This window comes from Pelagibacterium sp. (assembly GCF_035555455.1).
GTDB lineage: Bacteria > Pseudomonadota > Alphaproteobacteria > Rhizobiales > Devosiaceae > Pelagibacterium.
Window position 1 is genome coordinate 1 of record NZ_DATMGM010000025.1, and the last position, 56491, is coordinate 56491.

Genomic DNA, 56491 nt, shown 5'->3' on the forward strand with positions numbered 1-56491 from the left:
GGGAAGACGCGCGCGGGAGGGAGGTGGCGCCGAACCAGACCACGAAGGTCCGGCCCGACGCCTGCCGCACAAGATGGGGGCATCTTGCTTGGCCCTGCTAAACCCCGCACAAGCCCTTAGGTTCCGCAACGATTTTACACAAAACCGCTGGATGACCGCAGATAGGGCGTTGGCACGGCGGCCCTGGGGCCTGCCGTGCCGCAGTCAGGCAGATCAGCCAGCCACGTGGGGCGTATAGAGCAGCGGAATCTGCGGAATGTCGATGAACGCGCCGGCTCCATCGAGAAGCATGCGGATGGCGACATAGAGGATGAGCACAAGGCCGACCCAGGCGATCCAGCGGAAGCGATGCAGCAGGCGGGCGATAAAGGTTGCGGCGACGCCCATCAGGACGACAGAGAGCACAAGTCCGAAGATCAGCGCTTCGATGTGGTGCTGGGCCGCACCCGCGACAGCGAGCACGTTATCGAGCGACATCGACACGTCGGCGATGATGATCTGGATCGCGGCCTGACGCAGGCTCTTGCGCGGCGCCTTGCCCGCTACGGTGCCATCGGCGTTGTGATCGGCATCGGCGAGCGCCTCGGTGGCTTCGGCTTCGAGCTCGTGCGGCACCGACAATTCGCGGTACATCTTCCAGCACACCCACAAAAGCAGCAGGCCGCCGCCAATGAGCAGCCCGCCGCCCAGCGCGAGCAGTTCGGTGGTGATCAGCGCAAAGACAATGCGCAAAACGGTGGCTGCCGCGATACCGATCAGGATGGCGCGCTTGCGCAGCTCCGGCGCAAGGCCGGCGGCGGCCAGCCCGATGACAACGGCATTATCGCCCGCAAGAACCAGATCGATGACGATGACCTGGGCAAGAGAACTGAAAAAACTGGGATCGAACCCGAACATGACGACTCGCCCGATGGTTGAGAAAGGGGATTAACGGGTGTCGTCTATATGCCCATTGCGACCGTGCGCAAGCCGCCTTTGGCGCGCAATCGCCAAGAAGGGGCGCAATAAGGCAGGAAAACAGGGGGAATTAGGGAGCGTATCGGGGGCAACAGGGAGGCGGGCCGAAAGAGGATGAGGCTTGGGCAAGGAGGGGAGGGAGCCCAAGCCTCTGCAACGCTGATAGTGGGGCAACCGCGTTGCGCCGGCCAAAATGGACGATGACCCGCCCAGATCAATGTGCGTTTGGTCGCAGGGGCGGAAAAGGTGGGGCGAGCGCCAGAGGTCGCAGCGCTCAAGCCCCTGTAGCGCCGTCGTTTCCGGCTGGCGCTACATTCGGTGAGCCGCTCCCAGGAGCGGCAGGAGGATCAGGTCAGCGGCCGGGGCGGCCGCTCGGTCGTATAGGACTGCGCCGGAGCAGGACGGCCCTGTTCGCCCTCGTAGGTGGCAAAGATATGCTCGGGAACCCGCGCCGAAACGGTGTAGCTCATCAGACACCATGGGCAACGGACCGCGGCAGAAGGCCGGGGGCCAGCGCATGACTGACAGACCCTACGGGCAGACATGATTATCCTCCTGGATCACCCGGTTTTCCGGGAAATCGACACTAACACTGTTGAAAAGGAAGAGCGGCCAGCCGCTCGCACCCAACATGGGACAAAATTTTTAAAAATCAAGGTGTTAAGGCCGGATCGGGCGTGCCGGTCATGGGACCTTGGTCTTAGGGCATCTGATTGAATCGGGTCCGGGCTCCAGGTCATCGTTTGTCGCGCTCTGGGTAAGGTTGAGGTCGAAAGGCTGAATTACCCCTCAAAGCTCGCGGAAAGGTCAGCGCATATTTTCAATAGTCCTGTTTTATGGAATTCAGTCCCATCAGAATTTATGTGGAAATCAATTGAAAAAGTCAGGATAGCCAGTTGGATCGATGGGTAGAGCTATCAGGCATTATTTTTTTCAATCCTGTATTATGAGAAAATTCAGTGTTGACCTTTCCGGCCGTAGAGCTAGATTGCCTGGCATCAAGCAGGGGAGGGGAAATGACCGGGTTTGACGCATTGCTGACCGAGCAGGATCGGCGGGTGTTTGCGCTGTCAGGGCAGGGCGCGCGGGCGGGCTTGGGGCGCAAGCCGGCCCTGATGGTCATTGACGTGAGCTACGCCTTTTGTGGCGACACCGACGAGCCGATTGTCGACTCGGTGAAGAAGTGGCGGCTCAGCTGTGGGCATGAGGCCTGGGCGGCTCTGCCCCGTATCGCGAAAACAATTGAAGCTGCCCGCGCCAAGGGGCTGCCGGTGATCTATACAAAGTCGGGACGGAAGCGCAAAGACGGGTTCGACGGAGGGGCCTGGGGCTGGAAAGACCAGCGCATCGCCGAAGATGCCGCCAGCACGATCGATCCGCACCAGATCATGCCGCAGGTGGCGCCCGAGCCAAGCGACATCGTTATCGAAAAGCTCAAGCCGAGCGGCTTTTCCGGAACCGCGCTGCCGTCGTTCCTGACGCAGTTGGGTGTTGATTCCCTGATCCTGACCGGTTGCACGACCAGCGGCTGCGTACGGGCGACCGCCGTGGACGCCTTCAGCCTCAATTATCGGGTTACCGTGGTCGAAGACGGTTGCTTTGACCGCTATCAGGCATCCCACACGATGAGCCTGTTCGACATGAACGCCAAATATGCGGATGTCGTCGGCCATGAGGAGGCCATTGGCCTCATGACAGCATTGCCATCCGGACTGTTCGATCTGCCGGAAGGCTGAATACCCCCGAGGACCTGAGGAGGAGACCTTATGAAGGGTTTGGGTACGCTGGCGCGACGGATCGCACCAGCCGTGATGCTGGCTGTCTGCCTGACCGGCGGTGCAGCGATGGCACAGGACGATTTCTACGCAGGCAAAACGATCAGGATCCTTGTGGGGTTCGCGCCGGGTGGCGGATACGATCTCTATGGTCGCATCGCATCGGAATTTTTGCCCAATTATATTCCAGGCAAACCGGACGTGATTGTCGAAAACATGCCGGGCGCGGGAGGGAGGACCGCGGCCCAGTATCTCTACGCCATCGCGCCACAGGACGGGACGGCCATCGGGGTCATGGTGCAATCGATCGCGGTGGATAGCCTGATCGGTGAAGTGCAACTCGATGCCGCCAAGTTCCAGGCGATTGGCCGGTTCACCTCCAACTACGAATTTGGCGTGAGCTGGCATGAGGCCGAGGCACAATCGTTTGCCGACGCGCAGCAGGTGCCGGTGACCTTTGCCTCGACCGGCGCCGGGTCGGCGTCGAGCTTTGTGCCCGCAATGCTCAACGATATCGCGGGTACGCAGTTTCAGGTGATCCAGGGCTATACGTCCGGACTGGAACTTGCGCTGGAGCAGGGCGAAGCGGATGCCATGATGATCGGCCTGCCGATCCTGCGCGCCGGACGGCAGGACTGGCTCAACGAGGGCAAGATCAATTTCCTGTGGCAACTCGCCAACCAGCCTCACCCCGACTATCCGGACGTGCCGGCTGTCGGACAGTTGGGCGAGAGCGAACTGGAAAAAACCATGCTCCAACTGGTCGCCGACGCTTCGGATGTGGGGCGCTCACTGTTCGCCCCGCCCAACGTACCTCGGGAGCGCATCGAAATCCTGCAACGGGCTTTCGATGCGATGGTCAATGACCCCGAGTTCATCCGGGTGGCGGCAGAGCGCAACATGGAACTCGATCCAGCCACGGGCGAAGCGCTTCAAGCCATCATTGATCGCCAGATGAGCGCCGGTGACGATGTGGTGGATCTGGCCAGGAGCTATATTTCGGCCAGGTAGCTCAAGGCGAGACTGAATTGGAGCAAGGCGGTGTTCGGAGACGGACGCCGCTTTTTGATTATAATTGTTAACGAGCTTTCGGTAATCTATTCAACGAATAATTGGATACGGATCAGACTGTATGCTTCGAGGTGTCGCGATGAGGCCACGAGATAGTCGATCAGGGGGGACGGCGGCGATGGTTCCGTCTCTTGTATTCACGATGATCGCATTTGTGGCGACCTTCGTCATTGTCCATCCGCAAAATACCACCGGCGAGGTGGGGTTGGTGTTCGCACCGTGGGTCAGTGAAGCAGAGGCCAATGCGGCGGTGCTTCGGGCAGGAGGCCGGATCGCGGGCCCCGGCCGCTGGTCGAACGCAGTCATTGCATATGTCGCCGATCCTGATTTTTACATGCGCGTCCGGGAAGAGGGAGCCTGGTTCAGCGTGGTTGCATCGGCGCTTTGCGCGCCACCCGACAATTTTGGATGAAGGACGGGATCAGATGACGCTTGACCAATTGCGCACGAAAGGCGCGATCGCGCTTGCGGGCACAGCGTTGCTGATTGCCGTTTGGGTGGCCGTGACCGACTGGGTACGGTTTGGTGTCCCCGGCGCTTCAACCGGCCTTGCGCTGCTCTCTTGCGGTGCCCTTGCCGTTGGATATTTCTTCTATCGCGGCGGGCTGGCATTCCGTTTTCTAGCAGTTTCCGTGCTGATGGCCGAAGTGATGGCGCTGCTCGTGGTGATGCGGGGCAGCCCTTATCAGATCGATATGCATATGGCGTTTTTTGCAGCCCTCGCCATGTGCGGTCTTTTGTATGACGTCCGTGCGATTTTGCTCGGAACCGCACTTGTGGCGGTGCACCATCTGGGCGCGGGGATGCTGTGGAGCGATCTGGTCTTCTACGGCGGTGGCGGGCTTGAGCGGGTTGTGCTGCATGCCATCATTCTCGTGGCGGAAGCTGTCGCGCTGATCTGGCTGACCCGCAATACGCAAAGTCTGCTGTCTTTTGCCCAGGACCGGTCCCGCGAGGCCGATCATGAAGCCGGTGAGGCTCGCAGGCAGGCACTGGCGCTTGAACAGACTTCGGCAGAAAACCGGGAACGCAGCGAACGCCTGTCGGCGTTTCAGGATGATTTCCGCACGGTGATCGAAGCCGCGCTCGAAGGTGATTTTTCCAAGGCCATGACATTGGGCGACGCGGGGGAGGAGCTCACCGAGCTTGCCCAATCAGTCAACCAGCTGATCGGGACCATTGATGACGGGCTCCGCGAAACTGGCGAGGTGCTTGGTGCCCTTGCCAATACCGACCTGACGCCCCGTGTTTCGGGAGACTATCAGGGGGCGTTTGCGCGCCTCAAGACCGACACCAACGCCGTGGCGGAAAAGCTCTGCGAGATTGTGGTGGAGCTGCGAGGAGCCTCGGGAACCCTCAAACATTCGACGGGGGAAATCCTGTCGGGTTCCAATGATTTGTCCGAGCGCACGACGCGACAGGCGGCGACCATCGAGGAAACCTCGGCGGCGATGGAGCAGTTGGCAGTAACCGTAATGGACAACGCAAGGCGGGCCGAGGAAGCGAGCCGGACCGCTGCATCGGTGACCCGCTCGGCCGAGGACGGCGGGCAGGTGATGGACGCTGCCAACAGCGCCATGGAGCGGATTTCGTCGGCCTCTAGGCGCGTTTCGGAGATCATCAAGATGATCGACGATATCGCATTTCAGACAAACCTGCTGGCGCTCAACGCTTCGGTGGAAGCGGCGCGAGCCGGGGAGGCCGGCAAGGGGTTCGCCGTCGTCGCAATCGAAGTCAGGAGGCTGGCCCAGAGCGCAGCGGATGCGTCATCGGAGATCAAGGGATTGATCGAGCAAAGCGCCGTCGAAGTTGATGGCGGCATGAAGCTGGTGATCGAAGCTGCCGAAAAGCTCAGGGGAATGCTCGAAGCGGCACGCACCAATACGCGACAGATGGAGATGATTGCCCGGGACAGTGGTGAACAGGCTTCGGCCATCGATGAGGTCAACATCGCTGTACGGCAGATGGATGAAATGACTCACCAGAACGCCGCCCTCGTCGAACAGATCAATGCCACCATCGCCCGGACGGAGGAACAGGCCGGTGCACTGGACAATATTGTCGAAATCTTCCGGCTTGATGCCCAAAAGGCGGACGCCTCAACCGACCGGACCATCGAGGTGGGCGATGCTCGCCAGTTGCAAAACAGCATTCGCCGGGCGGCAGCAAACTATCTTAATCACGGTGCTGCGGTTGCGGCTGTGGATAAGGATTGGGATATGTAAATCCCTCGGGGAGCAGCCCCTGCGGGCGCTCCCCCAGATGGGGATATGTGCAGTGGCGCAGGCCTAGTTGGCTGAGGCGCTCGCGGCAGGTTCAGCGTCCTCATCGGCCGGTGCCCGATCAAGCGGATAGGTCTCGGCGTTGTAGAGATCGACAATTTGCGCGCCGTTGTAGCGCCGTTCGTTGACTTCCAGATAAGCGCCGCGCAGGGCGATCGGCGGCATATCCTCGATGGCGAAGCGAACGGCTTCGGCGGCTGACTCGAAACGCTGATAGCGCACGCGACGCGGAGCGAGGCCACCCCGGCCCGGGAAAAGTTCGGCGGGAGCGGAATAATCGATGTGGTTCATGGTATCAAAATCCTTTGCGGTCGGGTAACGGGCGCGGACACGCACAGGCATTTCCCTGTAGCCGTTCGCGCTCGGCTGTCACCGATGAAATAAGAAAATCTGCGCTGCCCGGCGCAGGCCTGGATGTATTGGCTGCGAAAAAACTAAGGGCAGGAGCATTGCGGTGCTCTCTGCGCAGTTCATCCCGGCAATGAAACGGATTTTTATTGAAGCAGCACAGCAGATATGGGCGCTCTGGTGCGGTTATTCAAGGTGCTGATTGCCGCATTTCCTTGGGGATCAGTTGTTTTCGGAGAGTGTGCTGGTACGTTGCCGGAGGTCAGCAATAAAATCCGATGATTTGACCACGAGGAATGTTGCCGACCGGGTGGCGGTGTGAATGTTCAGGCGCTCCGACGCAAAGGCGGGGGTCAATTCAATGCTCAGAATGTCGCGCAAGGGAAACGAAAAGGCGATTGCGGGTTCGCGCTTGCGACCGGCTTTTACTTGCGAAAAACTCAGGTCATCGGACGAAAGATCGAGATTGCCCGAGACCCACGTGCCGTTGCTGCGCTTGATCATCCAGGTCACCGCCGGCAACAGCAGCCAGCGCCAAAGGGGAATGCGGAACCCGGCGGGGAGAGGCTGAAGCCATGCGCAGGGTATCGATTGGATTGGGGCTGCGGCAACCATGGAGCTGATCCCGAATGAAGTCTGGAAACGATCGAGTCGATCCGCGATTTTGACCTCTAGCAGAGCTTACGGCATTGAAAACGCTGATCGTTGGCGACCCCGGCAGGATTCGAACCTGCGACCAATAGCTTAGAAGGCTACTGCTCTGTCCAGCTGAGCTACGGGGCCGTGGGGCCCCTCTAGCGCAAATGAAACGGTTTGTCAGCGCTAAAGGGTTGACTTTACCCGGCCACAGGTCGATATGAGCGCCATGCCGTGCGCTGCCGCGTGAGCAGCCTTGCCGCCATTTGGGTGGCTCAAGTCCGGCATGAAATTTCCAAATAGTTCCCACATCACGCGGGGTGCTGACGGGGCCGACGCGCCAGGGACAATGTGGTTCCCGACGTTTGGCTGGCCTTGCAACCGCTTTGGCATGCGCGCTCCCGCATTCGGGCAGCGCGAGATGTCTTCTTTCATGCCGGACGCCGCGAGACGGCGGGCCGCAAAGGATACCATTTGACCGATTTTCAGGCCCTTGGCCTCAATACCCATCTTCTCAAGACGCTCTCCAATCTTGGCTATACCGCGCCGACGCCGATCCAGGCCAAGGCGATCCCGCTGGCCCTCGAAGGCCGCGACGTGATGGGCCTTGCCCAGACCGGAACAGGCAAGACCGCTGCGTTCGGCCTGCCGCTGATCCAGCATCTTGCGGCCCAGCCGGGCAAGCCCGTACCGAAAACCTGCAAGGCTTTGATCCTCGCACCGACCCGCGAACTGGTGAACCAGATTGCCCTCAATCTGCGGGCGCTGGCCAAGGGCGGCCCGATCAAGGTGAACTCCGTGGTCGGCGGCATGTCGATCGGTGCGCAGATCAAGGCGCTGTCGTTCGGCACCGATATCGTGGTGGCGACGCCGGGCCGACTGCTCGATCTCGTCAAGCGCCAGGCCATCCGGCTGGATTCGGCAAAGCACCTCGTGCTCGACGAAGCCGACCAGATGCTCGATCTGGGCTTTATCCATGTGCTGCGCGATATTTCGCGCCTCGTGGGCCAGCCGCGCCAGACCATGCTGTTTTCGGCAACCATGCCCAAGCAGATGAATGAGATTGCCGCCGCTTATCTGACGGACCCCGTGCGGGTGGAAGTGTCCCCTCCGGGCCGCACCGCCGACAAGATCGCCCAGTCGGTGCATTTCGTCGACGGCGGCAACAAGCTGGCGACGCTCAAGGACTTGCTGGGCCGCGAAGAGGAAGCCCTTTCGCTGGTGTTTTCGCGCACCAAGCATGGTGCGGAAAAGCTGAGCAAGACCTTGCAGGCAGCCGGTTTTGAAACCGGGTCGATCCACGGCAACAAGAGCCAGGGCCAGCGCGACCGCACACTGAAAGCCTTCCGCAACGGGGACATCCGCGTGCTGGTGGCCACGGACGTGGCGGCGCGGGGCATCGATATTCCCGGGGTCAGCCACGTTTACAATTACGACCTGCCCCAAGTGGCTGAAAACTACGTCCACCGCATCGGGCGGACGGCGCGGGCCGGGGCATCGGGCGAAGCTGTTGCCCTGTGCAGCGCCGAAGATTACGGCCTGCTGCTGGCGATTGAAAAGCTCACTGGCAAGACTGTCGAAACGGCAGGCGGCGAGCGCCCCGAACGTGCACCGCGTGGCTCGAAGGCCAATAAGCCTGGCCGGAACCGGGCGCGTGGACCCAAGCCGGCCGGTGCAGGACGCGGACCGGGCAAGCCCGAGCGCGCCTTTGATCCGATGAAGGCCGCGACCCAGCGCAACCGCAAGAAGCAGCGCGCCCGTCGCGCCACGGAAGCCGCATAGTCTTCAGCGTTTTAGTGCTTGTACATTGAACAGCCCGCGCCGGAAACGGTGCGGGCCTTTTGCTGGGTGAGCGGTATGCGACTTTGGTCGTATTGGGCTCTTGACATCGATTACAGAATACCATGACATGCTGTAATCGATTGCAGGGCAATGTTTGGAGGATTTGCAATCGATTACATTTAGGGCTGCGGACCGCTGTGAGACCTCGCAGCCGACGGAGGAGAAGGGGGCAGGGAGGCCGCCTTCGAGCAACCCTGGGAGGGGATTGAGATGAAGAACTTTGCCGTGGCCGCATCCTTTGCGGTCGCCCTGATGAGTTCGACTGCCGCCATGGCCGCCGATCTTGAAGTGACCCATTGGTGGACATCGGCAGGTGAGGCTGCTGCTGTCGCCGAATTTGCCCGGGTGTTTGAGGAAGAGACCGGCAATAAGTGGGTCGACAGCGCGCTGTCGGGTTCGGGCACCGGCGCAAACCCCGTCATCATCAGCCGCATTCTGGGCGGCAATCCGATGGGCGCGACCCAGATGAACACGGGCCGTGACGCTGAGGAACTGATCCAGGCCGGGCTGATGCGCGACCTCACCGACATCGCCGACGAAATGGATATCAAGAGCTTTTTCGTCGACGAGTCGCTGCTGGAGCCCTGCACCTATGAGGGGCGCATCTATTGCTTCCCGGTGAACATCCACTCCTGGGACTGGCTGTGGCTTTCGACCGCTGCCTACGACACAATCGGCCAGCCGGTGCCCACTAACTGGGACGAATATGTCGCCAGTTGGCCCGCGTTGCAGGAGGCTGGAATCCTGCCGTTCGGGTTGGCCACCGGCTGGCCGATTTCCGGGGTTCCCGGCGTGCTGATGGCCGGTATCGGCGGATCGGACCTCGTGATCGACGTCAACCGCGACAAGGACGCGGACGCGGTGCGCGGGCCGGAATTCCGCAAGGTGGCCGAGGCGATGGACGCCCTGCGTTCGGTGGTCGGTCCCGAGATGATGGTGCCCACCTTCGGTGACGTGGGCAACCAGTTGCTGGCCGGTGAAGCGGCGGGCAATATCCACGGCGACTGGCTGCAGGGCGACTTGCAGGTGGCTGGCGGCGTGCCCGGCGAGGATTACGAATGCCTGCCCGGCCTGGGCATGAACGATCAGCTGACCGGTGGCGGGGACTCGTTTTATTTCCCCATCCTGCCCGCAGGGACTGACCCGGCGGTGATCGAAGCGCAGACCGAACTGGCGCGGCTGCTGATTTCGCCCGAGGCGCAACTGGCCTTCAACCTCAAGAAGGGCTCGATGCCGATCCGCACCGATATCGATCTGGACGGCGCCAATGCCTGCATGAAAAAGGCCATAGTGCTGCTCGATAACGGCTTGCTGCCATCCGGTGACTTCGCTCTGTCCAGCGACACCCAGCAGCAACTCCAGGACCTTTCGATCGAGTTCATCGACAACGACGCCATCACCGTCGATGACTATGTCGAGCGCTACGCCTCCATCATCGAAACCGCCGACTGAGCGGGTTCGCGTCGAATTGGGCAGCGGCCAGCCATATCCCGGCTGGCCGGTGTCCGCACACGATGGAGGGTTTGAGTTTTGACCGACCTCACGGCCAGCGACCGCCAGACCCGGCAGGTGGGCTTCGCGCGCATCGCCCGGCAACTGTTCACCCGTAACCTTGCCGCCAAGATCGCCGCGACGCCCATGATCGCCACGGTGCTGATCGTCTTTATCGGCTGCACGTTATGGACCATCTGGTATTCGTTCACCAATTCCCGCCTGCTGCCGACTGGCAGTTTCGTCGGGTTCGATCAGTATCACCGGCTGTTCGGGACGTCGCGTTGGAACACATCGGTGCGCAACCTCGTCTGGTATGGCGGGTTTTCGCTGGTGTTCACGCTGTCGATCGGCTTCCTGCTTGCGGTGCTGATGGACCAGAAAATCCGGTTCGAAAGCGCTTTTCGCACCATCATGCTCTATCCGTTTGCGCTGTCGTTCATCGTGACCGGGCTGATCTGGCAATGGATCATGAACCCGACGCTGGGCTTGCAGGGCTCCATGCGGGGCCTGGGGTTCGAATGGTTCACCTTCGACTGGATCGCCCGTTCCGACATGGTGCTTTACGCCATGCTGATCGCGGGGCTGTGGCAGGGAACCGGGTTCGTGATGGTGTTGATGCTGGCCGGGCTGCGCAGTGTCGATGAGGAAATCTGGAAGGCAGCGCGGGTCGATGGCATTCCGGCCTGGCGGACCTACCTGTTTATCGTCCTGCCAATGATGCGCGGCGTGTTCATCACCGCCGTGGTGCTGGTCGGCTCGGGCATCGTGCGGCTGTACGATCTGGTCGTGGCGCTGACCAGCGGCGGGCCGGGGATTTCGTCGGAAGTGCCGGCCAAATACGTTTATGACTACATGTTCACCGCCGGAAACATCGGACAGGGCCTGGCCGCATCGACCATGATGCTGGTGACGGTGATGATTATCGTCGTGCCCTGGGCGTTTCTCGAATTTGGCGGGCGGGGGCGGCAATGAGCACACCAGCCCTTTCCACCGTTGTCTCGCCGCATGTGCTCAAGGGTCGTCCGGCCCTGCAGGGACCAGCCGGACCACGCCCCAAACCGTTCTTCACGCCCAAGCGGATCGTTCTTTATTCGATCCTGTTCGTGGCGTGTCTCTATTATCTGTTCCCGCTCTACGTGATGGTGATGACCTCGTTCAAAACCATGCCCGAAATCCGGTTCGGCAACATTTTTGCGCCCCCGCGCGAACTGAACGGCGAGGCGTGGGTGAAAGCCTGGACCTCGGCCTGTACGGGATTGACCTGTCAGGGATTGAGCCCAGGATTTTGGAATTCGGTGAAGATTCTGGTGCCCTCGGTGATCGTCTCGACGGCAGTCGCCGCGGTCAACGGCTATGCGCTGGTCAATTGGAGGTTTCGCGGATCGGAAATATTCTTTGCCGTGCTGATCTTCGGCTCGTTCATTCCCTATCAGGTGTTCCTCTATCCGCTGGTGATGATCACCCGCGAGTTGGGGATTTTCGGGACGATCTGGGCGGTGATCCTCGTGCATACCATTTTCGGGATGCCGATCCTGACGCTGCTGTTCCGCAACTATTTCGCCGCGCTGCCGCCGGAATTGTTCAAGGCGGCGCGGGTGGATGGCGCCGGGTTCTGGCGGATCTTTTTCGAGGTGATGCTGCCGATGAGTCTGCCCATCGTGGTGGTGGCGCTGATCCTGCAGGTGACGGGCATCTGGAACGATTTTCTGTTCGGCGTAGTGTTCGCCGGAACGCAGAATTACCCGATGACCGTGCAGCTCAACAACATCGTCAATTCGGCGCAGGGCAGCCCCGAATATAACGTCAACATGGCCGCAACCATGCTGACCGGGCTGGTGCCGTTGATCGTCTATTTCGTGTCGGGGCGCCTGTTCGTCCGTGGCGTTGCAGCGGGAGCGGTGAAGGGATGAATGACATGACCAGTTCTGCGGCGGCCTCGGTTTCGATCCGCGACCTCTCGCTCAGCTTCGGGGCGATGAAGGTGTTGCAGGAAATGAACCTCGACGTGGCCCATGGGGAATTTCTCGTGCTGCTGGGTCCGTCCGGGTGCGGAAAATCGACGCTTCTCAATTGCATTGCCGGATTGCTCGACGTGACCGGTGGGCAGATTTTTATCTCCGGCAAGAACGTGACCTGGGAGGAACCCAAGAACCGGGGCATCGGCATGGTGTTCCAGTCCTACGCGCTCTACCCGCAGATGACGGTGAAAAAGAACCTGTCCTTCGGGCTGCGGGTGGCGGGATTGCCCAGGGCGGAGATTGAAAAGCGCGTCGCCCGCGCCTCGGAAATGCTCCAGATCGAGCCGCTGCTCGACCGCAAGCCAGCCAATCTGTCCGGGGGGCAGCGCCAGCGGGTGGCCATCGGGCGGGCGCTGGTGCGCGACGTGGATGTGTTCCTGTTCGACGAACCGCTGTCCAACCTCGACGCCAAGCTGCGATCGGACCTGCGAGTGGAGATCAAGCGGCTGCATCAGCGGTTGGAAAACACGATGATCTACGTCACCCACGACCAGATCGAGGCGATGACGCTCGCCGACCGTATCGCCATCATGCGCGATGGCATCATCCAGCAGCTCGACACGCCCCATGAGATCTACAACCGCCCGGTCAATCTGTTTGTGGCCGGGTTCATTGGCTCGCCTTCGATGAATTTCATCAAGGGAACACTGCGGGACGGGGCGATCATCGTCGATGGAAAACCGCTGCCCCTCGACCGGTATGCCCTTGAGAGCAGGGGCGAACAACCAGCGGAGGTGGTGCTGGGCGTCCGGCCGGAACACGCCATGGTCGGGGACGCGGCACAAGAAATGCCGGTGGTCTTCGATACGGCGATCGAGATCGTCGAGCCCATGGGTTCGGACACCATCGCCTGGGCCCGGCTGGGCGAACAACCTTTCACCTTCCGCAGCGACACCGAACTGGGCCTGCGGGTTGGCGCGCCAATCAGGTTGGGTTTCGACCCGGCCCGCGCCTCGGTTTTCGATGCCGCAAGCGGCGAGCGCCTATAGGAGGCAAGATGACTGCATTTTCCTTTCAGCTTTACAGTGCCCGCAATTTTCCGCCCTGGTCGGATGTTTTGGCGATGCTCTCCCGGCTCGGCTATGCCAGCGTGGAAGGCTTTGGCGGGGTGTATGACGATCCCGAGGGGCTGCGGCGCCAACTCGATGCCAACGGGCTGACCATGCCCACCGGGCATTTCGGCCTCGAACAGTTGCGTGACCGCAAGGGGACGCTGGCCATCGCCAAAGCGTTGGGCATCGAAACGATCATCTGCCCGTATATTGCCGAGGAGCATTGGCGCCAGCCCGACGCCGACTGGGTGGCGCTGGCCAAAGAGGTGGGCGAACAGGCAAAGGCTTATAAGGGCGAAGGGTTCGGGTTCGCCTGGCACAACCACCATTTTGAATTCTGGCCCCTCGACAGCGGGCGGGTGCCCATGGAGATCATGCTGGCGGAAGCGCCGGAGGCCGATTGGGAAATCGATGTGGCTTGGGTGATACGGGGAGGAGCCGATCCGGAGAGGTGGATCGGGGACTATGGAAAGCGCATTGTTGCCGTTCATCTCAAGGACATAGCGCCAGAAGATGAATCAGAAGACGAGGACGGTTGGGCCGATCTGGGGCACGGTACGGTGCCGTGGAAAAAATTGTTCGTCGAGATCAGGGACAAAACGCCAGCGAAACATTTCATCATGGAACACGACAACCCCAATGATCTCGAACGCTTTGCCGCGCGGTCCCTCGCGACGGCGAACAGCCTTTAGGACGGCAACATGACCAAGACTTACGGCGTCGGCATTCTAGGGGCCGGCAATATTTCCGCTGCCTATCTCAAGCTGGCCCCGCTGTTCAAAGGCATCGAAATGCGGGCAATCGCCGATATCGTGCCCGATGCGGCGCGGGTGCGGGCAGAGGAATTCGGGGTGGGGGCACAAACGCCCGACGAACTGCTGGCCAATCCCGATATCGACGTGGTGGTGAACCTGACCATTCCCGAAGCCCATTACCGGACGACGCGGGACATCATCGGGGCGGGCAAACACGCCTATTCGGAAAAGCCGCTGGTGCTCAGCCTCGATGAAGGGGAGGATTTGCGACGTCGGGCTGCTGCCGCCGGGGTCGAGGTGGGCTGTGCGCCGGATACGTTTCTGGGCGGAGCGCATCAGCAGGCGCGGGCGCTGGTTGATGAGGGGGCGATCGGGGAGGTGGTCTCGGGCACCTGCCACGTCATGAGCTATGGGCTGGAGCACTGGCACCCCAACCCGGACTTCTTCTTTAAACCGGGGGCCGGGCCGGTGCTCGATATCGGGCCGTATTATGTAGCCAATCTGATCAATCTGATCGGACCGGTGCGTAGGGTGACGGCGTTTGCTTCGACGCCGCATGACCGGCGGGAAATCACCAGTGAGCCGCGCCGGGGCGAGTTTGTGGAGGTGACGACGCCGACCACCATCCACGCCGTGCTGGAATTTCACTCCGGCGCGCTCGTGACCCTGGGCGCATCCTGGGACGTGGAAGCCCACCAGCATGCCAATATGGAAATCTACGGCACCAAAGGATCGCTCTATCTGCCTGATCCGAACTTTTTCGGCGGCGACCTGGTGCTGGCCAGGCGTGACGGCGTGCGCGAGGCGGTTGCGCCGTGGAATCACCCGCTGGGCGTGGTCAACTGGGCGCATCCGGGCGACCCGCCCTATGCCAACTACCGTTCCGCCGGACTTGCGGATATGGTGCAGGCGATCGATGACGGACGCCGGCCAAGATGCTCGCTCGACACCACGCTCCACGCGGTGGACGTGATGACATCGATCCTGAAATCCGCCGAACGCGGAGAGGCGGTGGAGATGACCACCACCTGCGAGCGTCCGGACGCATTGGGGCCCGTCGAGGCGCAGGCCCTGTTGAAATAAGGGGCTGCTTGTCCGTGGCTGGGGGCAATCACGGATTTGAGCGGTCTCTTCGTCGCGGTGCATGGTGGGGGCCATGCGCCGCGACTTCCCCTCGCGCGTCGGAAGCGGGATCGGAAAAGGCCATCACTGTTCCGGACCAGCGGGGCTGATTCTGTGTAGAGGGACGCGCGACCTGTGCTTGACTGGTCTGGCGTGACGGGTATCGTGTAAACGTTTTCATGGGCGGGTTGTCTTGAGGAGAGGCAGGCCGCTTGGGGATGATCGAGGAGGAGATTTTATGCGCACACTCAAGGGGCCGGCCATTTTCCTGGCGCAGTTCGCTGGCGATGCAGCGCCGTTCGATACGCTGGACAATATCTGCGAATGGGCCGGGGGGCTGGGCTATAAGGGGGTGCAGATTCCCACCTGGGTGTCGGGGTTCATGGATTTGCAGAAGGCGGCGGAATCCAAAGACTATTGCGACGAACTCAAGGGGATCGCCGCGCGGCACGGCGTCGAGATCACCGAGCTTTCAACGCATCTGCAAGGGCAGTTGATTGCCGTTCACCCGGCCTACGACACGGCGTTTGATGGCTTTGCAGCGCCACAGGTGCGCGGCAACCCAAAGGCGAGGCAGGAATGGGCCGTGCAGCAAATGCTGTGGGCGGCCAAGGCCTCGCAAAATCTCGGCATCACCGAGCACGCGACCTTTTCGGGGGCGTTGGCCTGGCCTTACGTCTATCCCTGGCCGCAGCGCCCGGCGGGCCTGATCGAGGAAGCGTTCGATGAACTGGCGCGGCGCTGGCTGCCCATTCTCGACAAGTTCGATGAGGCGGGCGTGGATGTCTGTTATGAAATTCATCCCGGCGAGGACCTCCATGACGGGATCAGCTACGAGATGTTTCTGGAGCGCGTGAACAATCACAGCCGGGCCAATCTGCTGTACGATCCGAGCCATTTCGTGCTCCAGCAGCTTGATTACCTCGACTACATAGATATTTACCATGAGCGCATCCGCATGTTCCACGTCAAGGACGCGGAGTTCAATCCGACCGGGCGGCAGGGCGTTTATGGCGGCTATCAGAGCTGGGTCGACAGGGCCGGGCGCTTCCGCTCGCTGGGCGACGGGCAGGTCGATTTTGCGGCGATCTTTTCCAAACTCGCGGCCTACGACTTTGCGGGCTGGGCTGTGCTCGAATGGGAATGCGCGCTCAAGCATCCCGAGGACGGCGCGCGCGAAGGGGCGGAATTCATCGCCAGCCACATCATCCGCGTGACGGAAAAGGCGTTCGACGATTTCGCCGATGGAGGCACCGACCGGGCCGCGAACCGGACCATGCTCGGGCTCGATTAGGGGATCGGCTGAACGCGCGATCTATTGTCCAGATTTAGTGCAGGGAGGATTTCATGGCGAAAAACACCAGACGCCCCATTCGGCTGGGCATGGTGGGGGGCGGAACCGGCGCGTTTATCGGTGCGGTGCACCGCATCGCGTCGCGGCTCGATGGGGACTATCAGCTGGTGGCCGGTGCGCTGTCTTCGCGCCCGGAGGTGGCAAAGCAATCGGGGGCGGAACTCGGGTTGGCCGAAGATCGCATCTATACCGATTTTGAGGATATGGCGCGGGTGGAAGCCGGGCGTGAGGACGGGATCGAGGCTGTTGCCATCGTGACGCCCAACCACATGCATTTCGCGCCCGCCAAGGCGTTTCTGGAAGCGGGCATCCATGTGATCTGCGACAAACCGCTGACAGCGTCTCTGGAAGATGCCTATGCCTTGCAGAAGGTGCAGCCCAAAAACGGCGCGAAGTTTTTGCTGACTCACAATTATACCGGGTTTCCGCTGATCCGGCAGGCGCGGGAACTGGTCAGATCAGGGGCGCTGGGCAAGATACGCGTGGTGCAGGTGGAGTATCCGCAGGACTGGCTGGCGGTGCCGGCGGCGGAGGACAACAAACAGGCCGCATGGCGGACCGATCCGGCGAAATCGGGGGCGGGGGGAGCGATCGGGGATATCGGCACCCACGCCTACAATCTGGCGCGCTATGTCACCGGGCTGAAGACCGCCGCGGTCGCCGCCGATCTCGACGCGTTCGTGCCGGGGCGGCCACTCGACGACAACGTGAACATCATGTTGCGCTTCCAGGGCGGAGCCAAGGGCATGCTGTGGGCCTCACAGGTGGCGGTTGGGTGCGAGAACGGGCTGCAATTGCGGGTGTACGGGGAAAAGGCCGGGATCGAATGGCGACAGGATAACCCCAACTACATGTGGTTCTCCGAATTCGGAAAGCCGCGGCAACTGCTCACCCGGGGCGGCGCGATCGATACGCCACCGGCAGCGGCGATGGGTGTGCGCATCCCCGCCGGGCATCCGGAAGGGTATCTCGAAGCATTTGCAACGCTCTACAGCCAGTTTGCCGCGATCATCCGGGGCGAGGGAGCGGAGTTCGAAGGGCTGCTGCCAACGCTCGATGATGGCGTGGAGGGGATGGAATTCATCATGGCCGCCGTGAAATCAAGCCAGGATGACAGCCGCTGGACGAAGCTGGGATAAAGCCTGGCACCGACATTTGGGGATAGGAGGGGAACGGCGCGTTGCCCTTTCCTAGAATTGCCAGCCAAAGACCGCGGGTGCGGTCGAGGTGGTCAGAACAAGCCCGGTGAGAAACAGCAGCACGAGCACTACGCGCCGAAACGCGCGGGTATCCAGACGGTTGAAAAGGATTGCGCCACCCATCGCTGGAACGGTAAGGGCGGATGCGATCAAGCCGAAATGGGTGAGGGTCTGGCTCGTAATAATGGACCCGGCCAGAACATATCCGGTTAGCGTGGTAATGTGCATGGCAATGTTAAAGCCTTGCATGATGCCCCGCTGACCGTCTTTGCTCATGCCGCGCAGGGAGCACCAGAGCGTCGGGATCGGGCCGGAAAGTCCGGCAATGCCGCCAAAAATTCCGCCAAGCCAGCCCGTGGTGGCATCCGCCCACTTGCCGCCGAAATGGAGTTGGAAATCAGAGGGCAGAAACAGCATCAACGGGCAATAGACGAGCATGAACACGCCGAGCCCGAGTTTGAAGCCGAGCGGATCGATCATATCGAGCAGAAAGATGCCGATCGGGACGCCACAGACGCCGCCAATGACAAAGGGCAGCATACCCCGGAAATCGAAATTCCTGCCCACTATGGGCAGCGTGACAAGTTGGCCGACCAGAGAGCCGAACACCGCCATCGGAGCAGCCAGCGCCGGATCAACAGCCCAGGCCCAGATGCTCAGGCCGACGAGGGAAAACGCAAAGCCCGAAAGCCCCTGGACAAAACCTGCCACCGCGGCTCCGCCCAGCACGATCAGGAGATAGGAATCCAATATCACTCCCCCGTGCGGATAGGGTCCCTAGCGGTGATCCGTATCGTCGGCCGCGAATGTGATTCTAGTGGGTCCAGGGAATCTTGCGATCGAAGCGGAAATTGTCGGGATAGCTCACCTTCTTGATGGTGGCTTCCTGCGCGGGCTGGACGCGATAGGCAATCCCCTCGCGGCGCGCATAGGATTCGGCTTCTTCAAGGGTGGGAAAACGCAGGACGATCTGGCGCTTCATATCGGAAGAGGAGGTATAGCCCATCAAGGGCTCTATCGTGCGCGGGATGGACGGCTCATACTCCAGCACCCATTCGCGGGACTTGCCCCTGCCAGACTGCATGGCATTGGGGGCAGGGCGGTAAATACGGGCTACCATAATCGCCTTTCCTCAGATCGGCTGGCCAATGGTCGGGGCAGCAAGATTCGAACTTGCGACCCCCGGTTCCCAAAACCGGTGCTCTACCAGGCTGAGCTATACCCCGACATGGCCATCGGTGTTGCGATACACATTCTTTTCTGGCAGGGCAAGGCATCTTACCGGCGGTGACGCTTTGTCCAAGCCAAAATTGTGGAGAAGGCCGCATGCTAGCGCCTGAAACCCCCAGCGCCCGCTGGTGGAACGCTGCCATCGAACGGCATCGGCAGACTTTGGTGCTGTTTTGGGGGCCGGTCCTGGCGCTGGCTGGAATCATTGCCGTTGCCGTGCTGCTCGATGCGAGGGTGTCGCATGCGCTGATGGGCTGGCCGGATGCGGTTCGGGCGTTTTTCAGGCTGATCACCGATCTGGGCAAATCCGACTGGATGCTGATTCCCGCGCTGATAGCCCTTATCGTTTGCTCCATCGCTCTACGGTTCAAGCTGTCCTACAGCTGGGCCTGGGCCGCGCGCGGCATTGCCGCCATCTCCGGCTATCTGTTTGCTACCGTAGCGATTTCCGGATTGGTCACCGTGGTGTTCAAGCGGTTGATCGGCCGGGCGCGGCCCATGTATCTCGACGAACTGGGCCCGTTATACTTCAAGCCCTTCGATATTTTCGACTGGAGCTTCCACAGCTTCCCGTCTGGCCACGCCACCACCATAGTGGCGTTCTCGGTGGTCATCTTCACCTTCAGCAACGGGCGTTTCCGCAACTGGATCATCGCATTTGGGGTGTTGATCGGGCTGAGCCGGATCGTGGTCGGCGACCACTACCTTTCGGACGTGATCGCCGGGTCGTTCGTGGGCTTTTCGACCGCGCTAGTTATCCGCGACTATTTCGTGACCCGGGGCTGGGGCATGCGCATTGTTGATGGACGCGTGCGTTACCGCATGTTCGCGGCGTTCAAGCCACTGTGGCGGCGTCTGATCCGCGGCTACCGGCCGATGGCGGCGAAATAGCGCGCGATTCCCGCCTCCAGGTCGGCGCGCAGGGCGTCGAGGTCCTCGAACCCGACATGCACCCGGAACAGATTGCCCTGATGCGGCCACGGCACCGCGGTGCGAATGCGGGTCGGATCTGTGGGCAGGATCAGGCTTTCAAAGCCGCCCCAGGAATACCCCATGCCAAAAATCTCCATGCTGTCGACCATGGCCGCGACGGCCGCGCGCGGGGCAGGGGGCAGCAGGAAGGAAAACAGGCACCCCGAACCGGAAAAATCGCGGGTGAACACCGCGTGATCGGGGTGGGAGGGGAGTGCGGGATGGAACACCTCGACATTGGTTTTGCCATCGAGCCAGCGGGCAAGATCGAGCGCGCGCCGTTCATGCTCGCGCATGCGGACAGCCAGCGTGCGCATGCCGCGCGTCGCCAGGTAGGTATCGTCGGGTGAGGCGGTGAGCCCCAGCGTCCGATGGGTCTGTCGCACCGCGTCGATATGCTTGTCGTTGGCCGAAACGGTGCCCATCATCACGTCAGAATGACCGACGAACATTTTCGTGGCGGAATGGATGACGATGTCGGCGCCCAGCGCCAGTGGCCGGTAAAATAGCGGCGTCGCCCATGAGTTATCGATAAGAATGGTGACATCCCGCCCGGCGAGCGCGTGGGCGATGGCGGGAAGATCCTGGATTTCAAAGGTGAGCGAGCCGGGGCTTTCGAGAAACACCGCGCGTGTGTTGTCGGCCAGAAGCGCGGCAACGCCAGCGCCAAGGCGCGGATCGAAATATCGGGCGGTTATCCCCAGGCGCCGGAGCACGGTTTCGGCGAGAATCCGTGTAGGCTCATAAACGGAATCGGTGATCAGCACATCATCGCCCGAAGACAGGCACGACAGCAGGGCCAGCGAGATCGCCGCGACACCGGATGGGGCAAGTACGGTATCGGCTGCGCCCTCAAGCCCGGTGACCAGGGTTTCGAGGCCATCGGTGAGAGGCGTGCCCTGCCGACCATAGCGAAAGCGGATGGTGGAATCGTCGAGGGCGTCGAGACTGTCGAAAATGACGGTGCTGCCCCGGTAGATCGGAGTGTTGACGAAACCATGCTGGGCACCGGGATCGCGCCCGGCATGAGTGAGAAACGTTTCGGACCCGGCTGGATACGCCGTGTTTCTTTTCAAATCAGACATGTTACCCCGGCAAGCTTGGGATGAATTAGGTCAGTACTATTGCTGCTTAACTAGGCGATGGACAGAAGTGATGCTTTTGAAAGCGGATTGGGCCTTGACGCCTGCGGTAAAACTGCGCTTCGATGTTGCTCGGCAATGCGCCTGACGGCAATAGGGCGCTGCTGACCCACAACAGTGGGCACGATATGGCAGTATCAATACGGCCAGTCGATAATAAAAGGGTTAGGAAACAAGGCAAAATCATGAAAAAACATCTGTTTAGTCTCGCGGCGGCAGCATCCCTTGTGGTGGTTGCGGCGCCCGCTGCCTTTGCGGATCTGCTCGACGACGTAAAGGCTCGGGGCTATGTGCAATGTGGTGTGACCGAGGGGGTTCCCGGTTTCTCCAACCCCGACGATGCGGCCAACTGGACCGGGCTCGAAGTGGACTACTGCCGCGGCATGGCCGCAGCCATCTTCGATAATCCGGACGCGGTGCGCTATACGCCGCTGACCACGTCGGTGCGAATCGAAAGCCTGTCGAACGGCAATATCGACGTGCTGTCGCGCACAACCACCTGGACCATGAGCCGCGACACAGATCTGGGCGTTTCGTTCGTGGGCGTGACCTATTATGACGGTCAGGGTTTTGTGGTGCGCGCTGCCGATGGCATCGCCTCGGCGCTCGATCTGGACGGCGCGGCGGTCTGTATCCAGGCCGGAACGACCACTGAACTCAACGCCACCGACTATTTCGCGGCCAACGGTCTCGACGCTTCGAACTTCCTCACGTTCAACTCGCGGCCCGAAACCATCCAGGCCTATCTCGACGGACGCTGCGACACCTATACGACCGACGCCTCGGGCCTTGCGGCTGACCGGACCAAGTTCCCGGTGCCTGCCGATCATATCATTCTGCCCGAAATCATCTCCAAGGAGCCGCTTGGCCCGTCCGTTCGTCAGGGCGATACACGGTGGTTCAACCTTGCCCGCTGGACGCTCTATGCGTGGATCGGCGCGGAAGAGCTGGGCGTGACGTCTGAAAACGTCGATGAAATGCTCGGTTCGGACAATCCCGAGATCATGCGCCTTCTGGGCGTGGAGGGTGATTTCGGTGCCCCGATCGGACTGACTGCCGACTGGGCCTACCGCATCATCAAGCATGTCGGGAACTACGGAGAATCGTACGAGGCCAATGTCGGCCCCAACACTGCACTGGCCCTTGATCGCGGTCTGAACGCGCTCTGGACCAATGGCGGCATCCAGTATCCGATGCCGATCCGCTAACGCGGTTGCATCTCGAATGAGTCGATCCGGCGCATGAACCTGCGCCGGGTCTCTCGTCCTGGTGGCCGGCGTTACGCGACTCCCGGCCTGCCCAACGAGCAGAGGGGATGCTTATGACCGCATTAGACGTGCGGGAACGACGCGAGCCGTCGTCGACCTCAATTCTGAACGATCCAAAGTTTCGTGGCCTGATCTATCAGGCGCTGTTGCTGATCGCAGTGGTCGCCATGTTCTGGTGGCTGGCCAACAACGCCGCGACCAACCTGGCGCGGCAGAACAAATCGACCGGTTTCTCCTTCCTTGGCGATTCAGCCGGATTTGAGATCGGGTTCACGCTTCTGCCCTACAGCCGGGCGTCGAGCTACTTTCAGGTCTATCTGATCGGGATCACAAACACGCTGCTGGTTGCAGCGGTCGGCATCATACTTGCCACCATGCTGGGGTTCCTGTTGGGGGTGGCCCGGCTGTCGAAGAACTTCCTGATCCGGAGCGGCGCGACGATCTATGTCGAGGCCATCCGCAACACGCCGCTGCTGCTGCAATTGTTCTTCTGGTACTTTCTCGGCCTCAATGCCCTGCCCAGCGTGCGCCAGAGCATCTTGTTGCCCGGCAGCATCGTCCTCAATCAACGCGGGCTGTCGTTCCCGACACCGGTTTTCGACGACAAGTTCATCTGGGTGGCGCTGGTTGGCGTACTTGCGATCATCGCTTCGTTCGTCTGGCGCCGTCTGGCGCTGAAAAGGGCGGAGGAAACCGGCCACCGGCGACCGGTCTGGTTGCCCATTCTGGGCTTTCTCATCGTACCGGTGGTGCTGGTCTATCTGATCAGCGGCACGCATGTGACGTTTGACGCACCCACCCTGCAAGGGTTCAACTATCGCGGCGGGTTCACCGCGCCGCCGGAACTGGCGGCCCTGACCCTGGGACTGGTGGTCTATACGGCGGCCTTTATCGCCGAAATCGTGCGGGCCGGGATCCAGTCGGTCAGCTACGGCCAGACGGAAGCCGCCGAAGCGCTCGGACTGCGCGAACGGGACCGGCTGCGGCTGGTCGTCGTGCCGCAAGCGCTGCGGGTGATCATCCCGCCGCTGACCAGCCAGTATCTCAACCTGACCAAGAACTCGTCTCTGGGCGCGGCAATCGGATTTCCCGAACTGGTCAGCGTCTTTGTGGGAACGGCCCTGAACCAGAGCGGGCGCGCCGTGGAAATCATCGGCCTGGCGATGCTGGTCTATCTGACCATCTCGCTGCTGACGTCCATCTTCATGAACTGGTACAACGCGCGCGTCGCGTTGGTCGAGCGCTAGGAGGGGGCCATGAGCGACATCATCTTTGTTCGCGATCATATCGAGCCGGCCCTGCCGCCCCCCAGCCGCGCCAGCGGGGTGTTCCTGTGGGCGAAACGCAACCTGTTCTCGTCGGTCACCAGCACGCTTGTGACTATTCTGGCGGTGGTGTTCCTGTTCTGGATCATCCCGCCGCTTTACGGGTTCCTGATCGGCAATGCGGTGTTTACCGATCCCGAAGGGCTGCGGGGCCAGGCGTGCCGGTTCGAAGGCGTCGGCGCCTGCTGGATCATGATCAAGGGGCGGTGGAATTTCATCCTGTATGGATTTTTCCCCAGTTCCGAGATCTGGCGCATCAACCTGATGTTCGTGATCGCCATCATCCTGCTGATCCCGATGCTGGTGCCCCGGATGCCGTTCACGCGCACGGCGGCGCTGCTGTTCTTCCTCGCCTTTCCGGTGGTGGCCTTCATCCTGATGGCGGGCGGCGTGTTCGGGCTGACCCCTGTGCCCTCCAGCCAATGGGGCGGGCTGACCCTGACGCTGATCATTTCGGTGATCGGCATCACGGTTTCGATGCCGCTGGGAATCTTGCTGGCCCTGGGGCGGCAATCGAAGCTGCCGATCATCAAGGCGTTCTGCGTCGGGTTCATCGAGGTGTGGCGCGCAGTGCCGCTGATCACCGTGTTGTTCATGGCCTCGGTGATGTTCCCGCTGTTCATGCCACAAGGCGTCAATCCCGACACCTTGTTGCGCGCCATCATCGGCATCTGCCTGTTCGAATCCGCCTATATGGCGGAAGTCGTGCGCGGCGGATTGCAGGCGATGCCGCGCGGGCAATATGAAGCCGCCGATGCGCTGGGGCTGAGCAAATTCAAATCCCTGGGGCTGGTGATTTTGCCCCAGGCGCTCAAGCACGTGATCCCGGGAATCGTGAACACGTTCATCGCGCTGTTCAAGGATACATCGCTGGTGACCATCATCGGGCTGTTTGACCTGCTCAACACCGTGCGGGCCGTGGCCCGGGACGTGAACTGGTCGTCACCGACCGGCGATGTGACCGGCTACATCTTCGCCGGCTTTGTCTTCTGGATTTTCTGTTTCGGGATGTCGCGCTATTCCATCTACATGGAAAAGCGGCTGCATACCGGGCACAAGAGGTAAATGCATATGTCACTAGACCTTGCCACCAACGGGCAGCCCGATCGTTCCAAGATGACGGTGTCGGACACCCATGTCGCCATTGAAATCCGCAACATGAATAAGTGGTATGGCGAGTTTCATGTCCTGCGCGACATCAATCTCAAGGTGATGCGCGGCGAGCGCATCGTGATTGCAGGCCCGTCCGGATCAGGCAAATCCACGCTGATCCGCTGCATCAACCGGCTGGAAGAGCATCAGAAGGGCGACATCTTCGTCGATGGAATCGAACTGACCTCCGACCTCAAGCGCATCGATGAGGTGCGGCGCGAGGTCGGGATGGTGTTCCAGCATTTCAATCTGTTTCCGCACCTGACCATCCTGCAAAACCTGACGCTTGCACCGATCTGGGTCCGTGGCATGCCCAAGGCGCAGGCCGAGGAAACGGCGATGAAATATCTCGAACGGGTGAAAATCCCCGAACAGGCCAACAAGTTTCCCGGCCAGCTTTCCGGCGGGCAACAGCAACGGGTAGCGATCGCCCGCTCCTTGTGCATGAACCCGAAAATCATGCTGTTCGATGAGCCGACATCGGCGCTGGACCCGGAGATGATCAAGGAAGTGCTCGACGTGATGGTCAAGCTGGCCGAGGACGGCATGACCATGCTGTGCGTCACCCACGAAATGGGTTTTGCCCGGCAGGTCGCCAATCGGGTGATCTTCATGGATCAGGGGCAGATCATCGAGCAGAACGAACCCGACGCGTTCTTCTCCAACCCGCAACACGAACGCACCAAGCTGTTCCTCAGCCAGATTCTGCACTGATTAAAGAAGTGTCCATCGAAACTGCCATCAGGCCGCGCCTTACAAAGAGCGTGGCCTGACGCTGCGGATTTCAAGTCCGGTGATGGCGATTTGTTGAGGGGAAAAAGCCCGGCAGTCACCTTGACCATGCAAGGCGCCATGCCAATATGGCCGTTCATTCGGAGGCGGTTCGCGCCGCATTGATCTTGCAAGTATTTTCGCGTGTTATGACGGTAATGGCCGCTGCGGCCCTGATGCTGGCCGGGTCGTTTGCCGGGCCGCAGACCGGATACGCGCAGGACGGGCAGGGGCAGGCCGCCCCGGCGCGACCCTTCACCATTTCCACCCTCGAAACCGTAAGGGCGCGCGGATATGTCATCTGCGCCGCCGCCAGCCCGGTGCCCGGATTTGCGCAGGTGAGCCCGGAAGGGCTGTGGTCGGGGTTCGATATCGACATTTGCCGGGCAGTCGCCGCTGCCGTATTTGGCGATCCCTCGCAGGTGGAATTTCGCCCCCTGTCGGGCCAGAGCCGGTTTGTGCATCTGGGGATGGGCGAAGTGGACCTGATCGTGCGCAATGGCTCCTGGACCATGTCGCGCGACACCCAATATGGCGCGAACTTCGTCGCCACCTCGTTTTTCGACGGGCAGGCTTTCATGGTGCCAACCCAGTTGGGGGTGGTCTCGGCCTATGATCTGGAAGACGTAACCATCTGCGTTGCCGCAAATTCGGAATCGGCGCGGCGGCTGGACGGGTTCTTCTTTTCCAATCAGCTGGCCTATGAGGAACTGCTCTATGAGGACCGCGAAGACCTGGCGGTTGCCTACCGTTCGGGCCGATGCGATGCGATCACCGCTTCAGCAAGCTGGTTGCAGGCGATCCGCCGCACCATGCCGGAGCCAGCGGCCCATTCCATCCTGCCCGAGCGGCTGAGCAAGGAGGCCTATGGCCCCGTGGTCCGCGACGATGATCCACAGTGGAAAGCCATCGTCGAGTGGACGCTGTACGCCATCATCAACGCGGAAGAATATGGCGTCACCTCGGTCAATATCGAGTCGATGCTGTCGGCCCGCACTCCCGCCATAAGGCGCCTGCTGGGCGTGGAGGACGACGTCGGCGACGCGCTGGGGCTGACCGCCACCTGGATGCGCGACGTGATCCGCAGCATCGGCAATTACGGCGAAGTCTATTCACGACATTTCGGCACCGCCACCGGCGCGCCACTGCTGCGCGGCCAGAATGCGCTGTGGACCAATGGCGGGCTGCTGTACGCGCCGCCGATCAAATAGTGCGGGTTCGGCTCAGAGGACCGGCGAGAACAGTCGAGCGCCCTGACACAGCAGGCGGAAGACGTAATTGCGACGCTTGAGGTTCTGCTCCGTGGTGAGATAGGACGCTTCGAAATCGGCCTCCAGCATGGCGGCGATCTTGTCGATCATGTCCTTGTGGGTGAACCACAGGGTCGCCTCGAAATTGATGTTGAACGACCGATAGTCGAAATTGACCGTGCCGACGCCAGCAATCTGGTCGTCGCATAGAATGACCTTCTGGTGCAGAAAACCCTTCTGATAGCGATGCACCTTGATGCCATGCGCCACCATCTGGTCCGCATGGGCATAGCTGGCCAGCCACACCAGCATATGGTCGGGCTTGCGCGGCAACAGGATGCGAACGTCCACCCCGCGCAATGACGCGGCATAAAGCGCCGTCTGAACTTCGATGCCGGGCACGAAATAGGGGCTGACGATCCACAGCCGCTCGCGGGCCCGCGCAATCACCTCGGTAAAGGCAATGGCGCAGTCTTCGAGCTTGTCGGCCGGGCCGGTCGGCATGACGAGAATGGGCTGGTCGCCGGGGGTGGGGATTTCGCTCGGATAACGTGCCGGCAGCTCCTGCCCGGTGGCCCAGTGCCAGTCTTCCCGGAACATCAGCGCACAGGCCAACGCCGCGGGACCGCTCACATGCACGTGGGTATCGCGCCAGCGCCCGAATTTAGGGTCCTTGCCCAGATATTCATCGCCCACATTATGACCGCCAACCCAGGCTTCGAGCCCATCGACAACCACGTTCTTGCGGTGATTGCGGTAGTTGATGCGGGTGATGCCGTAAAGACGGAGGAACGGATGGCGGTGATTGAACCCGAAAATCTGCACGCCATTGTCGCGGAGCCGGTTCTTGTAGTGCCGCGGCAGGGCGTGGGAGCCGGCATCATCGTAAAGCAGATAAATGCGCACGCCGGCCTTGGCGCGCTCGATCAGCGCATCGGCAAAGCGGCGGCCCAGATCGTCATCGCGGATGATGTAGAACTGGATGAGGATGTAGTTTTCGGCTCGGGCGATCCCGTCGAAGATCGAGGCAAAGGTTTCTTCGCCATCGACCAGAAGGTTGGCGGCATTGCCATACAGGAACGGCAGTTCGGCCACCCGGCGCAGCACCGGCCAATCATCCGTGGTGCCCCGGTCGACGATGCGCAAATCTTCGGAATGGGAGAGACGCCATGTGCGGCCGGAGTGAATCTGGGATTCGGCGTAATCGTCGAAAAACTTCCAGCCAAAGACCAGATAGACGAATGTGGTGGGGAACGGCAGCAGCAGCAGCGAGAGCAGCCAGGCAATGGAGCCCTGCGACGTGCGCGAATTCATGATCTCGCGCACGGCACAGACGAATGCCAACAGATAGTTGGCGGCATAGAGCGTGGCGAGAAGACTGAAATTATCGATAATCGTCTTTACCAGATCCACGCTTTTGTCTTTTTATTGTGGAGCGGCCTCCAGTACCGAGTTGATATCCACGGTAGGAGCAGCTTCGAGCCAATCGGGGACCGGCAAATCCTTTGAACGCAGGAACGCCGGATTGAACAGTTTCGACTGGTAGCGGTTGCCATAGTCGCACAGTACCGTGACAATGGTTTTGCCCGGCCCGAGTTCCCTGGCAAGCCGCACCGCCCCTGCGATATTGATCGCAGACGAGCCGCCAAGACACAATCCCTCGTGGGCAATAAGGTCGAAGATGTAGGGCAGGGCCTCGGCGTCGGAAATCTGGAAGGCGTGATCGACCGTCAGGTCCTTGAGGTTTTCGGTGATCCGTCCCTGGCCGATGCCCTCGGTGATCGACGAGCCCGAGGATTTCAGCTGCCCTTGCGTGTAGTAACTGTAGAGCGCTGCGCCCTCGGGATCGGCCAGCCCGATCTGAATGTCCTTGTTGCGCTCCTTAAGCGCCATGGCAACGCCGCCCAGCGTGCCGCCCGAACCGACGGCGCAGATGAACCCATCGATGTTGCCATCGGTCTGCTTGAAAATTTCCGGGCCCGTGGTTTCCACATGGGACAGCCGGTTGGCCAGATTGTCGAACTGGTTGGCCCAGACCGCACCATTGGGCAGTTCCGAGGCGAGCTTTTCGGCCAGCCTGCCGGAGATTTTCACGTAATTGTTGGGGTTCTTGTAGGGATTGGCGGGTACTTCGAGCAATTCGGCCCCGGCCAGCCGCAGCGCGTCCTTTTTTTCCTGGCTCTGGGTTTCGGGGATGACGATGACGGTCTTGAACCCCAAGGCGCTGCCCACCACAGCCAGCCCGATGCCGGTGTTGCCCGCCGTCCCCTCGACAATGGTGCCGCCGGGTCCGAGCGTACCCCGCGCCACGGCATCGCGAATGATGTAGAGTGCCGCGCGATCCTTGACTGACTGACCCGGATTGAGAAACTCGGCCTTGCCCCAGATTTCACAACCGGTCGCCTCGGACACTGCGTTGAGGCGGATGAGCGGAGTGTTGCCGATGGCGGCGGTAACATCATTGAAGCGGGACATGGCACCTATCGCGGACTGGTGGAGAGTGGTCCCGAAGGTAGTGAGGGCCCGGAGGAGGGGCAAGGCGCAAGGCCTTGATAGACAGGCTTTTTCACTTTCGCGGCCTCTGGCGCAAAGCTCTGCCACTGCAACGGCCCGCGCCGCAATCGTGTTGCGCGGCGCAAGAGAGCGAGACCGGCGAGTGAAAAATTCTTGCGTCCTTGAGGGGCAATCGGGGCGATGATTCACATTTCAATCGCTGTTCCGAAAATTTAGGATCGGGCAGCGTCCGATACGCAAAATCGGGACGGCGCCAGCGTGGCAAACGGCAACGGACTGTGTTGTTCGCTGGAAAAAACTGGACTAGGTCTGGCTCGCGAAACACCTTTTTACAGGATTAACGCGATGAATTCCGCACTGTCTCATCTGGATCGGCTTGAAGCGGAAAGTATCGCGATCATGCGCGAAGTTGCGTCCAGTTTCGAGCGCCCGGTGATGATGTATTCCGTGGGCAAGGATTCTGCCGTTCTTCTGCATCTGGCCCGGAAAGCGTTTTTTCCATCGAAAATTCCGTTCCCGTTACTGCATATCGACACGACCTGGAAGTTTTCTGAAATGATCGCTTTCCGCGATCAGATGGCCAGCGAATTGGGGTTTGAGCTCAGGGTGCATACGAACCCCGAAGGCGTGGCTGCGGACATCAATCCTTTCGATCACGGCTCGGCGCGCTATACCGACATCATGAAGACCCAGGCGCTGCGCCAGGCGTTGGAGGCAGGCGGCTATGACGCGGCTATTGGTGGAGCACGGCGCGACGAGGAAAAGAGCCGCGCCAAGGAGCGCATCTTTTCGCATCGCAATGCGGCCCATGGCTGGGACCCCAGAAAGCAGCGCCCCGAAGTGTGGCGCATCTTCAATACGCGGCTGGCGCCGGGCGAAAGCATGCGGGTGTTTCCGCTTAGCAATTGGACCGAACTCGACATCTGGACCTATATCCACGCCGAGGCCATTCCGATCGTGCCCCTCTATTTTGCCCGCCCTCGTCCGGTCGTGGAGCGATCCGGAACGCTGATCATGGTCGATGACGGGCGCTTCCGTCTCGCAGGGGGGGAACGGCCACGCGAGGAGATGGTGCGGTTTCGCACCCTTGGCTGCTATCCGCTGACCGGCGCCATCCGCTCGAACGCGACGACGCTGCCCGAAATCATCATGGAAATGCAGGCCAGCCGGACCTCCGAACGCGAGGGGCGCCTGATCGATGCCGATCAGGCGGGATCGATGGAAAAAAAGAAGCAGGAAGGCTATTTCTGATGGCGATTACCGCTTTCTCCGAAGATATCGGAACCGCCTCTGAACTCGACCTGTGGCTGGAGCAACAGAGCGGAAAGCCGATGCTGCGCGTTTTGACCTGCGGATCGGTGGATGACGGGAAATCGACGCTGATCGGACGGTTGCTCCACGACAGCCAGACCATTCTCGACGATCAACTCGCCGCGCTGAAAAACGATAGCCGCAACCGCCATGTGGGCGATGAGGGTATTGATTTTTCGCTGCTGGTCGACGGACTGGTTGCCGAACGGGAGCAGGGCATCACCATCGATGTGGCCTATCGGTTCTTTTCCACCGACAAGCGAAAATTCATAATCGCCGATACGCCGGGGCACGAACAATACACCCGCAACATGGTCACCGGCGCGTCCAACGCCGACGTGGCGCTGTTGCTGGTCGATGCGCGCAAGGGCTTGCTGACCCAGACGCGCCGCCACAGTTTCATCCTGTCTCTGATTGGCGTGAAACACGTGGTGCTGCTGGTCAACAAGATCGACCTTGTCGATTATAGCGAAAACACATTCGAGCGTATCGACGCGGAGTATCGTGAATTTGCCGCCGATCTGGGCTTCGACTCGCTGGCAACCATTCCCGTGTCGGCGCTGCGGGGCGACAATATGGTCGACAAGTCTCCCAACACGCCATGGTATTGCGGCGAGCCGCTGCTGCCTTATCTCGAAGCCCTTGCGGTTGACGAGCACCATGGGGCTGCCCCGTTCCGTTTCCCGGTGCAATGGGTCAACCGGCCCGATCTCGACTTTCGCGGACTATCGGGAACGGTGGCGTCGGGGAGCGTGCGGGCAGGGGACGAGATACTGGACGCGGCGACGCTGAAGCCGGCAAAGGTGGCGCGCATCGTCACCATGGATGGAGATCTGGGCAGCGCCGTGGCCGGGCAGGCGGTGACGCTGGTGCTGGATCGGGACATCGACGTTTCGCGTGGCGACGTGCTCGCCCATGGCGGGCAGACGCCCGATCACTCCAACCAGTTCCAGGCCGATCTTGTGTGGATGGCCGACGAGCCGGCCTATCCCGGTCGCAGCTATCTGCTCAAGATCGGGGCGCAGACCGTGCCCGCGACCATCACCGGCCTCAAGCACCGCATCAATATCAATACGCTGGAGAAATCAGCGGCCAAGCGGCTGGAGCTCAACGAGGTGGGAACGGTGACAATTGCCACCGACAGGCCGATCACGTTCGACCCCTATGCGGTGAATCCGGCAATGGGCGGGTTTATCCTGATCGACCGGATGCACAACGGAACGCTGGGTGCGGGGACGATCGGGTTTGGCTTGCAGCGCGCGCGCAACCTCACCTACCAGAATTTCGACGTCAACCGTCAGGTGCGGGCCGATCTCAAGGGGCAGACGGCCAGCATCGTATGGTTCACGGGGCTTTCGGGGTCGGGCAAATCCACAGTCGCCAACCTGATGGAAAAGCGGCTGACGGCGGAGGGCCGTCATGCCTACATCCTCGATGGCGACAATGTGCGGCACGGGCTGAACAAGGATCTGGGTTTCACCGAGGCAGCGCGGATCGAGAACATCCGTCGGGTGGCGGAAGTGGCACGGCTGATGGCCGACGCGGGGTTGATCGTGCTGGTCTCGTTCATCTCGCCCTTTGCCAATGAGCGCCGCATTGCCCGCGAAATTGCCGGTGATATCGATTTTCTGGAGGTCTATGTGGATACCCCGCTTGATGTGTGCGAAGCGCGCGATCCCAAGGGGCTGTATGCGCGAGCGCGGGCCGGGCAGATTTCCAACTTCACCGGCATCGACAGCCCGTTCGAGCCGCCGCAACAGCCCGATATCGTGCTCCACGGCGCTCTCAAGACGGCGCAGGAGATGGCGGAAGACCTGTATGCGGCGCTGATGATCTGAACCGGCGTCAGCCGAACAGGTCGAGGGTGAACTCGGACGAGGCAGACGGTTTTGGCCGTTCGGTGGCGCGAGGCTTTTTGGGGGCAGGGGCTGCCGGTTGGGGGGGAAGGCGCAGCGGCAATATGCGGGGCGAGCCAGTCCCGCAGTGGCAGCAGTGCGTCTGCGTTGAGGCTGTAGAGGCGGCGCTGCCGGTCGGCGCGCACCGTGGCGATTCCAGCTTCACGCAACACCTTGAGGTGTTGGGAAATCGCCGGTTGCGTGACGGCAGGGAACGCAGCGACGAACGCGCCTGCGGCCAGTTCGCCACCCGCAAGCATATCGATCATCCGCCGCCGTGTGGGATCGGCGATAACAGAAAAGAGGTCCATAAGCGCCGATTTATACAATCATGGGGAGGCCGCAAGCGTGGGGGGCGGCAATGTTGTGGATATCGGGCATCGTGCGGAAAAGACCTCGCTTCGGAGCAAGCTATTCCAGCAGTTCGGCGATTTCGCTGAGCGCTTCGTCCCAGGCTTCGAGCGAAAAGATGCGCGATTGCGGATCGGAGTGGGCGTCGGAAATCTCGACGAGGGTGAGTTCGGTCCGTTCATCGGCGAGGGGCCGGAAGGTGACGACCAGCGTGCTGTCGGGAACCTCGCCATCGCCTTCGTGATGCCAAAGCTCGACCAGCTTGCGATCCTGCTCGAACCCGATGAGCGTGCCTGTCACCACATGTGTGTGGCCCGGGGTATCGACATCGGCGGATTCGTAGCGGAAGTGGCCGCCTTCGAAGGCTTCGAACGTCACGTGATCGGCCTGCCACTGCTCCAGCAAGGCCGCATCGGTCCAGACGGCGAACAATTCGTCGGCGGGAACGTCGAAGGCGCGACTGATGGTGATGGAATTTTCGTCGGCTTGGCTCAATTTCAGTCTCCGTCGGAGCACTGGGCTCCTGATTTTCGATTGTGTCAGCGGACATCCGTGTCCGGCAGCAAGGCCGTCAGCAACCCGGCCAGAGGCAGAAAAGCGACGATCTGGAACACGAACACAATGCTGGTGACGTCGGCCACGATGCCCAGAAGTGATGCGCCCAGAGCTCCGATGCCGAAGGCGAACCCGAACAGCAGGCCAGCAATCATCCCGACGCGGCCCGGCAGCAATTCCTGTGCGTAAACGAGGATCGCCGAAAACGCTGATGCGAGGATGAACCCGATCAGGGCCGTCATGATGATCGCCAGTTCCAGCCCCACATAGGGTAGCGCCAGCGTGAAGGGAAGGGGGCCAAGGATCGATACCCAGATCACCGCCTTGCGGCCCACCCGGTCGCCGATCGGGCCGCCGATAAAGGTGCCGGCGGCTGCGGCACCAAGAAAGACGAACAGATACAGCTGGGCATCCGACGCCGCCAGCGCGAATTTCTCCATGAGGAAAAAGGCGTAGAACGTGGTCATCGAAGACATATAGACGTTCTTGCTCATCACCAGAACGGCGATGACGGCAAAGGCGCCGATCAGCTTGCGGCGGGTGAGCGAGGGATGGCGGACCGGCACGGGCTCGGGCTTGGCCATGCGGGTTTGCCCCGCGTACCACATGCTGACTAGCGACAGCACCACGATGGCGGTGAGCGCCACCGTAGCAAACCACGCCACCGTGCCCTGACCAAGCGGGATGATGATGAAGGCCGCCAGCAAGGGGCCGATGGCGGTGCCGAAATTGCCTCCCACCTGGAACAGTGACTGGGCAAAGCCCAGCTTGCCCCCCGACGCCATGCGGGCAAGGCGCGAGGCCTCCGGATGGAAGATCGCCGATCCGACGCCCAGCAGCCCGGCCGCCAGCAGCAGCGTGGGGAAGCTGTCGGCCACCGCCAGCAGCAACAGCGCGATCAGGGTCGAGCACATGCCGATCGGCAGGGAATACGGTTTTGGATATTTATCCGTATAAAGCCCGACCAGCGGCTGAAGCAGCGACGAGGTGACCTGATTGACCAGGGTGATCAGGCCGATCTGGGTGAAATCGAGGGCATAGAGATCGCGCAGCAGCGGATAGACCGCCGGCAGCAGCGACTGCATCAGGTCGTTGAGCAGGTGGGAGAAGCTGACTGCGAACAGGATCCAGAGCGAGGTGGCTTGCCGCGCGGGCTGCGGGGCCGCGGCTGTAGCGGTCATGACGATCATCCGGAAAGGCGCGGCCCGGGGGCCGACGCCACATTGAGTTTCCGAACGGTTACGACCGCTCACCCCTTTCGTCAAGCGAGAGGGGGTGAGCGGCCGTGACGTGCATCAGTCCTTGGAGCCCTCGGCAGGGCTGTGGTCGAGGGGCGGATCGTTCCTCGTTTTCCACAGGGAATAGAGGATGCCGCCGGCCAGGATCGAGACCGTGACGATCAGGGACAGCAACGTGTCGATATGGATATCGAGCGGAACCAGGAAGATTTTTATACCCACGAGGATCAGCACGATGGCCAGCGCGACCTGAAGATAACGGAACCGGGCCATTGCCGCAGACAAGGCAAAGAACAGCGCCCGCAGGCCCAGAACGGCGAAGACGTTCGAAGTATAGACGATGAACGGGTCCTGGGTGATCGCGAAGATGGCGGGGACGGAGTCGACGGCGAAGATGACGTCGACGATCTCGACCATGATCAGCGCCACTGCAAGCGGCGTCAGCCACAATACCGCCTTGCCGGACTTGGGATGGGGCTGTTCGACAAGGAACCGGTTGCCGTGAAACTGCGGGGTGATCCGCAAGTGCTTGCGCAGGAATTTCAGGATCCGGTTGTTCTCGATGTCTTCGTTTTCATCCACCTTCGAGAACATCTTGAAGCCGGTAAAGACGAGGAACCCGCCAAAAAGGAACAGGATCGGCTCAAAATTGTGAACCAGCGCAACGCCGGCTCCGATCAGGATGGCCCGGAAGACCAGCACACCGATGATGCCCCAGAACAGGACACGGTGCTGATACATGCGGGGGACGCCGAGGAAAGCGAAAATCGTCGCGATGACGAAGATATTGTCCATCGCGAGCGACTGCTCGATGATGTAGCCGGTGAAGAATTCGAGGCCCTGTTCCGCGCCTCGCACCACCCACACCCACGCGCCGAACGCAAAGGCGACGGCGACATAAAAGCCATAGAGAATAAAGCTCTCTTTGGCGCTGATCTCTTTTTGCTCCTTGTGCAGGAAGCCGAGATCAAAAACCATGATCGCAACCACGATCACAACGAATGCCGCCCAGAACCACACAGGGGTATCGAGGAACGGCGTCGACAATAACGATGACAGATTTTCCATCGCCGGGACCTTCTCCATTTTACAAGTGGAGCAGTTCCGACATCACGCAGCGATCAAGAGCACTGCGCCAGAGGGGCCCGGCACTGCGCGACGATATATAGGGACACTGTGCAGGAGAAAAAAGAGGGGCACCCATTTCCTTCGCGCTTTTACGCGCGAAAAAAGCAGAAAAGAGGTGTGATGATTGGAAAAAGTGGCTCCCCGGGCCGGATTCGAACCAGCGACCAACCGGTTAACAGCCGGTTGCTCTACCACTGAGCTACCGGGGAACGTGTAGCCTGCTCGGCAGGTGGCGATCATCTAGCCAATTTGGTGGCGCTTGCCAACCCCCAAATCGCCAATCAGGGCCCGATGGGCGCAATCCGCGCTGAAAGGGCCAGAAGGTCGGCCATTCTGTTAACCCCAAGGAAGGGATCGGCAGGGGCAAGGGGCCCGTAATCAAGGTGACGGGCGGCCAGAGCGGCCTCGATATCGCGCAAACGCGGGCCGCGGGGGGCGGGTGGAATCAGCGAAAGGTGAGAAAGCAGGGAATCAGAGCGCCAGATGGCGTTGGTGGGATAGGTGCGCTCGCCATAGGCGCTGACGACGCAGGCGCAGCCGTCATCAAGCACTCTGGAGGCGCGCGCGGCAAAGTCAGCGGGAAAGAACGGCGTATCGACGGAGACCGAGAGCAAAAGCGCGCCGGGTTGATTCTGTTTGCACCACAATGCGCCCGCCAGTAGTCCTGCCGCCGGGCCGGTGATCGCGTCGGGCGCATCCGGCACTTGGGGCAAACCTTGGGTATCTGGATAGACGGTGCTGCCGGTCGACAACAGAATCGGTGCGCACTGGCCGCGCAGCGACGAGGTCACCCTTTGGAGAAGCGATACATTCCCGAGCCGGAGATCAGCCTTGCGCACACCGCCCAGCCGAACGCCGCTGCCTCCAGCCAGAATCAGCCCCACAATGACCATGCCGCGCCCCACCGTGCCGCCTTCGCAAAGAGTTTACGGTAGGCGGGGATGGCAAGGTCGGCAAGCACAGGCCTGTTGCTCAGTCGTAGGTGTCGTCATCCGGGCCGGGGTTGTCATAAGGCCGGTCCCGCAGGCGATCGCGGTTGCGAGCCGGGCTGTTGTCCATCGGGCTGTCGTCCGGGTCTTCGTCGGCAACAGCGCGGCCCGACTGCCCGGCCGCTGGGGAATCCTTGCTGCGCCTGGTTGCGGTTCCGTCGCGCGCCACGTCGATGACTTCCCCGGACTTTTGTGCTTCGGTTTCGGGCGCGTCGGTGTCGTCGCCTGTTCGATCACGCGATGGCTTGATGATCTTTTCTTTCATGGCGTTCTCCTTTTAAGCAGGAAACGCGCAGCCGGGGCTTGAGGTCCCAAAAATCACAAGGAACGGGCCAGCATGGCGTCGGTCACCTCGCGCCCGGTGTGGCGGGGAGAGATGAGGGCTGAAAGATCGAACCCCTGCTGCCGCGCGGTTTCGAGAAAGTCCTCGCGGGTATCGTCTTCCAGATCGGGCTGGCGCGCCAATACCCACAAATTCTTGCGATTGGGCGTCCCCACCAGCGCGGTCTGGTATTCGGGATCGATCCTGAGCACCCAGTAATCGCCGCTGGTGAAGGGAATCCAGCGAATGAATTCGGGGAGGAACGTCACCTTGAGCCGTGATTTGGCATCATCGACCGGAGTGGCTTCGCCAATCGATTGCGATGGCTCGCCATCCGCATCGAAACAGCGGTTGTCGACGCGCACGGCGCCATTGGAATTGAGGGAATAGGTGGCGGTGATGTCGGTGGCCGTCTCGTCTTCAAATTTGAGCGGCAGGCGGCAGATCTCATACCAGCGGCCAAGATAGTGATTGAGATCAAGGCGTGGGATGGCTGTCACGTCGGTCATCGCGGGGTCTCCATGTTGCTCTGGAGCCAACGCCGAGACCGTTCAGCGGTTCCCTGTAGGCCGATCAGAACTGGTGGACGAGGGGGTCAGGTGTGACCGTGGCAGTGATGGCAACAGCAGGCGCATCAATGAAGCTGGCCTTGCCTGCCAGAACCGCATGCAGGGCGAACGGGGGCACAATGAAGACGAACAGAAACAGCCACAGTGGATATCGCATGGGTACGCTCCGCGCGCCCAGCCGATGCAGTCAGTGAGGGCCGCTGGAGAGCAGCCTTTCAGGCCGGAGCCAAAAAATCGCTAATCCGATGCTGGCAATTGTTCCTTTCGGCTTTGGAAAGCGATCGAAAGAACCGATTCGAGGGTGAGATAGGATCGCATCATCCGGAAAATCACATATTCGGGCAGGCCGATCAGCGCGCCGACGCGCCCGTTTGCCAGCGCGGCGAACGCAGCCATCAGGGCCGGAGCACCCAGAACCACCGCAATCACAGCCTGAGCGGTGAGGGTGCTTTGGGGGTTGAAGGCATAGAGGTAGTTGAGCGCGCCAAAGATCACCAGCGGAACCGTCATCGCCCTGCGGCCGGAATTGAGCAGCATGAACGGCAGGATGATCTTACCGCGCGCCGAAAGCGTCCAGCTGTCCAGATAGTTCCGGTTTCGCGCGCTCACATGATAGACCGAGCGAAACCAGCGCATCCGTTGTTCTCGCAGATGGCGATAGGTGCGGGGGACTTCGGAGATATAGACGATCGAGGGATCGCCGACGATCCGCCAGCCGGACTCGCCGATGCGCAAGGAGGCATCGGTATCTTCCCCGTTCATCCCGCCAACGAAACCGCCAGCGGTGCGCAGGGCGTCGGTGCGATAAGCCGCAAACATTCCGGGAATGCCCACAATGCCATCCACCGCCCCGTAGGCCACCTGATAATAGCCGTGCTTGAGCAGGGTTTCGAGATTGCGGGCGCGATCGAACACCCCGCCGCCCGGCGCTTGCGGAAGCCCGCCAACCACGCCGACGTCGGCGCGTGAGAAATGGCGCATGGCAAAGCGGATGGTATCGGGCAGGACCTGGGTATCGGCATCGATGCGGATCATGAATTGCGTTGCGGTGGCGGCGATACCGCGATTGAGCGCATTGGCTTTGCCTGGAGTCGGAACGTCGACCACGCGCCCGGTCGCGTGGGAAAGACCGGAAAGCGCCGAAACTGTTGCTTGCGCGGTGCCGTCGGTCGAGCAGTTGTCGAGGACAAGAACCTCGACGCTCCCACCATATCGGCCCGCCGAGGCATCGATGGCGGCAAGAGTCTGCCCGATCACATGCGCTTCGTTATGGGCCGGGATGATGATTGTCACCGGAGGTGCGAAATCGGACGTGCGGCGCAAGAGCGACTGAAGAGTGCCGGCAACGTAAAGGATGAAAAACAGCGCTGGCAGGAACAGAAAGACGCCCGGTCCTGTGCCGCCCAGAAGGGAAACGCTTTGCAGGTCGGAAACGAGGGGAAGATCCATCGCATCGACGCCGACGGAAAGGGCGATTGCGGCTGCGGTGGCCAGGGCAATGAGCAGAACCGAGCGCAGCTTGTAGCGGGGGGACCGGGGCGTCGCGGCACGCGCCGGCATGGAACCGTGATCGAGCAATTTCAGGGAAAAGACGAAAAAGCCGAACAGCCCCGATAAAATCTCCACCACATGCAGCGAATAGACAAAGCCGACGAGGTGATAGGCCACGAGGTTCATCACGTCGAATGCGCCGCACAGGACGATGAAATAGAGGCTCAGCTCGAAAAAGAACCGGATACGCCCGCCAATCGACGCCCCCACCACTGTGGAATAGGCAATGAAAAACGACAGGATGAAAATCCGCAGCGGCAGCGAATGGGTGCCGCTATAGGGCGAAAAAACGATGTCGTGATTGGGAAAATTGCGCGCCAGTACCTCGATGGAATTGACAGCATAAAGCATGGCGGCGGCCACCACGGTGAAAACGACCAGCGCGGTGGGGGCCGCCCATGGTGAAAGCGAGCGGGTCAGCCGGGCCGGTGCGCTGTCGACCGACCAATACTGATGCCCGCCCGCGGGGGTGGAAACGCCGTTCATTTAATTGCGCGAAACCATCAGAACCGTGGTGGCCGGGGAGAGGGCGTTGATTTCGTCCTCGATGCGGGGATCGTCAAGGGGAAGCAGCATGGGCTCGTTGCCCTGCTCCCCACCGGTAAAGACCAGAGCGCCACCGCCATTCTTGCGCGTTTGGATTTCAAGCGTGCGGGCGAGGCGCAGAGAGGTTTGCAACTGTGCCGCACGCAGCACTGTCACCTTGACCCTGGCCCGCGACGCATCGTCCCCGAACACTATGTCGGCCCGGGCCGGGATGAAGCTCGCCAGCATGGCGCGGGCATCGAGCGCATCAGCGGCGGAAAGCCCCGCCTCGACACCCAGCCCGACCGCATCCATTTGCGCCAGCGTGCGGACCATAGCGCCCCAGCCGGTGGCGGGCTGGACGCCATCGGCAGAGAGGATGGTTTCAGGCAGCAACTGCGCCTGCGCATCCGGGCCAGTCCGGCAGATTGAATCATTGGGTGAAGTATCGATCAGTTCGACAATGATTTCATTGCGCAATCCCTGTTTGTCGATTGGCAATTCGACCGGCATCGTAATCAACTCCGTACTTGCGCCGAAGCGCCCGGTCTTGAGCAGATTGCCGTTGAGGGCGACCCGCACGACCCAATCGGCATTTCCAGCGAGAACGGATGGCCGCAACGCCAGATCGAAATGGGTGGGCATCCTGCCGCCATCGAGATCGGCGATCCGATAGGGAAGCGACCAGCGACGGCTGCCGCGGAAGTTCCGTGCCGTTGTTTCAGCGCCCAAGGCTTGGGCCGAAACCGGCCACGCATGGGGGAGCGATGGCGGATCGAGAAGGGCGGATCGGGCGGCAATGAGATCATCGAGCCCGGCCTGTCCGGCCAGCACGAGCGCGCCATCCCCATCAAACGCAACAGCGCGACCGCCCAGGGGAGAAATGGCCACATCGGCGGGTTCATTCTGTACCAGCTGTGTGGCAATACCCGCGCGCGCCAAAGCCTGAGCGCCCCATAGGGCAGCGGCCTGATCGCTCGCGGTCTCGCCCAGATCGACCCGAATGGGTTCGGCAAGGCTGGCGAGGCGAATGCGGGGGCTGTCAACGGGATCGAAAGTATAAAGGGCCAGCCCGCTGGAGGGCAGCAGCGTGATGGCGCTGCCGGAATTGGCGGCATTGGTGGGACAGATCTGGCCGCTATTGGTGGTGCCAATACCCGAAAGAAGGACTTCGAGCGAGCGGCCCAGAAGGTCATCCGGGCCAAGCTCGATGTTCACCTCATGGGTCTGGCGCCCGTGATTGAGCACGATTTCGCCCCGACGGACTCCACCGACGGCGATGGTGAGGCGGCCATCGCCATTCTCGGTCAATTGAGCATCGAAAGCGAGCTCCAGCCGCCCGTTTTCATAGGTCACGCCGGCGGGAATCGGGAAGCGCAGCGCGTACTGGTCGGGAAAACCGGCCAGCCCCATCCAGGTGTCGCGCTCCGGGCGGCTGATCCACAGCCGTGTTGGCTCTGGCTGGTCATCGGCCGTTGTAGCGGTCCCACCGTCGCCCGAAGTCAGGCGATCAGAGACGAAATCGACCACACGCGTCAGCGCATCGCTGTCACGGGAATAGACAAGCGCGCCGCCCACGAGGGCGAAGCTGAGAACCGCCACCGTAAGAAGTCTCACAAAGTCGCTCATTGCGCGGCATCCAGCTTGGAAGGAACGGAGCGCCCCGGCTTGTTGGCGCGGGTCCACAGGGAGGTCGCCGGGACCGCATCGGGATTATGGCGCGACGCATACTTCGCGGCGATTTCGAGCGTCTCGGACAAGAGGGCGTCCTTGAGCAGGATCGGATCGAGACCAAGCGCCCTGAAGGTGGCATTGGAAACCCGCAGATCGTTCTCCGCCGCTTCCTTGCGCGGATTATCGACCAGATCGACCTGTGCACCGGTGGCGTGGGCGATCATTTCCGCCAGATCGCGGACACGGTGGGTTTCGGCGGCCTGATTGATGATTTTGACCGGATCGCCTTTGGCGGGTGGATGGGCCAGCGCCAGAGCCACGCAGCGCACAGTGTCCTGGATGTTGATGAACGCGCGTGTCTGCCCGCCCGTGCCGTGCACGGTCAGCGGGTGGCCGGACACCGCCTGCATCAGGAAACGATTGAGGACCGTGCCGTAATCGCCATCATAATCGAAGCGGTTGATCAGCGCCGGATCGCGCCTTGTTTCCTCGGTCTGGGTACCCCACACGATCCCCTGGTGCAGATCGGTTATGCGCAGACGGTCATTCTGGGCGTAGAACTGGAACAGCAGCTGATCGAGAGACTTGGTCAGGTGGTAGATACTGCCGGGGCGGGTAGGATAGAGGATGGAACGCGGATAGGTGCGCCCGTCATCGCCGGTCACGGTGACATCGAGATAACCCTCGGGAATTTCCAGTCCATCGCCGTCGTAGCCATAGACGCCCATGGTTCCGAGATGAACGAGATGGGCATCGCTTTCGAGTTCGGCCAGTGCCGCCAAAAGGTTGTTGGTCGCATTGATGTTGTTATCGACGGTGTAAATTTTGTGGGCGGCATCGCGCATCGAATAGGGCGCGGCACGCTGTTCGGCAAAGTGGACGATCGCATCCGGGGCAAGGCGGGCAATGGCATCGCGCAAGCCTGCATAATCCTGGGCGACATCGATCCGCAGGAACGAAATCTCCTTTCCCGAAACGCGGGTCCACGCGGCCAGCCGCTCATCGATACGGGCGATGGGGGTAAGGCTTTCGGCGTTCAACTCGGTGGCGATGGCGCGACGCGATAGATTGTCGATGATGGTGACTTCATAGCCGAGGGTGGACAGGTGCAGGGCCGTCGGCCATCCGCAAAAACCATCCCCGCCGAGAACCAGCACGTTTTTGGACATAGTTTTCTCCTCACCCGTTCACGAGGGCGAACGGTGTGCTTTGGGTTGCGATGTCTCGGAAGCCCCAGGATCAACGGAACGAACGGCTGCTTGAACCGCGTCCCCACTGACCCACTCCAGATAAATGTTAAGTGGCGGCTAACCCTTCAGCATCAACCGGCTAAAATGTCGCAGCCGGCAAACGCCAAAAAGGACGCCGCGCATAGAAGTACGAGTTGGGGAAATGGTTCCACGCATAAGGAGTGGTACGACAAGACGCGCTCAAGAAAGGGAGACGGGGCCGCCGAGGTCCCGCCCTCAAAGAGCTGTCGATTACTGTGCTGGTGCGCCGGCGGCGCGGATCGATGCAACGTCGTCAACGGCAACGCCGCCGAACTCATTGCCCCAGCTATTGCGGATATAGGTGGCCGCCGCCGCGACCTGCTCGTCATCGAACTGATCACCGAAAGCTGGCATAACGTCTTTGCCAAACAAGATCGTTTCGATCACCAGATGGGCATCGGCAAGCTCGGCATTATCGGCAAAGGCCGGGCCAACGCCGCCCTCTCCCGAGGCGCCATGGCAGGCTGCGCAGATGGCGAATTCACTTTCCCCGGTGGCGAACAACGCGTCATCAACGGGAACGGCGTCCGCATCGGGTGGAGTTTGCGCCACAGCCTGGCTGCCGGGCCAAGTGTTGGTGGACAGAATGACCGCTCCCCCAACCAGGACGGCCAAGGCGACAAGAATACTGAAGTGTTTCATTTTCGATTCTCCCGCACGTGCGAACCCTCAACGACTGGACCGGGCAATGAGTTCCGGACCGGTTGGGGCGTGCGGAAGGACTATTCCATGTCAGGTACGGGCCCGTGACTGAACAGGATTTCGGGCTCGCCATATTCACCAAGGTTTGGGTCGGCGGTCCGCGACCATGCGATGACCGCCGGGTAGGTCGTGATTAGCGAGCCCGCTTCGGTGCGGGCCCGCTGCTCGCTTTGAAATTCGCGCGGTTCAAAGGCCGGGCGCATGCCGCCTTCACCATCGTCTTCAAAGGCCATCACGACGATGAGTTTCGTGGGCGTCGTTGGCGTGTTCATGAATGCGATCCTCTTTGACGCCGCGCTGGCGGGCGTTGCTTCGGGCACAGCTTTAGCGGCTTTGACCGCAACACGGCAACGCCCGCTGCAACGTTATTCGTCGCGGGGCAGGGCCGTATAGACCCGGGCGACGAACCGGTGAAACTCAGACATATACTCGCTCAAAAATTCGCGGGTGCTGTCGTTGGCCACTTCACCATCGTCAGAAATCAGGCCGGGCGTGAAGTGGATATAGGCTTCAGGGGCGTTCATCTGCGGTGAGTTGCAAAAGCTCAGAACACTGCGCAGGTTCTGCTGCGCCACAGCGGTTCCGATTGCCCCGATCGACGCGCCGATGACCGCGGAAGGCTTGCGGGTGAACGAGTTCTGCCCCCAAGGCCGACTGGCCCAGTCGATGGCGTTCTTGAGGGCCCCGGGTATGGCGCGGTTATATTCCGGCGTGACAAACAAGATGGCATCGACGTCGGCGATGGCTTGCTTGAAGGCTCTGGCGACGGGCGGATAGTCCGCATCGTAATCGGGGCTGTAAAGGGGCAGATCGCGAAACGAAATCTCCGCCATTTCAAACCCCGAATGGCGAAGCCGAACCAGCGCCGCCGCGAGTTTGCGGTTGATGGACGTGCTGGAGAGCGACCCGACGAAATAGCCGACTTTGAACATGGTTGTCATGATTACTTCCCGAGGGCTGTTGACACCCCTGATAATGCAGGAAGCAGAAGGTTCGATCCACTCCCAACGTGCAAAGAAGTGCAAACGGCACTGCCACCCTAGAGCGTCTGATCTGATTCAATCAGATCAGGAAACGCTCTGACATCGATATCAAAATGCAGGACGTCCTGGCGCTTACCCATTGAGGTGTAGAGCGCAATAGCCGGGTCATCGCCATAGTCGGCTTGGACATAAAGGGCCCAGCACCCACGCTGCGCGGCCAGGTCCCGCAAGTTATTGATCAGCGTTCTTGCGATGCCCTGCCGCCGATGGGTCTCTGCGACCGCCAGATCGTAGATATAAATCTCGGATCTGGCCTGCTCGAACTTCTCAAGCTCGTACGCGGCCAAGCCGCCAACTACATCTTTGCCCTGAAGTGCCACCAGGGCAAAGAACCCGTCTTTCGCCAGAAGGTCAGCCAAATAGCCATCGTTTGGGGGAGCGGAGGCATAGCTTTGTGCATCTTCGAAAACGGACGCAAACAGCGCGTTCAACTGCCGCATAAGATGTATGTCGGTCCGGCCCAGGCGCTGGACGGTCGTGGTCATCATTTTCTCCCCCATGCCTGGTCCGCGGGGCGGCCCTTGACGGCTTTGGAGCGCATCCGGCCAACATAACTGTGAAATCCGCCGATTTTCAGGTCGAGCCGGACGTAGGACAATCCGATGCACGGTTCGCACGCTCCGGCCGGATGTCTCGCCACAAAATATGGGACGGCCAACTTCTGGCCTTGCCTAAGTGCCCGGAATTGCACTACAAGCCCGCAACAGAGGCCTCGTGGCGGAGTGGTTACGCAGCGGATTGCAAATCCGTGAACACCGGTTCGATTCCGGTCGAGGCCTCCACTCCCTTACATAAGCAATTGATGCCGTACGCAATCCTCGCCGCGTCACACGCCGGTGATTTTTGTCGACCGCGCGCAACGAGAGCAATCCTGATCTGGTTGAATCAGGTCAGCCGCTTCATTGTTCCATCGCGCTTCCAGCGTTCGGCTTCGGCGCAATACCGTGCAGCGTGCAGAAAATCATGTACAATTCACCGAGGCTGTCCGGGGATTGTGCATTCTCGTTCGCGAACGCGGTAAGGTCATCGTGAATCTGGGATCCTGGCTTGCACCACCAACTGTGACGTGCCCGGAAATAATCGATGAAGGATTCGGGTTTCATTGGTTCGCCTCTGCATGGCAAGGCGGGTGCTTGCCGGATCACATGATTCAATCAGATCAGGAATTGCTCTGGTCAGGCATGTCTCCTTCGTTGCTCTCATTCAGCCGGTCATCGGTGAATTGCGACCACACCGCAATGAAGAGCGCTGCAACGAGGGGGCCGAGAACGAAGCCATTTATCCCAAACAGCGACAGGCCGCCGATTGTCGAGATCAGGACAACATAGTCGGGCAGCTTCGTCTCCCTGCCCACCAGAACAGGGCGCAGCAGATTGTCGATCATGCTGATGACCAAAGCGCCAACTAGGACGAGGATGATGGCCTGGGCTACGTGCCCGGACAACGCAAGGTAGATAGCGAATGGCGCCCAGACCAGAATCGCACCAACGGCGGGCAGCAGCGACAGGACGGCCATCAGAACGCCCCACAGCAAGGGGGCTTCGATGCCGAGGAGCCAGAATGTCGCTCCTCCAAGCCCGCCCTGGATAATCGCGATCAAGACGTTGCCGCGAACGGTGGCCTTAACCACCGAGACAAATTTCGCGGCGATGTCATCGGTGCGGTTGCGATCCAGAGGCACCGAGGCGCGGATCAGGATTGCAAGACGCCTGCCGTCCCGGAACAGAAAGAACAGCAAATAGAGCATGATCGCCAGGCTGATGAAGAATTGCAGCGTGCCCTGGCCAACGCCATAGGCGCTGCTTGCAATGGCTTGTCCGATGCTCGATAGCGCGGACAGCAGGCTTTGCTGGATCTCTTCGAGATTGCCCAGGTGCATGCCGGCGAGGGCTGTATTGACGAAATCAGGCAGCATCGCCTGTGTCTGGGCCACAGCGCCGGCCAGCGTGAAATCGCTGTCGCGTATGCGTTGATAAACCGTGGCGATCTCTATCGAGAGCGAGGCGATGATCAGGCTCGCGGGAATGAGAACGACGAAAATGCAGGTGAGAACGCTGAGCGCGGCTGCCACACTGCGCCGTCCGCCCAGCCAGATCGTCAATCGGCGCTGCAGCGGATTGAACAGAATAGCTAAAATCACGGCCCAGAGGATGGCACTGTAATAGGGCAGGAGCAGCCACGCGAAAACGGCGGTGATCGCAATGACGATCACGACGAAGCTGATGTTCTGGATGGTTTCCCTGGTCATGGGTCGAGCTTCCTTGCGCTTCGGGCAGGCCCGATAGCCATCGGCTGAAAGACGGTCATGGTCAATAACGGCAATGTTCCTATCCGCGACGGGCGGACGGTATGCCTGAGGTGTAGGATCAACCCTAGTCGAGTGTCTGCCGGTAGCGCAGCATGGCGATGACCGAGATGACGACGAGCAGGGCGATCAGCGCCCAGAGCTCGCCACCCACATCGCCGATGGCGCTGCCCTTGAGCATCACGGCGCGGACGATACGCAGGAAATGGGTGGCCGGCACCACGTCGCCGAGGATCTGCGCCCAGCCGGGCATGGCGGCGAAGGGGAATAGGAACCCCGAGAGCAGGACCGAGGGCAGGATGGTGAACATCGAAAGCTGCATGGCCTGCATTTGCGAGCGCGCCGCCGCCGAGATCAGGAAGCCAAGCGCCAGATTGACGAGGATGAACAGGTTGAACCCCACGAAAAACGCCCAGGCCGAGCCTTCGAACGGCACGGAAAACAGGGTGAGGCCGGTAAGAAGGAACACCGCCGTCTGGATATAGCCGACGAAGACATAGGGGAGGATTTTCCCCAGCATCACTTCAAGCGGCCGCGCCGGGGTGGCGATCAGCATTTCCATGGTGCCACGTTCGGTTTCCTTGACGATAGCAACGGCGGTCATCATCACCAGCGTCATCGACAGGATGATGGCCAGAAGGCCAGGGACGATGTTGGTCGAGGTCCGGCCTTCGGGATTGTACATCTTGTGGACCGCGACGCCGAAGGGGGGCGGGGCGGGTTCAAGGCTGGCCAGCGGGCCCGAAAAAGTCTCGGACATGGCCGTTTGGACGATGCCGCTGAGCGCACCGACGGCGCCGCCTACGGCGGACGGGTCCGAAGCATCGGCGACGATCAGCAGATCGGGGCGCAGCCCGCGTACCACGTTGCGTTCGAAATCGTCCGGGAAGACGACGACAAACGACGCTCGCCCGTCGCGCAGGGCTTGTTCACCGGCGTCCGGGCCCCGGACGGTTCCCTGCACGTCGAAATAGTCGGAAATCTGCATCGATGAGACGATGGCGCGGGAGAGGGGGCCGGTATCGTTCAATTCGATCAGCGTGGGCATGTGGCGCGCGTCGGAATTGATGATGAAACCGAACAGCAGCAACTGGGCGACGGGCAGACCGATCATCATGGCGAAGGTGACGCGGTCGCGCCGCATCTGTATGAATTCCTTGGCGAGAACGGCAAAAAAGCGCGCGAAGGAAAATCTCATGCCGGCTCGCGGGTGAAATTGTCCCGTGCTCCCGTCATGAGATAGATGAAGGCTTCTTCCAGTTCGGAGGGTTTCTCATCCCATCGATGTGTGCCCCGTTTCCTGTAGGCCTCAGCTACGGCATCGAGTTTGGCCCGGTCGGTACCCGAGACGTGCAGCACAGCGCCGAAGCGGGCGACCTGTTCGACGCCGTCTTCCTTTTTGAGTTCGTCTTCGAGAGCGGAAATATCGGGCCCGGATACGCGATAGGTGACCAACCCGATCATGGCGGGGATTTCAGCCGAGCGCCCGTCGATGAGCTTTTTTCCATAGGCGATATAGGAAATGAAATCGCATTGGATCGCCTCGTCCATATAGTGGGTTGAGACCAGAACCGTGACGCCCTGTGCCGAAAGTCGGCGAATTTCATCCCAGAAATCGCGGCGCGCCTTTGGGTCGACGCCAGCAGTGGGTTCATCGAGCAGCAGCAATTTCGGTTCGTGCAACAGGCAGGCAGCCAAAGCGAGCCGCTGTTTCCAGCCGCCCGACAGCGAACCGGCAAGCTGCTTCTGCCGGTCGGCAAGCCCGAGATGGGCGAGCGCCGTGTCCACTCGCTCCCGGCGGCGGTCGAGCCGGTACATGCGCGCCACGAAATCGAGATTTTCGCGGATCGATAGGTCTTCGTAGTAGGAGAATTTCTGCGTCATGTAGCCGACCTGTTCCTTGATGCGGTCAGCCTGTTTGCGGACGTCGAAGCCCAGGCAAGTGCCTTCGCCTTCGTCGGGAGTCAGGAGTCCGCACAGCATGCGGATGGTCGTGGTCTTGCCCGAACCGTTCGGCCCGAGAAAGCCGTAAATCGCTCCGCGCGGCACGGTGATGTCGAAATGATCGACGACCCGCTTGTCGCCAAAGCTCTTGGTGAGCCCGCGTACGTCTATGACCGCTTCTCCGGTCATGGCTCCACCGTCACCGGCTGGCCGGGATGCAGCACCACCCCTGCATCGAGCGTCGCCTCGACGAGGAAGGTCAGCCGTTCGCGCTCCTCGCGGCTATAGATGAGAGGTGGGGTGAACTGCGGCTCGGACGCGAAAAAACTGAGTGTGGCAGTGAGCCCGGCCTGGCAGCCGTCGCAGGATATGGCGACCGACTGCCCGAGCGAAAGAGCCGTGCGGTCGGCCTCAGGAACGAAGAATTTAACCTTCAGGGCGTCATCGGGCAGCAGCGCGACGACCGGGCCGCCGGGCGCCACGAACTCGCCTGCCGCGAAATAGATGCGCTCGACCTGCCCGGCGAGGGGCGCACGGATGGTGCGGTCGGCCAGGGCGAAGCGGGCCTGTTCAGCGTCGGCGCGGGCAGCGATCAGCGAGGCTTGGGCCGCGTCGCGCTGCGGATTGCGGGCAGGCAATTCGGCGACCCGCAATTGCGCCTCGATTTGGGTCAGTTGCGCCTGGGCGCTGGCCAGGGTGGTGTGGTCGCGGTCCGCCTGGGCCTGGGAGACAAGGCCGCGCGCCAGCATCTCGTCGGTCCGTTGCGCCTGCGAACGGGCGAGGTCGAGATCGGCGCGGGCCTTTTCGAGGTTGGCGCGGATGACGTCGAGTTCGGCGTCGCGGCTGCCGGTGGCTAGGTTGTCGGCATTGGCCTCCGCGATTTCTACCCGCGCCGCGGCAGCGCGCAGTGCGGCCTGCTGGGCGCGATCGTCGAGGGTGAACAAAATGTCGCCTGCGCCCACCATGGTGCCCTCGCTCGCGGTAATCGCGGCAATGGTGCCATCGCCCGGGGCCGCTACATAGACGTAATCGGCTTCGACATAACCGTTCCAGATCGGCGTTTGCGGCGCGCCGAAACCCGGCACGATCAGGGCGATCAATCCAAAGAGCCAGGCAATGAACTGGTCCATGGCGGTTTCCTCAAGTTCACTTTGCGCCGGGCGCGCTCATGCCGTCAAAGAGAATGGTGAGGTGGTTGTCGATCAGCTTGTCGATTTCCAGCCCACCCTTGGGCATGACGCCAAACACCTCGGCCAGCACGGCGTGCACCATGATGGGGCCGACGATGGAGCGGACGGTCAGTTCGGGATCGACGGGGCGCAGATAGCCCTGCTCAATGCCACGCGCGACCAGCTTTTCCAGCGCCGGGATGGCCCGGTCCAGAACCTCGCGACGATACATTTCTGCCAGATGGGGAAAGCCCAGCACCTCGCGCAGCACGACCTTGGGAATGGCCAGCGTTTGAGGATCGGAGAACCGCGCGCCGAGTGTCCTGATGACCAGGGCGATGATCACGCGAGGATCGCCCTCATAGGCGTCCAGCGTGCTGAGCGCCGATTGCGCCACCGGCAGGATGGCGCGGCGTACGAGTCCTTCGAGGATGGCTTCCTTTGACGAAAAATAAAGATAAACCGCCCCCTTGCTCAGACCGGCGCGCTTGGCGATGTCCTCGACGCGTGTGGCGGCGAAGCCTTTTTCCATGAAGAGGCCGAGCGCTGCGTCAAGCACTTCATCTGGACGGGCTTCGGCTCTTCGCCGGAATTTGGGGGGCGGCACGGACGAAGGGGTCTTCATGGCAGGCCTTTCCAATTTCCCCATATATAACTGACTGGTCAGTTACATGCAAGAAAAAGCGGATATGAGGAAGCGCGAAATTCACGTGCGCGGCGCCTATGACCTGCTGCCGTTACGGAGTGATTTTTGCCGAAGTCCGTGTACGCGGCGCAGCCAATTGGCCTTGCGGGCGTTATCCCTGTTCCAAACAGGGAGTAGTGCAATGGTCAATACGCAAGATATCAAGGCACATGCTGAGGTGATCGGAGCGGATGGGGTGCATGTGGGGACAGTGGATCGGGTCGAAGGCGACCGGATCAAACTGACTCGCGACGACAGCGGGGAGGGCGATGGCCGTCACCACTATATCTCAATGGGGCTGGTGGCCGGTGTCGAGGGAAATCGGGTGAGGCTTTCAGCCAATGGCGACGTTGCCGTGACCTTCGAAGAAAATTCCTCGGGTCGTTAAGGCAAGAGTGGGACCTTCTAATGCAAAGCCCGGCCAAAATGCCGGGCTTTTCTCATGCATGAAAGATCGGGCCGAGGGAGGATGCAGGGCTAGCCGGCGTTTTCCTGCTCGCGTTGCAAGCGCAGCGCGCGAAGATGGGCGGTCTTTTTCTCACGGGCCAGTCGTTCGTCATTGATGATCTGACGCGCAATGCGATCCACTCTCTGATGCCGGTCTTCTCGTCTTGTGCTCAAGGTATTTTACTCCGTATTTTATTACGATGCTGCTTTGATATGGGAATTTTATTTGTATTTTCAAGGATGTTGGCTGGGGGTGGTATAACCGGGGTGCCGGATGCTGCGTCTTGGCATGAAATGTGGAATTAACCTGCATGAACGCGGGGCAGCCAGCAGCGAACCGGCGCTCGCGTTTGAGAGCGGGAAACGCCAGAACAGGCGGACGGGGCGATGCAAGGCTCATCAAGCCGAAAGCGCGCGGAAACAGGGCGGAAAGCCGCTAGTGCATCTTCGGAAAAGCTTAATGTTTATGATGGGTTAACTATGCTTACGTTGCATTTGAGCAACATTGCGCGCTTGCCCTATTCTCGCCACGAGTCGGCCCCACTTCGTCCGCACTCGAAACCGAAAGTCCGGGCCATTGCATTGGTGCGGAACCCGTTCGGCGCAGTTGTGGCAGCAGGGCAACACTCCCGGCCCTGACTTCGGATTGGCGGCCGTCGGATCGGAACCAGTGCTAACCGGCACCCATTTGTTTTGCACAGCCGGTAACAAGGAGAATATTAATGAACACGCTCAAGAAAGTGGCCATCGCAGCCCTTCTGTCCACGACTGCGTTCGGCGGTGCTTTCGCCGCAGACGCGATCGGGATCCCCGCTCCCGCCATTCCTGCCGCTCCCGTTTATGACGTGGGCAGCAGCTTCGATTGGAACGGCTTTTACGCCGGTGCCAATGTCGGCGCCCAGAATGACATCACCGCTTCTGAAACCAACTGGACCATCGGTGCCCAGGTTGGTGTGAACGCGACCTTCGATTTCTTCCTGGTCGGTGCCGAAGTGGCCATTGATGGGGTTTTCGATGATCCCGACATGTATACCTACGGCTCGGCACTTGCCCGTGGTGGTGTGCTGATCACCGACGAACTGCTCGCCTATGGTGCGGTTGGTTACGGTTCGGACTTCGGCGCGACCAATGGCGACGGCGATCACATCCTTGCTGGTGGTGGTCTGGAATTCGCGGCAACCGACAGCGTGTCGATCCGCGGCCAGTACCTCTATGGCTGGGATCAGTCGAACGACGCTGCGTCGAGCGACATCCACAAGTTCCAGATCGGTGCGAACTTCCACTTCTGATCGTACCTTCAGAACCAAATGCGTCAGCGGCCCCCAGCGGGGCCGTTTTCGTTTATGGAGTGTTAATGCGCGTGGCTTGCCTGTGGTTCAAAGGCAACAGAGTGCACAATTGATGGCAATTTTGTGCCGAATTTTGGTTGCCAGCGAGGCGAGGGGGTTGGAATCGGCCAGTAACTGGGCAATATGCAGATAATCAGTTCCCCGTGCTAAGAGGTATTTCAATGACCGCTCTCAAGTCCGTGCTGCTTGCCGCAGCAGCCACCGTTGCCATTGCTTCGGCTGCCCAGGCCGCCGATCCGATCATGCCTGTTCCGGTCGCCCCGATCGTTCCGGTTGCTTCTGCCTTCGATTGGAACGGCTTTTACGCCGGTGCCCGCGTTGGTGCAGAAAACAAGGTGCAGTCCGACACCGACTGGACCCTCGGCGTGGAAATCGGCGTGAACGCCGCTTTCGATATGTTCGTTCTCGGTGGTGAAGTGGGCATTGATTATGTCTTCGCCAATGCGGACTATGCATATGCGGAAGCAACCTTGCGCGCTGGTGTGCTGGTCGCTCCGGAAGCCCTGCTGTACGGTACAGTCGGCTATGGTTCCGACCTCGACAGCACCGCAAATGTCGGCTCCGGCAACCACATTCTCGCCGGTCTGGGCGCTGAATTCGCAGTGACCGACAGCGTTTCGCTTGACGCCCGCTATGTCTATGGCTGGGAACAGTCCAACGACGCCGGCACCAGCGACATCCACAAGTTCACGCTCGGCGCGAACTTCCACTTCTAAGATGGTGTTGGCGCTGCTTTAGCGCGCCAATGTCAATATCGATAAGGACGGCCCGGCGCATTGCTGGGCCGTTTTTTTTGTCGGTGCAACGTTGGGGTAGGGCAGGGCGATCGCTACAATTTTAGTAAAGTCTTATCCACGTTGACCGGCTTTGCTTGAGACCGCCGCGCAGGCCGGGATAATGGCGTCAATTAACCTTAACGGAGTGACGCCCATGTCTGTTGCTGTCCGGCTTGCGGCCATCCTCATGGCTACCGCCGCGCTTTCCACCCACGCATCGGCCCAGGACTATGGCCCCTATGGCTATGGCGGCGGATATGGATTCGATTGGGACGGTTTTTACGCCGGTGTGTATGGGGGCGGCGTGCCGTTCGGCGATGCCTCCTGGAATGCCGGTATCTTCACCGGTGTCAATGTCTCGATCGATAGTCTGGTGCTTGGTGTCGAGGCCCAGTTGGGGGCCGACATGGCCGATTCGACCAGTCTTGACGCGTTGGTCTTGGGGAAGGGCGGTATGAGTTTTGGCAGTGCGCTGGTTTATGCCACCGCAGGTACGGGCATTGTCTCGGGCGACTTCGGGTATGCATTTGGCGGCGGTGCCGACTACGGGATCACCGACTATATGAGCGTGCGGGGCGAAGTGCTGGGCACCGGCGAATGGGGCTCGGGCCCTTCCGACATGCGGCTGACCGCTGGGATCGCCTTTCATCTTTAGGAGACGCGCGGGATCGCGGCGGATATGCCCGGCGATCTCGCAATCGTGTTCGCAAAAATTCAAAGGGCGGGACAGGCGTGTCTTGCCCTTTTTGCCGATGTTGCGGCGGAAAATGAGCTGGAAGTCGGGGTTTTAGCCTGAATTTCTAACCTGACAAAATGTGTCATAATTGTGCCCTCTTGCAACCACCTAGGGGGTGGGTTAAGCCCTGTCCGAACGTCAGGGCTCAGATAGCCACGAGTCCTTATGCCCGGCGCCCGGCCGGGGCTCATCGAAGCTAGGCTGTCACATGAACGAACTGCTCAGCACCTATCTGCCGATAGTGATTTTCGTGGGCTTGGCCGCCTTTATCGGCCTTGCATTGCTGGTGGCTCCATTCCTGATCGCGGTCAGAAGACCTGATCCGGAAAAAGTCTCCGCCTACGAATGCGGCTTTGTCGCTTTCGACGATGCCCGCATGAAGTTCGATATCCGCTTCTACCTCGTTGCGATACTTTTCATCATTTTCGACCTTGAAGTCGCCTTCCTGTTTCCCTGGGCCGTCGCGTTCGGAGAGCTCGGCTGGTTCGGGTTCTGGTCGATGATGGTGTTCCTTGGTGTGCTCACCATCGGGTTCATCTACGAGTGGCGTAAAGGGGCTCTGGAATGGGATTGAGCGGCAACGGAACTTTGGTGGCCCCCCAGGCGCGCGGCGTGATCGATCCGTCGACGAATTTGCCGGTGGGCGCAACCGACCCCTATTACGTCGACATTAATAACGAGCTGGCCGACAAGGGCTTTCTCGTCACCTCGACGGATGAACTTATCAACTGGGCGCGTACAGGCAGCCTGATGTGGATGACGTTTGGCCTTGCCTGTTGCGCCGTCGAAATGATGCAGATGTCGATGCCGCGCTACGACTGCGAACGATTCGGTTTCGCGCCGCGCGCATCGCCCCGGCAGTCGGACGTGATGATTGTCGCCGGTACACTAACCAACAAGATGGCTCCGGCCCTGCGCAAGGTCTATGACCAGATGCCCGAGCCGCGCTACGTCATCTCGATGGGAAGCTGCGCCAATGGCGGCGGGTATTATCACTATTCTTATTCGGTGGTGCGGGGCTGCGATCGGGTCGTGCCCGTCGATATCTACGTTCCCGGATGCCCACCCACGGCCGAAGCGCTGCTCTACGGCGTCTTGCTGTTGCAAAAGAAAATCCGGCGCACCGGAACCATCGAGCGATAAGGTCAATCCATGGAAGATGCCCTTTCTGAACTCGGCGAGTACATCGCACAAAAGCTGGGCGATTCCCTTCTTGGATTTGCCATTGCCTATGATGAACTGACGCTGGAGGCGAAGGGCGAGTCCATTGTCGATGTGATGCGGACATTGCGGGACGATCCGCAGTGCCAGTTCATCTCGATCATCGATATTTGTGGCGTCGATTATCCCGAGCGTAGCCAGCGCTTCGATGTGGTTTATCACCTGCTCAGCCCGCACCAGAATAATCGCATCAGAGTGCGCGTGATCACCGACGAGGAGACTGCTGTTCCCTCGATCACCGGCGTGTTTCCGGGCGCGGACTGGTTCGAGCGCGAAGCTTACGACATGTATGGCATCCTGTTCACCGGGCACCCGGACCTGCGGCGCATTCTCACGGACTATGGCTTTGACGGGTACCCGCTGCGCAAGGATTTCCCGCTGACCGGCTTTGTCGAGGTGCGCTACGACGAAGAGCGCAAACGGGTGATCTATGAACCCGTCAAGCTGGCGCAGGAATTTCGGGATTTCGATTACCTGTCGCCCTGGGATGGGACCGATTACGACCTCCCCGGCGATGAGAAGGCGAAGCAATGACCGAGCACGACGTCAGAACCTTCAACATTAACTTTGGCCCGCAGCACCCGGCGGCGCACGGTGTTTTGCGCCTGGTTCTGGAGCTGGACGGCGAAGTGGTCGAGCGCGTCGATCCCCATGTGGGACTGCTGCATCGGGGCACCGAAAAGCTGATCGAGCACAAGACCTATCTGCAGGCGGTGCCCTATTTCGATCGGCTTGATTACGTCGCGCCGATGAATCAGGAACACGCTTTCGCACTTGCGGTCGAAAAGCTGCTTGACCTCAAGGTGCCGTTCCGCGGGCAGTTGATCCGGGTTCTGTATTCAGAAATCGGGCGGCTGTTGTCCCATCTGCTCAATGTCACGACGCAGGCAATGGACGTAGGCGCTTTGACACCACCGCTCTGGGGGTTCGAGCAGCGCGAACAGCTCATGATCTTTTACGAGCGCGCCTCGGGATCGCGGATGCACGCGGCCTATTTTCGTCCCGGCGGCGTGCATCAGGACCTGCCGCAGGACCTGATCGACGACATCGAAAAGTTCACGGAAACCTTTCCCAAGGCGCTCGACGATATCGACAGTCTGATCACCGAGAATCGCATTTTCAAGCAGCGCAACGTGGATATCGCGACGGTCTCGCTCGAAGATGCCTGGGCCTGGGGTTTTTCCGGTGTGATGGTGCGCGGCTCGG

59 protein-coding genes, 4 tRNA genes and 1 pseudogene (1 of these 64 cut by a window edge) are annotated in these 56491 nt (G+C 60.7%); 30 read left to right on the top strand and 34 right to left on the bottom strand.

Annotated features, from left to right (window positions below; genetic code table 11):
* Nucleotides 1–213 precede the first annotated feature (213 nt).
* Entirely contained in the window at nt 214–897 is a 684-nt protein-coding gene (locus VNS12_RS04055) for a YjbE family putative metal transport protein (protein WP_325486563.1), read from the bottom strand.
* A gap of 407 nt (nt 898–1304) precedes the next feature.
* Entirely contained in the window at nt 1305–1427 is a 123-nt protein-coding gene (locus tag VNS12_RS04060; RefSeq protein WP_325486564.1) for a hypothetical protein, read from the bottom strand.
* A 546-nt stretch (nt 1428–1973) separates the two neighbouring features.
* On the opposite strand from VNS12_RS04060, the gene VNS12_RS04065 reads away from it, so the two are divergent.
* From VNS12_RS04065 to VNS12_RS04080, 4 genes are all read left to right on the top strand, one after another.
* A complete protein-coding gene (locus VNS12_RS04065) occupies nt 1974–2693 on the top strand; it encodes a cysteine hydrolase family protein (RefSeq protein WP_325486565.1) in 720 nt (239 codons plus the stop codon).
* Between the two features lie 30 nt (nt 2694–2723).
* Nucleotides 2724–3743 carry a Bug family tripartite tricarboxylate transporter substrate binding protein gene (locus tag VNS12_RS04070; protein WP_325486566.1) on the top strand — a complete coding sequence of 340 codons (1020 nt, stop codon included), beginning with the start codon at nt 2724–2726 and terminating at the stop codon, nt 3741–3743.
* Nucleotides 3744–3921: 178 nt separating this feature from the next.
* Nucleotides 3922–4215 (top strand): VOC family protein, encoded by a 294-nt coding sequence (locus VNS12_RS04075; RefSeq protein ID WP_325486567.1) that lies wholly within the window; start codon nt 3922–3924, stop codon nt 4213–4215.
* Nucleotides 4216–4228: 13 nt separating this feature from the next.
* Nucleotides 4229–6028, top strand: a complete 1800-nt coding sequence (locus tag VNS12_RS04080) for a methyl-accepting chemotaxis protein (protein WP_325486568.1) — start codon at nt 4229–4231, stop codon at nt 6026–6028.
* A gap of 63 nt (nt 6029–6091) precedes the next feature.
* Here the strand turns inward: VNS12_RS04080 and VNS12_RS04085 are convergent, their stop codons facing one another.
* From VNS12_RS04085 to VNS12_RS04095, 3 genes are all read right to left on the bottom strand, one after another.
* A complete protein-coding gene (locus VNS12_RS04085) occupies nt 6092–6376 on the bottom strand; it encodes a hypothetical protein (RefSeq protein ID WP_325486569.1) in 285 nt (94 codons plus the stop codon).
* Nucleotides 6377–6655: 279 nt separating this feature from the next.
* On the bottom strand, nt 6656–6937 hold the full coding sequence (locus VNS12_RS04090) for a hypothetical protein (protein WP_325486570.1): 282 nt from the start codon (nt 6935–6937) through the stop codon (nt 6656–6658).
* A gap of 202 nt (nt 6938–7139) precedes the next feature.
* Nucleotides 7140–7216: transfer RNA gene (locus VNS12_RS04095), tRNA-Arg, on the bottom strand.
* Nucleotides 7217–7543: 327 nt separating this feature from the next.
* Here VNS12_RS04095 and VNS12_RS04100 point away from each other — a divergent pair.
* From VNS12_RS04100 to VNS12_RS04140, 9 genes are all read left to right on the top strand, one after another.
* Nucleotides 7544–8851, top strand: a complete 1308-nt coding sequence (locus VNS12_RS04100) for a DEAD/DEAH box helicase (RefSeq protein ID WP_325486571.1) — start codon at nt 7544–7546, stop codon at nt 8849–8851.
* A gap of 270 nt (nt 8852–9121) precedes the next feature.
* Nucleotides 9122–10363, top strand: coding sequence for an ABC transporter substrate-binding protein (locus VNS12_RS04105; RefSeq protein ID WP_325486572.1), 1242 nt, complete (start codon nt 9122–9124; stop codon nt 10361–10363).
* 117 nt (nt 10364–10480) lie between these two features.
* The gene (locus VNS12_RS04110; protein ID WP_325486656.1) at nt 10481–11377 is read left to right on the top strand and encodes a carbohydrate ABC transporter permease; all 897 of its coding nucleotides are present in this window, start codon (nt 10481–10483) and stop codon (nt 11375–11377) included.
* Nucleotides 11374–12315 (top strand): carbohydrate ABC transporter permease, encoded by a 942-nt coding sequence (locus tag VNS12_RS04115; protein ID WP_325486573.1) that lies wholly within the window; start codon nt 11374–11376, stop codon nt 12313–12315. Before VNS12_RS04110 ends, VNS12_RS04115 begins: the two co-directional genes overlap by 4 nt.
* 5 nt (nt 12316–12320) lie before the next feature.
* Nucleotides 12321–13412: an ABC transporter ATP-binding protein gene (locus VNS12_RS04120; protein WP_325486574.1), complete on the top strand. Its 1092-nt coding sequence runs from the start codon at nt 12321–12323 to the stop codon at nt 13410–13412.
* A gap of 8 nt (nt 13413–13420) precedes the next feature.
* A complete protein-coding gene (locus tag VNS12_RS04125; RefSeq protein ID WP_325486575.1) occupies nt 13421–14167 on the top strand; it encodes a sugar phosphate isomerase/epimerase family protein in 747 nt (248 codons plus the stop codon).
* Nucleotides 14168–14176: 9 nt separating this feature from the next.
* Nucleotides 14177–15313, top strand: a complete 1137-nt coding sequence (locus VNS12_RS04130; protein WP_325486576.1) for a Gfo/Idh/MocA family protein — start codon at nt 14177–14179, stop codon at nt 15311–15313.
* Nucleotides 15314–15590: 277 nt separating this feature from the next.
* Nucleotides 15591–16646 (top strand): sugar phosphate isomerase/epimerase family protein, encoded by a 1056-nt coding sequence (locus VNS12_RS04135; RefSeq protein ID WP_325486577.1) that lies wholly within the window; start codon nt 15591–15593, stop codon nt 16644–16646.
* A gap of 53 nt (nt 16647–16699) precedes the next feature.
* Nucleotides 16700–17845: a Gfo/Idh/MocA family protein gene (locus VNS12_RS04140; protein ID WP_325486578.1), complete on the top strand. Its 1146-nt coding sequence runs from the start codon at nt 16700–16702 to the stop codon at nt 17843–17845.
* 51 nt (nt 17846–17896) lie between these two features.
* Here the strand turns inward: VNS12_RS04140 and VNS12_RS04145 are convergent, their stop codons facing one another.
* From VNS12_RS04145 to VNS12_RS04155, 3 genes are all read right to left on the bottom strand, one after another.
* The gene (locus VNS12_RS04145; RefSeq protein ID WP_325486579.1) at nt 17897–18655 is read right to left on the bottom strand and encodes a sulfite exporter TauE/SafE family protein; all 759 of its coding nucleotides are present in this window, start codon (nt 18653–18655) and stop codon (nt 17897–17899) included.
* Between the two features lie 64 nt (nt 18656–18719).
* Nucleotides 18720–19025, bottom strand: coding sequence for an ETC complex I subunit (locus VNS12_RS04150; protein WP_325486580.1), 306 nt, complete (start codon nt 19023–19025; stop codon nt 18720–18722).
* Nucleotides 19026–19054: 29 nt separating this feature from the next.
* A tRNA-Pro gene (locus VNS12_RS04155) sits at nt 19055–19131 on the bottom strand.
* Between the two features lie 100 nt (nt 19132–19231).
* Here VNS12_RS04155 and VNS12_RS04160 point away from each other — a divergent pair.
* On the top strand, nt 19232–20026 hold the full coding sequence (locus VNS12_RS04160; protein ID WP_325486581.1) for a phosphatase PAP2 family protein: 795 nt from the start codon (nt 19232–19234) through the stop codon (nt 20024–20026).
* Here VNS12_RS04160 and metC read toward each other — a convergent pair.
* Entirely contained in the window at nt 20002–21192 is a 1191-nt protein-coding gene (gene metC, locus VNS12_RS04165; RefSeq protein WP_325486582.1) for a cystathionine beta-lyase, read from the bottom strand. The genes VNS12_RS04160 and metC overlap by 25 nt on opposite strands.
* A gap of 242 nt (nt 21193–21434) precedes the next feature.
* Between metC and VNS12_RS04170 the strand changes: the two genes are divergently transcribed.
* The 5 genes from VNS12_RS04170 to VNS12_RS04190 all read left to right on the top strand — a co-directional run bounded on the left by VNS12_RS04170 (nt 21435) and on the right by VNS12_RS04190 (nt 26976).
* The gene (locus VNS12_RS04170) at nt 21435–22457 is read left to right on the top strand and encodes an amino acid ABC transporter substrate-binding protein (protein ID WP_325486583.1); all 1023 of its coding nucleotides are present in this window, start codon (nt 21435–21437) and stop codon (nt 22455–22457) included.
* A 113-nt stretch (nt 22458–22570) separates the two neighbouring features.
* On the top strand, nt 22571–23764 hold the full coding sequence (locus VNS12_RS04175; RefSeq protein WP_325486584.1) for an amino acid ABC transporter permease: 1194 nt from the start codon (nt 22571–22573) through the stop codon (nt 23762–23764).
* Between the two features lie 9 nt (nt 23765–23773).
* Nucleotides 23774–24907 (top strand): amino acid ABC transporter permease, encoded by a 1134-nt coding sequence (locus VNS12_RS04180; RefSeq protein ID WP_325486585.1) that lies wholly within the window; start codon nt 23774–23776, stop codon nt 24905–24907.
* The gene (locus tag VNS12_RS04185; RefSeq protein ID WP_414693060.1) at nt 24908–25708 is read left to right on the top strand and encodes an amino acid ABC transporter ATP-binding protein; all 801 of its coding nucleotides are present in this window, start codon (nt 24908–24910) and stop codon (nt 25706–25708) included.
* Between the two features lie 146 nt (nt 25709–25854).
* A complete protein-coding gene (locus VNS12_RS04190) occupies nt 25855–26976 on the top strand; it encodes an amino acid ABC transporter substrate-binding protein (protein ID WP_325486586.1) in 1122 nt (373 codons plus the stop codon).
* 12 nt (nt 26977–26988) lie between these two features.
* Here VNS12_RS04190 and cls read toward each other — a convergent pair whose 3' ends face one another.
* Both cls and VNS12_RS04200 read right to left on the bottom strand, forming a co-directional pair.
* Entirely contained in the window at nt 26989–28428 is a 1440-nt protein-coding gene (gene cls, locus VNS12_RS04195; RefSeq protein ID WP_325486587.1) for a cardiolipin synthase, read from the bottom strand.
* 12 nt (nt 28429–28440) lie between these two features.
* A complete protein-coding gene (locus tag VNS12_RS04200) occupies nt 28441–29490 on the bottom strand; it encodes a cysteine synthase A (RefSeq protein WP_325486588.1) in 1050 nt (349 codons plus the stop codon).
* Nucleotides 29491–29874: 384 nt separating this feature from the next.
* Here VNS12_RS04200 and cysD point away from each other — a divergent pair, with 384 nt between their 5' ends.
* Together cysD and cysN are read left to right on the top strand one after the other, a co-directional pair.
* Nucleotides 29875–30780, top strand: a complete 906-nt coding sequence (cysD, locus tag VNS12_RS04205) for a sulfate adenylyltransferase subunit CysD (protein WP_325486589.1) — start codon at nt 29875–29877, stop codon at nt 30778–30780.
* Nucleotides 30780–32678, top strand: coding sequence for a sulfate adenylyltransferase subunit CysN (gene cysN, locus VNS12_RS04210; RefSeq protein ID WP_325486590.1), 1899 nt, complete (start codon nt 30780–30782; stop codon nt 32676–32678). The genes cysD and cysN overlap by 1 nt, the downstream gene beginning before the upstream one ends.
* Before the next feature lie 164 nt (nt 32679–32842).
* On the opposite strand, the pseudogene VNS12_RS04215 reads toward cysN, so the two are convergent.
* From VNS12_RS04215 to VNS12_RS04290, 16 genes and pseudogenes are all read right to left on the bottom strand, one after another.
* Nucleotides 32843–33046: pseudogene (locus VNS12_RS04215) on the bottom strand (ArsR/SmtB family transcription factor); the annotation flags it as partial.
* Nucleotides 33047–33146: 100 nt separating this feature from the next.
* Nucleotides 33147–33581, bottom strand: coding sequence for an SRPBCC family protein (locus VNS12_RS04220; protein ID WP_325486591.1), 435 nt, complete (start codon nt 33579–33581; stop codon nt 33147–33149).
* A 44-nt stretch (nt 33582–33625) separates the two neighbouring features.
* Entirely contained in the window at nt 33626–34822 is a 1197-nt protein-coding gene (locus tag VNS12_RS04225) for an MFS transporter (RefSeq protein ID WP_325486592.1), read from the bottom strand.
* 114 nt (nt 34823–34936) lie between these two features.
* On the bottom strand, nt 34937–35947 hold the full coding sequence (locus VNS12_RS04230; protein ID WP_325486593.1) for a TerC family protein: 1011 nt from the start codon (nt 35945–35947) through the stop codon (nt 34937–34939).
* A 194-nt stretch (nt 35948–36141) separates the two neighbouring features.
* A tRNA-Asn gene (locus VNS12_RS04235) sits at nt 36142–36216 on the bottom strand.
* Between the two features lie 72 nt (nt 36217–36288).
* Complete coding sequence (gene mobA, locus VNS12_RS04240) at nt 36289–36912, bottom strand: molybdenum cofactor guanylyltransferase (RefSeq protein WP_325486594.1); 624 nt, start codon at nt 36910–36912, stop codon at nt 36289–36291.
* 67 nt (nt 36913–36979) lie between these two features.
* Complete coding sequence (locus tag VNS12_RS04245; RefSeq protein ID WP_325486595.1) at nt 36980–37261, bottom strand: hypothetical protein; 282 nt, start codon at nt 37259–37261, stop codon at nt 36980–36982.
* 53 nt (nt 37262–37314) lie between these two features.
* Nucleotides 37315–37827, bottom strand: coding sequence for a lipocalin family protein (locus VNS12_RS04250; RefSeq protein ID WP_325486596.1), 513 nt, complete (start codon nt 37825–37827; stop codon nt 37315–37317).
* Between the two features lie 64 nt (nt 37828–37891).
* Nucleotides 37892–38044 (bottom strand): hypothetical protein, encoded by a 153-nt coding sequence (locus VNS12_RS04255; protein ID WP_325486597.1) that lies wholly within the window; start codon nt 38042–38044, stop codon nt 37892–37894.
* Between the two features lie 80 nt (nt 38045–38124).
* A complete protein-coding gene (locus VNS12_RS04260; protein ID WP_325486598.1) occupies nt 38125–39924 on the bottom strand; it encodes a glycosyltransferase family 2 protein in 1800 nt (599 codons plus the stop codon).
* Nucleotides 39925–41592, bottom strand: a complete 1668-nt coding sequence (locus tag VNS12_RS04265) for a hypothetical protein (protein WP_325486599.1) — start codon at nt 41590–41592, stop codon at nt 39925–39927.
* Entirely contained in the window at nt 41589–42806 is a 1218-nt protein-coding gene (locus tag VNS12_RS04270; RefSeq protein ID WP_325486600.1) for an NAD-dependent epimerase/dehydratase family protein, read from the bottom strand. Before VNS12_RS04270 ends, VNS12_RS04265 begins: the two co-directional genes overlap by 4 nt.
* A gap of 312 nt (nt 42807–43118) precedes the next feature.
* Nucleotides 43119–43550 (bottom strand): c-type cytochrome, encoded by a 432-nt coding sequence (locus VNS12_RS04275; RefSeq protein WP_325486601.1) that lies wholly within the window; start codon nt 43548–43550, stop codon nt 43119–43121.
* Between the two features lie 80 nt (nt 43551–43630).
* Nucleotides 43631–43882, bottom strand: a complete 252-nt coding sequence (locus tag VNS12_RS04280) for a hypothetical protein (RefSeq protein WP_325486602.1) — start codon at nt 43880–43882, stop codon at nt 43631–43633.
* 93 nt (nt 43883–43975) lie between these two features.
* Nucleotides 43976–44551 (bottom strand): NADPH-dependent FMN reductase, encoded by a 576-nt coding sequence (locus tag VNS12_RS04285; RefSeq protein ID WP_325486603.1) that lies wholly within the window; start codon nt 44549–44551, stop codon nt 43976–43978.
* A 98-nt stretch (nt 44552–44649) separates the two neighbouring features.
* Complete coding sequence (locus tag VNS12_RS04290) at nt 44650–45141, bottom strand: AAC(3)-I family aminoglycoside N-acetyltransferase (protein ID WP_325486604.1); 492 nt, start codon at nt 45139–45141, stop codon at nt 44650–44652.
* A gap of 220 nt (nt 45142–45361) precedes the next feature.
* Here VNS12_RS04290 and VNS12_RS04295 point away from each other — a divergent pair.
* A tRNA-Cys gene (locus tag VNS12_RS04295) sits at nt 45362–45435 on the top strand.
* A gap of 117 nt (nt 45436–45552) precedes the next feature.
* Here the strand turns inward: VNS12_RS04295 and VNS12_RS04300 are convergent.
* From VNS12_RS04300 to VNS12_RS04325, 6 genes are all read right to left on the bottom strand, one after another.
* Entirely contained in the window at nt 45553–45756 is a 204-nt protein-coding gene (locus VNS12_RS04300; RefSeq protein ID WP_325486605.1) for a hypothetical protein, read from the bottom strand.
* A gap of 56 nt (nt 45757–45812) precedes the next feature.
* Nucleotides 45813–46901, bottom strand: coding sequence for an AI-2E family transporter (locus tag VNS12_RS04305; protein WP_325486606.1), 1089 nt, complete (start codon nt 46899–46901; stop codon nt 45813–45815).
* 124 nt (nt 46902–47025) lie between these two features.
* Entirely contained in the window at nt 47026–48156 is a 1131-nt protein-coding gene (locus tag VNS12_RS04310) for an ABC transporter permease (RefSeq protein WP_325486607.1), read from the bottom strand.
* On the bottom strand, nt 48153–49091 hold the full coding sequence (locus VNS12_RS04315; protein ID WP_325486608.1) for an ABC transporter ATP-binding protein: 939 nt from the start codon (nt 49089–49091) through the stop codon (nt 48153–48155). The genes VNS12_RS04310 and VNS12_RS04315 overlap by 4 nt, the downstream gene beginning before the upstream one ends.
* A complete protein-coding gene (locus VNS12_RS04320) occupies nt 49088–50032 on the bottom strand; it encodes an HlyD family secretion protein (protein WP_325486609.1) in 945 nt (314 codons plus the stop codon). The genes VNS12_RS04315 and VNS12_RS04320 overlap by 4 nt, the downstream gene beginning before the upstream one ends.
* A 16-nt stretch (nt 50033–50048) precedes the next feature.
* Nucleotides 50049–50696 carry a TetR/AcrR family transcriptional regulator gene (locus tag VNS12_RS04325; protein WP_325486610.1) on the bottom strand — a complete coding sequence of 216 codons (648 nt, stop codon included), beginning with the start codon at nt 50694–50696 and terminating at the stop codon, nt 50049–50051.
* 202 nt (nt 50697–50898) lie between these two features.
* On the opposite strand from VNS12_RS04325, the gene VNS12_RS04330 reads away from it, so the two are divergent.
* Nucleotides 50899–51144: a DUF2171 domain-containing protein gene (locus VNS12_RS04330; protein ID WP_325486611.1), complete on the top strand. Its 246-nt coding sequence runs from the start codon at nt 50899–50901 to the stop codon at nt 51142–51144.
* An 89-nt stretch (nt 51145–51233) separates the two neighbouring features.
* Here the strand turns inward: VNS12_RS04330 and VNS12_RS04335 are convergent, their stop codons facing one another.
* On the bottom strand, nt 51234–51377 hold the full coding sequence (locus VNS12_RS04335) for a hypothetical protein (RefSeq protein ID WP_325486612.1): 144 nt from the start codon (nt 51375–51377) through the stop codon (nt 51234–51236).
* A gap of 548 nt (nt 51378–51925) precedes the next feature.
* Here VNS12_RS04335 and VNS12_RS04340 point away from each other — a divergent pair.
* From VNS12_RS04340 to VNS12_RS04370, 7 genes are all read left to right on the top strand, one after another.
* Nucleotides 51926–52492 (top strand): outer membrane protein, encoded by a 567-nt coding sequence (locus VNS12_RS04340; RefSeq protein ID WP_325486613.1) that lies wholly within the window; start codon nt 51926–51928, stop codon nt 52490–52492.
* Between the two features lie 221 nt (nt 52493–52713).
* Nucleotides 52714–53268, top strand: a complete 555-nt coding sequence (locus VNS12_RS04345) for an outer membrane protein (RefSeq protein ID WP_325486614.1) — start codon at nt 52714–52716, stop codon at nt 53266–53268.
* A gap of 214 nt (nt 53269–53482) precedes the next feature.
* Nucleotides 53483–53983, top strand: coding sequence for an outer membrane protein (locus VNS12_RS04350; protein ID WP_325486615.1), 501 nt, complete (start codon nt 53483–53485; stop codon nt 53981–53983).
* Nucleotides 53984–54272: 289 nt separating this feature from the next.
* Complete coding sequence (locus VNS12_RS04355; protein WP_325486616.1) at nt 54273–54638, top strand: NADH-quinone oxidoreductase subunit A; 366 nt, start codon at nt 54273–54275, stop codon at nt 54636–54638.
* Nucleotides 54629–55207, top strand: a complete 579-nt coding sequence (locus VNS12_RS04360) for a NuoB/complex I 20 kDa subunit family protein (protein ID WP_325486617.1) — start codon at nt 54629–54631, stop codon at nt 55205–55207. The genes VNS12_RS04355 and VNS12_RS04360 overlap by 10 nt, the downstream gene beginning before the upstream one ends.
* 9 nt (nt 55208–55216) lie before the next feature.
* A complete protein-coding gene (locus tag VNS12_RS04365; protein ID WP_325486618.1) occupies nt 55217–55819 on the top strand; it encodes an NADH-quinone oxidoreductase subunit C in 603 nt (200 codons plus the stop codon).
* A protein-coding gene (locus VNS12_RS04370) for an NADH-quinone oxidoreductase subunit D (protein ID WP_325486619.1) crosses the window boundary here: on the top strand, nt 55816–56491 show its 5' portion. The gene runs 515 nt beyond the window's last position; only the first 676 of its 1191 coding nucleotides appear in the window; its start codon is at nt 55816–55818; its stop codon lies off the right edge, out of view. The genes VNS12_RS04365 and VNS12_RS04370 overlap by 4 nt, the downstream gene beginning before the upstream one ends.

Coding starts and splice junctions, on each gene's coding strand:
- VNS12_RS04055 (WP_325486563.1), bottom strand. CDS start 897: ATGTTCGGGTTCGATCCCAGTTTTTTCAGTTCTCTTGCCCAGGTCATC.
- VNS12_RS04060 (WP_325486564.1), bottom strand. CDS start 1,427: ATGAGCTACACCGTTTCGGCGCGGGTTCCCGAGCATATCTTTGCCACC.
- VNS12_RS04065 (WP_325486565.1), top strand. CDS start 1,974: ATGACCGGGTTTGACGCATTGCTGACCGAGCAGGATCGGCGGGTGTTT.
- VNS12_RS04070 (WP_325486566.1), top strand. CDS start 2,724: ATGAAGGGTTTGGGTACGCTGGCGCGACGGATCGCACCAGCCGTGATG.
- VNS12_RS04075 (WP_325486567.1), top strand. CDS start 3,922: ATGGTTCCGTCTCTTGTATTCACGATGATCGCATTTGTGGCGACCTTC.
- VNS12_RS04080 (WP_325486568.1), top strand. CDS start 4,229: ATGACGCTTGACCAATTGCGCACGAAAGGCGCGATCGCGCTTGCGGGC.
- VNS12_RS04085 (WP_325486569.1), bottom strand. CDS start 6,376: ATGAACCACATCGATTATTCCGCTCCCGCCGAACTTTTCCCGGGCCGG.
- VNS12_RS04090 (WP_325486570.1), bottom strand. CDS start 6,937: ATGATCAAGCGCAGCAACGGCACGTGGGTCTCGGGCAATCTCGATCTT.
- VNS12_RS04105 (WP_325486572.1), top strand. CDS start 9,122: ATGAAGAACTTTGCCGTGGCCGCATCCTTTGCGGTCGCCCTGATGAGT.
- VNS12_RS04115 (WP_325486573.1), top strand. CDS start 11,374: ATGAGCACACCAGCCCTTTCCACCGTTGTCTCGCCGCATGTGCTCAAG.
- VNS12_RS04120 (WP_325486574.1), top strand. CDS start 12,321: ATGACCAGTTCTGCGGCGGCCTCGGTTTCGATCCGCGACCTCTCGCTC.
- VNS12_RS04125 (WP_325486575.1), top strand. CDS start 13,421: ATGACTGCATTTTCCTTTCAGCTTTACAGTGCCCGCAATTTTCCGCCC.
- VNS12_RS04130 (WP_325486576.1), top strand. CDS start 14,177: ATGACCAAGACTTACGGCGTCGGCATTCTAGGGGCCGGCAATATTTCC.
- VNS12_RS04135 (WP_325486577.1), top strand. CDS start 15,591: ATGCGCACACTCAAGGGGCCGGCCATTTTCCTGGCGCAGTTCGCTGGC.
- VNS12_RS04140 (WP_325486578.1), top strand. CDS start 16,700: ATGGCGAAAAACACCAGACGCCCCATTCGGCTGGGCATGGTGGGGGGC.
- VNS12_RS04150 (WP_325486580.1), bottom strand. CDS start 19,025: ATGGTAGCCCGTATTTACCGCCCTGCCCCCAATGCCATGCAGTCTGGC.
- VNS12_RS04160 (WP_325486581.1), top strand. CDS start 19,232: ATGCTAGCGCCTGAAACCCCCAGCGCCCGCTGGTGGAACGCTGCCATC.
- metC (WP_325486582.1), bottom strand. CDS start 21,192: ATGTCTGATTTGAAAAGAAACACGGCGTATCCAGCCGGGTCCGAAACG.
- VNS12_RS04170 (WP_325486583.1), top strand. CDS start 21,435: ATGAAAAAACATCTGTTTAGTCTCGCGGCGGCAGCATCCCTTGTGGTG.
- VNS12_RS04175 (WP_325486584.1), top strand. CDS start 22,571: ATGACCGCATTAGACGTGCGGGAACGACGCGAGCCGTCGTCGACCTCA.
- VNS12_RS04180 (WP_325486585.1), top strand. CDS start 23,774: ATGAGCGACATCATCTTTGTTCGCGATCATATCGAGCCGGCCCTGCCG.
- VNS12_RS04185 (WP_414693060.1), top strand. CDS start 24,908: ATGCATATGTCACTAGACCTTGCCACCAACGGGCAGCCCGATCGTTCC.
- VNS12_RS04190 (WP_325486586.1), top strand. CDS start 25,855: ATGGCCGTTCATTCGGAGGCGGTTCGCGCCGCATTGATCTTGCAAGTA.
- VNS12_RS04200 (WP_325486588.1), bottom strand. CDS start 29,490: ATGTCCCGCTTCAATGATGTTACCGCCGCCATCGGCAACACTCCGCTC.
- cysD (WP_325486589.1), top strand. CDS start 29,875: ATGAATTCCGCACTGTCTCATCTGGATCGGCTTGAAGCGGAAAGTATC.
- cysN (WP_325486590.1), top strand. CDS start 30,780: ATGGCGATTACCGCTTTCTCCGAAGATATCGGAACCGCCTCTGAACTC.
- VNS12_RS04225 (WP_325486592.1), bottom strand. CDS start 34,822: ATGACCGCTACAGCCGCGGCCCCGCAGCCCGCGCGGCAAGCCACCTCG.
- VNS12_RS04230 (WP_325486593.1), bottom strand. CDS start 35,947: ATGGAAAATCTGTCATCGTTATTGTCGACGCCGTTCCTCGATACCCCT.
- VNS12_RS04245 (WP_325486595.1), bottom strand. CDS start 37,261: ATGAAAGAAAAGATCATCAAGCCATCGCGTGATCGAACAGGCGACGAC.
- VNS12_RS04250 (WP_325486596.1), bottom strand. CDS start 37,827: ATGACCGACGTGACAGCCATCCCACGCCTTGATCTCAATCACTATCTT.
- VNS12_RS04255 (WP_325486597.1), bottom strand. CDS start 38,044: ATGCGATATCCACTGTGGCTGTTTCTGTTCGTCTTCATTGTGCCCCCG.
- VNS12_RS04260 (WP_325486598.1), bottom strand. CDS start 39,924: ATGAACGGCGTTTCCACCCCCGCGGGCGGGCATCAGTATTGGTCGGTC.
- VNS12_RS04265 (WP_325486599.1), bottom strand. CDS start 41,592: ATGAGCGACTTTGTGAGACTTCTTACGGTGGCGGTTCTCAGCTTCGCC.
- VNS12_RS04270 (WP_325486600.1), bottom strand. CDS start 42,806: ATGTCCAAAAACGTGCTGGTTCTCGGCGGGGATGGTTTTTGCGGATGG.
- VNS12_RS04275 (WP_325486601.1), bottom strand. CDS start 43,550: ATGAAACACTTCAGTATTCTTGTCGCCTTGGCCGTCCTGGTTGGGGGA.
- VNS12_RS04280 (WP_325486602.1), bottom strand. CDS start 43,882: ATGAACACGCCAACGACGCCCACGAAACTCATCGTCGTGATGGCCTTT.
- VNS12_RS04285 (WP_325486603.1), bottom strand. CDS start 44,551: ATGACAACCATGTTCAAAGTCGGCTATTTCGTCGGGTCGCTCTCCAGC.
- VNS12_RS04290 (WP_325486604.1), bottom strand. CDS start 45,141: ATGATGACCACGACCGTCCAGCGCCTGGGCCGGACCGACATACATCTT.
- VNS12_RS04300 (WP_325486605.1), bottom strand. CDS start 45,756: ATGAAACCCGAATCCTTCATCGATTATTTCCGGGCACGTCACAGTTGG.
- VNS12_RS04305 (WP_325486606.1), bottom strand. CDS start 46,901: ATGACCAGGGAAACCATCCAGAACATCAGCTTCGTCGTGATCGTCATT.
- VNS12_RS04310 (WP_325486607.1), bottom strand. CDS start 48,156: ATGAGATTTTCCTTCGCGCGCTTTTTTGCCGTTCTCGCCAAGGAATTC.
- VNS12_RS04315 (WP_325486608.1), bottom strand. CDS start 49,091: ATGACCGGAGAAGCGGTCATAGACGTACGCGGGCTCACCAAGAGCTTT.
- VNS12_RS04320 (WP_325486609.1), bottom strand. CDS start 50,032: ATGGACCAGTTCATTGCCTGGCTCTTTGGATTGATCGCCCTGATCGTG.
- VNS12_RS04325 (WP_325486610.1), bottom strand. CDS start 50,696: ATGAAGACCCCTTCGTCCGTGCCGCCCCCCAAATTCCGGCGAAGAGCC.
- VNS12_RS04330 (WP_325486611.1), top strand. CDS start 50,899: ATGGTCAATACGCAAGATATCAAGGCACATGCTGAGGTGATCGGAGCG.
- VNS12_RS04340 (WP_325486613.1), top strand. CDS start 51,926: ATGAACACGCTCAAGAAAGTGGCCATCGCAGCCCTTCTGTCCACGACT.
- VNS12_RS04345 (WP_325486614.1), top strand. CDS start 52,714: ATGACCGCTCTCAAGTCCGTGCTGCTTGCCGCAGCAGCCACCGTTGCC.
- VNS12_RS04350 (WP_325486615.1), top strand. CDS start 53,483: ATGTCTGTTGCTGTCCGGCTTGCGGCCATCCTCATGGCTACCGCCGCG.
- VNS12_RS04355 (WP_325486616.1), top strand. CDS start 54,273: ATGAACGAACTGCTCAGCACCTATCTGCCGATAGTGATTTTCGTGGGC.
- VNS12_RS04360 (WP_325486617.1), top strand. CDS start 54,629: ATGGGATTGAGCGGCAACGGAACTTTGGTGGCCCCCCAGGCGCGCGGC.
- VNS12_RS04365 (WP_325486618.1), top strand. CDS start 55,217: ATGGAAGATGCCCTTTCTGAACTCGGCGAGTACATCGCACAAAAGCTG.